This is a genomic window from Primorskyibacter flagellatus, from assembly GCF_900176485.1.
Taxonomy (GTDB): domain Bacteria; phylum Pseudomonadota; class Alphaproteobacteria; order Rhodobacterales; family Rhodobacteraceae; genus Primorskyibacter; species Primorskyibacter flagellatus.
Genome location: NZ_FWYD01000027.1, coordinates 1 through 47,410 on the forward strand (window position 1 = coordinate 1; position 47,410 = coordinate 47,410).

The window sequence follows — 47,410 nt, forward strand, 5'->3', positions numbered from 1 at the left end:
CCGAAGCGCCTTCAAGATGCCAAAGACGCATGCATAAAGTCGATCATCGAGCGTGACCCGGTCCGCGGCACGGGAATTGCGAAGTTTGTCCCGAATACGCGATCTATCAAAAACCCGTCACTGATCACAAGGCACCAAGTGGCGACCGGTGAATTTTGACATCGGTGCCGGTCTGTCCTTTGAGAACGCAATGTGTATGAAGCATTCCGGGGCACCCCTTTTCAGATCATAAGAAAGGGATGAAACGCCCATGGTCGTCAGATCCAGACCGTCGATCTGGCTGATAATGCGCACCACCTCGCCTTGGCCGGTGGGGCTGCGCGAACGCAGCCCCAGCGCGGATGACCATGTGGTTGAGGATGCCCCGCCATACCGGATGTTGTGTATGGTTTCAGATGTTCGACAGAGACATGGCCTTCGCTATGGGCCTGATTGATATCAGACAGTTTCACATCGCGCTGAAAATCGACAAATGCTTTGCCAAGCGTCTTTCCGTGCTTGTCGCAAAGAACGTGAAGCGGCGATAGCCCCCGTGTCCATGCGTTCTCGTTTGGAAATTCCGGCGCTTCTGTCGAGTCGTCGACGTCTGACAGCGCTTGCTGGATGATGTCGACGCCCAGCTTGTCGGTGCCGCGTGCATATCCCCATGCAACTGCGTCATGGCGCGCGGTGCCGGATCGAGTCTGATAGATTGTGCCGTGGATCGGATAACGCACATTGTCAGACCAATCGAGAAATGGACGGCGACGCCTTACGTCTTCACGGTCGAAAAGCCCGGCCTCAATACGGTTGGCCAACAACACTTTGCTACGTCGGTGTGCAGCCTCCATCTGCGCGGGTGACTGACGCAAGTTGAATTGCCCGTGCTGAGAAATCATCACGTTGAAGTTCAGATCCTGGCTGAGGTTTTCCTACAGCTCCATCAAGCGTTCGTAAGACAACGTGTTGCCGGGCATCCTGTAATTGGAGCGAACGATTGTGGTATTGCGGCCAGCGTTGCCGTCGCCAAGCCCTCCCTTGTCGAGCACGATGTCATCGGCTGGTTTCGGCACGACATCGCGCCAGACCCTTGCCCAAATTCTATTGCCGGTCAGGCCTTTCTTGACGATGGACAGGGCAGAGTAGTGGTTCATACGGCTTCCATGCGTCGGGTGCTGTCGTTTAGGATTTTTATGACTTCATCTTCGCTCAGCCAGCCGCGTTCGATGGCGAGGCGTACAAACGGACGCTCTTCGACGAGTGCAAGTTTGACGATTTCAGCGACGCTGGCGTATCCAAGACGATCCACAAAGATGGTCGCCATAGCAGATGAATCCATCAGGTTTTTCAGCGATTGAGCGCGGTTGGCCTTCAATCCAGCAATGCAACCATCCGCGAACAACCGGGCCGAACGGGTCAGAAGGTCAATGGAATCGAACATGCGCGACGCGATGATCGGTTCAAAATGGTTGATTTCAAGCTGCCCGTTGAGGGCCGCCAAGGACACCGCAGCATCGTTGCCCACGACCGCAAAAGCCACCTGCTGCACCATCATCGGCATGACCGGATTGATCTTCCCCGGCATGATCGAAGATCCGGGCTGCACGGTCGGTAACAGCACTTCGCCGACACCGCTGTTTGCGCCGGCAGACAGCATAATTAGGTCAGAGGCAATTTTTCCGATCACTTCGGCGGAGATGCGGATTTCCGATGAAACGCGCGCAAACGTGTCGGCATTCTGCATGGCATCGAACGCGTCGTCCGGCGGACGGACAGGTTTTTCGATTGCTTGCCCAAGATGGTTGAATACCTGTTCGCGAAAGCCGGGCGCAGCACCAAGGCCGGTGCCGATCGCAGTGCCGCCCAAAGGCAGCGTCAGCAAATCGTCGCAAGCCAATGTCAGTTTTTCCGTAAGCCTGCCGAGTGACGCCGCATAGCCGCCAAAAGCCTGACCCAAACGCATGGGTTGTGCCGCCTGCATGCATGTCCGACCAATGCGCAAGACATCGTCAAATTCTACAGCCTTTTCCGCCAACGCCGATTGTAGGTGCGATAACGAGGCGAGAAGGTCTTGTGCTTTCGCATGAACAGCGATCTTGACCGCCGCCGGAACAACGTCATTGGTGGATTGTCCACGATTGACGTGATCATTCGGGCTGACAACATCATATTGTCCGCGATCATGCCCAAGTTTGTCCAGTGCAAGATTTGCCAGAACCTCATTGATGTTCATGTTGATCGAGGTGCCGCCGGAACCCTCAAGCATATTGACGGGAAACGCATCCGCATGCTCCCCGGAAATGATCGCATCGGCGGCAGAGATCAGGGCGTGGGCGATATCGGCGTCCAACACGCCAAGATCCCGGTTTGCACAGGCTGCGGCCCGTTTGATATGCGCCAGAGCACGAATGAATTCGGGTTCATCGCCGATGGTCCGCCCTGAAATGCGGAAATTTTCGGTGGCGCGAAGAGTCGAGACCCCGAAGACGCATGACTGTGGCAGGCTGCGGGGGCCGAGACTATCGATTTCAGTTCTGGTAGGGGTCATAACTACTTTATCCATTGAAGCGGCCAGCGAAGACCTGCTCAATTGTTGCCCCAGAAGCTTCGCCAAGATCACGGCTTAATTGAGAGTATTATAAATACTAACGGGATACATAAATATTATTTATATTCGAAGCTTTGATCTGGATGTTTGCGATATACAGGTCAACAGAGTTACTGGCGGCACCAGCAGAGGGGCGCGGACGTGCAAAGAATAGCATTCATCGGAACCGGTGGCACATTAGCGGCAATGGGTGCCGATCCATTTGATGTTCTTGATTACACGGCAACCGGCGTCCATCTTTCGGCGCAGGACTTGATTGCGCGGTCCGGGTTGAATGGCGAAATCGCAACAATTGATCCGATCGAGTTTCGATCATTCGATAGTACGGCTGTCACGCTCGACGACTGGATGGCTCTGGCTGCTCTTTGCGACGATCTTGGTTCATCGGGCGCGTATGATGGCATCGTCGTAGGGCACGGAACGGCCAGCATGGAGGAAACCGCGTGGTGTCTTTCGTTGGTTCTTTCTGACATCGCAATTCCCGTAGTGCTGACCGGGGCGATGCGCCCGTTCAGCGCGCATTCGTCGGATGGGATCGCAAATCTTGCGGCGGCTTGCCGCGTGGCCGGATCACCGGAGGCGCGCAAGACCAATGTGCTTCTGGTGATGAATGGCGAAATCCACGCTCCGCGCGATGTTGCCAAAACCGATACATTGGCGGTCGAGGCATTCCGGGCCGCCGAATTTGGTCCGCTGGGCAACGTCGCCGGCAATATGGTCCGGTTTCGCCGAGAGGTGCTGCGCCCGGGTCCGTCCTTGCAGTTTAGCGCCCAGGATTTCCGGCGATTTCCGCGTGTCGATATTTGCTATTCCCACATTGGTGCCGATTCCACTGCGATCAACGCATTCGTCGCTGCCGGGGCAAGTGGTCTGATCAGTGCAGGTTTTGGTCCGGGCATGACAACACCGGCAGAGCTGGCCGCGCTGACGGTGGCTGCACAGGCGGGTGTCACGGTCGTGCAATCGTCCCGCGTCGGGGCGGGCTACGTCGTCGACAGCCAGTGCCATCGCAGCAGGGGTATACTTTCGGCGGGATCCTTGTCGCCGCAAAAGGCGCGCATCTTATTGGGATTGTGTCTGGCGCGCGGTGACAGCCTTGATGTGGTGAAGCAGGTATTTGCATTAGTTTAAGCAGCTACTCCAACACCATCGACTCCGCTTCGGATTCAAGCCAGTCAAATTGCGTGATGATCTGGGGGATGATCGCGCGTCGGATGATATCGCGTGTAATTTCAGCGATACGAGGACCTAGCGTCGTGAGCTCGCCCCTTCGGACATAAAGCGCGATTTCGCGAGAAAACCCGGGATTTGGCAACGGCAGAACATTGATGCTGTCGTGGTGCAATCCGCCTTGCAGCACGCCCAGTGGCGTGCTGATCGCAACACCGACCCCACGGCCGACCATCGCCAAAAGCGAATCTGACGTATCGAACGCCAAAACGCGAGGTTGTTCCAGACCGACCCTACGCAAATGTCTGTCGATCTGTTTGCCCATATGGGACCGGGCGCTGTAGTGGATGAGTCTGTGTTTCTCCAGAATCTCCGTGAGCGACAGCCCAGTCAGGCCCTCTGCACGCCCTTTCGGGCATACCAATAGAAATGGCTCCCGATAAAGCGGGAAACTGTCCAGGTTGGTCACGTCGCGTATTGTCTCGGATGTTATAGCAGCATCTATCGAGTGATTTTTCATCGCGTCAGCCTGAGCCGACGCCAGCCCCGACAGGGCAGACAGTTGCAATGCAAGCGCACCATCAATCAGATCGCGAAGCAGAAGCGGCCCGACCGTCGCTGCAAACGTGTCGATCATGCCAAGCCGCAAGTCGAAACGCTCAGGTGTGGCTGCGGCGCTGCGGACCTTCTCGATCGCCTGTTCGATACGTTGTTGCAGAATTGGCATCTCTTGCGCGAGCATCTGTCCAGCCTTGGTCGGCGCATAAGGACGACAGTCGCGGTGTATCAAAGTCGCACCGAACAGCGTTTCGGCGCGTTTCATACCCTGCGAGACGGCTGATTGTGTCAATTCAAGCCTTTCGGCCGCTGCGCTCATACTGCCTTCGGAAATCACGCTTGCTGCGATTTCCAGAGTTCTGAGATCAACTTTCGCCGCCATGTTCATCAATCCAAATTATATAGATCAGTAATAATGTTAATTTATGCAATTCATGTTGGGAGGTCACGAATTTTCCGCATAGCTTGGCGCTGACAAGCGCTCAAAGCTTTTTCCAACGATTCTGAGCAAGACAACGAAATGACTGGACCTTCAATGCCAATTCCCGACCAACTCTCTTCCATCAATCCAGAGACCTACGCGCCTTACCGTGATCCGCGTGACTATATCCTGTCGTGGACCGATGAAATCTGGATCGACATGGGCCTGGGCCGGCTGGGCGAGCACTATGGCAAGGACATCAAGGTTCACACGGCCTATGGCGAGACTTACGATTTCGACCATGTGTTGATGAACAGCGTCCAGAAGATGAGCGCCTTTCCCAATGGCGGCGGTGGAAGCGGCGAGGATGTCCTGTGGGAAGAACGTGGTCCGAATGGCTTCATTTCTTCCCATCGTGTGTTCAAGACGGGGACGCATACCGGTTACTGGACGTACGGACCGCCCACTGGCAAAGACTGGGTCTCTCGCACCATCGCCCACTGCACTGTGCAGGATGGCAAGGTCGTTGAGGAATGGCTGGTCCGCGACGAATATGCTGTTCTTCAGTCGCTCGGTCTTGACCCGAACAAAGTCGCCTGGGATCTGGCGCTTGCCTCCCCTGTCACAGGCGAGGTCGTCGATGTGGCGACATCCGCTGCGTTCGCGGGAACTTATGAGAACCCAACTCTGGAAGGGATCTCGGGCAAGCGACCGGACCGTTTTGCCGCAGAGTGCGAAATGATCAAAGCGATGTACGAGGATGTTTGGAACTCCCGCTTGTTCAATATGGTCGGCGACTATTGCAGCGACAAAGTCGTTTCGCATTCGGTGCGGATGCGCAGGGCGCAGGGCATTCAAGGCTATCAGCAACAAGTGATAGATCTGCTTGCTGCCTTCCCTGATGGCCGGATCGAACTGCGGGATCTTGTGGTCAATGAATCATCCGACCTCGGATTGCGCGTTGCTGCCGTCTGGACGCTTCACGCAACTTATTCGGGCGTGCCGATTTATGGCCACCCAACCCGCAGCCCGGTGAGCATCATGGGCATCACCCATTTCGAGATCCGCGACGGCAAGATCCTTCGTGAGTGGCGTCTATACGATGAAATCGCGGTGCTGACTCAAATCATGCGCGCACGGCAGTTGAGCGGCGAAGAGTTTTGAAGCCCGACCTGCCTCTGATCGCCATCGGCGGAACCCTGTGCGACGCGCGCATATGGTCACCGGTACTGGAGGACCGTGCCACTATAGCGATTGTGGCGGGCAAGACTGTGGACGGACACATGTCTGGCAGCGGAGATATGTCGGCCTATGTCGCCGACCTTCTCCAGCAACTGCCGCCGCGGTTTCTTCTGGTCGGGTTCTCGCTTGGGGGGTTGGTCGCGCTCGAGATGATTGCTCAGGCACCTGATCGTATTGCGGGACTGGCGTTGATCTGTGCCGGTTTCGGCGCTGAAACCGAAAAGGGCGTAATCGCGCGCCGGAATGATGAAATGCGCGCCGAGACCGCTGGGATAGCCTTGCATGCAGAACAGGATGTGTGGCCGCGGTTTTGTGCAAAAAACGTGACGCAAAAGACGGATTACACGGAAATGGCGCAGGCGGTGGGGCTTGATCTGTATCGTCGGCAAAACGACCTTGCGATTTCGCGGAAAGACAGCGTGGACAGGCTGAGCAGGATCGACGTGCCCGTACTGCTTGTGACAGGAGCTGAGGATCGCCTTTGCCCTCCTGACCGCCATGAGATTGCGCAACAAAAAATTGCAGATGTCAGCGTAGTCGTCATTGAGGATGCAGGACATATGATTCCCTTTGACAAACCGGGTGAGCTGTCGCGACACATCTACGAATGGGTGACGAAGATAGAAGACGTAACAGCGCCGCGTGTCAAAAACGTGAAACATTCAATCACCGCGCAGACTACAACCTGAGATCGCATCCTACGCGTGCGCAGGTTCGCATTCGAATGCCTTGACGAGCCGAGGTTAAAGCAAGCCTGCAAATGGGCGGCAAAAAACGACATTGAATTACCACAGGAGAGAGAAAATGAAACTCAACAGACGCACATTTTTGGGCAGCAGCGCCGTCGCCGCACTGATGGCGACAACTCAGCAGTCTTGGGCGCTTTCCGCCGAGGAGCTTTCGCTGAAGTCGGGCAAGCCATATGCAGGCACGACCATCAACGTCATGCTTCCGAATGCTGGCCAATACCGGGCGCAGAAGAAACGCTTGGGCGAACTTGAAGAACTGACCGGCATCAAGGTTGTTCATACCTATGTGCCTTACGGCCAGTTGCTTGATAAAATCACCGCCGAGGCGATTGCAGGCAATGACGACTACGATCTTGTGACCTATCAGGACACTTGGGGACCGGCGCTGACGCCCTATCTTGATCCTCTGGATGATCTTGTCGCAGCGGACGGGTTCGATATGTCGAACTATCCACAGGTATTTGTCGAATGTTCGCAGTATAAGGACACGCTGTATGGCTTGCCGGTTCGTGGTCAGGCGCAGCTGCTGTTCTATCGCAAGGATCTGTTCGAAGCGGCCGGAGTTGCACCTCCCACGACGATCGATGAAATGGTCGAAGCGGCCAAAACCGTGCAGGAGTCCAGCGGCATATCCGGCATCGCCATGGATTACGGCAAAGGCAACGGCTTCCAAAACCTGTTCTCCTGGATGAACTACATGCGCGGCCACAAGGCGGAATTGCTGGATGCCGATGGCAATGTCGCCTTCAACAGCGAGGCTGGCGTCGAAGCCACAAAGGACTATCTGCGCCCGCTGACCGAAGGCATTGCAAATCCGGGCTCTGTTCAGTTCGTCGAAGGCGACAAGGTGACATCCTTTGCCGAAGGCAATTCGGCGATGTTGATGGTCTGGTGGTGGGGCTATGCGCGTCTCACAGGTGAATCGTCCAGTTTGACGCCCGAGCAGGTCGGCTTTGTTCCGGTTCCCGGGTTTGGCAATGACACCAAAGCGGGTATCGGCCAGTGCATGCCATTCGGTATCTTCAAACTGTCCAAGAACAAGGAAGCCGCTTGGGAAGTTCTCAAATGGATGGCCGCGCCGTATCTTGAAGTGGATATCGCCACCGACAAGAGCGACCCGGACACCAACGAGATCATTGTGGTCCATACGTCCAGTCTGAAAGACTCCGCAGTCAACGAAGCCAACTTCGGCGTTCAGGAAGTCGGATACGAAAGCCTGGAAAATGCGCGTGCGATGCCGATGCTCAAGACTTGGCCGCAGGTAGCGTCAGTGTTGGAAGCGACAATCTCCGATATCGCCGCCAACGGAACCGATGTGAAAACTGCGCTCGACGCCGCTGCGACACAGGTCCAGCGCATAGTCGACCGTAATCCGGAGTAAAAAAATGCGCGACTCCGCACTCAAGTGGGGGCTGTTAGCCCCCGCGATCCTCATCAGTATTGCCATGCTGTTTTACCCGATTGGGAGATCGTTCTGGTATTCCTTGCATGACTGGAACCTTACGATCAGTCCGCAGCTTGGGCCGTTCATCGGTTTGGATAACTATGTCAGGTTGCTGACCGACGATCCGCAATTTTGGCATAGCGTGTGGGTGTCGTGCGTCTTCTCGTTTTTTTCCGTGTTCACGACAATCGTTGTATCAATGCTCATGGCGCTGCTCTTGCAGGGCAGCCGTCAACTCGAAATCAATGTGCGCTCCATCTTGGTATTGGCATTCGCCATGTCGCCCGCGCTCGTCGGTATTTCTTGGCGGTTCCTGTTGGCGCCGGAGTTTGGTGCCGCCGACGCAGTGATCGGCTGGATTTTTCCAAGGTGGGCCGATGTGCCCATCCTTGCAGACACAAGCACCGCAATGGTCGCGCTCGTTCTAGTCGATGTTTGGCACTGGGCCCCGTATTTCATGCTGACCTTCATCGGTGCGTTGGCGTCCTTGCCGCAAGAAACGATCGAAGCAGGTCAGATCGACGGCGCGGGCCGCTTCCGGATCTTCTTCGGGATTGTTCTGCCACAGCTTAAGGGCGTGCTGGCAATCGCTATCCTGCTCAAGACGATCTTTTCCATCAAGATGCTTGAACAGGTCATCACCATGACCTCGGGTGGACCGGGATCTGAAACCTCAACCGTGCCCCACAAGGTCTATGAGACCGCGTTTAAATTCTATGACTTCGGGTATGCTGCGGCGATGGCCTACTTCCTGGCGGCAGCGATGCTGGTGCTCGCAATGATCTATTCCCGCATGTTGTTCGGAGGCCAAAAATGACTTCTCTTTCATCGGGTGTCGCCCCAATGCCAACGAAAGCGCAGATCAGACGCCAGCGTAACCGGAAGACAATGAGCGTCCTGCGCATCGTCGGCATCTTGTTGATAACGGCGCTTTGGTTGTTGCCGGTCCTGTGGATCTGCGCGACCGCCTTCAAATCGCCGGGCGATGTCATCTCGCTTGACATTTTCTTCACGCCCACCCTGGACAACTTTGCAAAAGCTGTCGGCCCCAACTATCAGTTGGGTGGCCGTATCTGGAACAGTATTATCGTGACTGTGGGCACGCTGTTGGTGGCGATCCCATCATCTACGGCGGCGGCATATGCCTTCTCAAGGTTTCGCTACCCCGGCGGGATAGTCTGGCCCATCGGACTTTTGGCCACACAATTCGTGCCTGCGGTCATGATCATTATTCCACTTTTCATCCTCTTTCGCTCGATCGGGCTGCTTGATACGCCTATTGCCCTCATCGCGGTAAACCTGTCGGTGGTCGTCCCTTACGCAATCTGGATGATCAAAGGGTTCATGGATGCATTGCCGATGGACATGGAAGAGGCCGCAATGATGGATGGTGCCTCGCGGTTCCGGGCGCTTATCGATGTGGTCATTCCAGTGGCCATGCCGGGTATCATCACCGCGACGATCTTCTGCTTCGTGGTTACCTGGAACGAGTTTTTCTACGCCCTGATCCTGACAAGCAACGATTCTGTCACACTGCCCGTGTCGCTGATGAGTGCGCGGACAGACAAGGGTGACGAATGGGAAATCATGGCCGTCATCGGTCTAACAATCATGGTGCCGATGATGCTGATCTCACGGGTGGTTCAGCGGCACTTCCTCAAGGGGCTTACAGCGGGAGCAGTGAAGTAATGGCATCGGTAGAATTGGACGGAATTGGGAAGAAATTTGGCGATGTCGTCGGCGTCGCAACGCAGTCAATGACCATCCATGATGGCGAGTTCATGGTTTTCCTCGGCCCGTCGGGCTGCGGCAAGACCACGACCATGCGGATGATCGCAGGTCTCCTGGAACCATCCGAAGGCCGCGTTCTGGTCGACGGTGAGGACGTGACCTACGACGCGCCCAAAGACCGTGACATCGCCATGGTTTTTCAGAATTACGGTTTGTATCCGCATATGTCTGTGGGCGAGAATATTGGTTATCCCCTGAAGGTGCGCGGTCTGTCGAAGGCGGATCGTAAGGCTCAGATCCAGGATGTGGCCGAACGGGTGGAACTGACGCAGCTTCTTGATCGTCGCCCCAGCGCGCTGTCTGGTGGCCAACGGCAACGCGTGGCACTGGCGCGTGCCATTGTCCGGCGGCCCAAAGTGTTCCTGATGGATGAACCCCTGTCCAACCTCGACGCGCAGCTGCGCGTGTCGATGCGGGCAGAGATCAAGCATCTGCAACAGGAGATGGGCATCACGACCGTCTATGTGACCCACGACCAAATCGAAGCGCTGACTTTGGCCGACCGTATCGTGATTATGCAAAAAGGCGTCATCCAGCAGCTTGGCACTCCGGAAGAGATCTACAACACGCCGGCCAACCTGTTTGTCGCCAATTTCATCGGCTCTCCTTCGATGAATCTGATAAACGGGTCGCTGGAAAACGGTATATTCACAGCGCCGGGCGGTGTTCATGTCCCGTTGAAAGATAGCAGCCAGAAAAACCGCGCGAATGTTGTTCTTGGCATACGCCCGGAAGACATGAGCGTCTGCGATGCGGTCGGTGCAATGATATCGGGTGTCCTCTACAACTCCGAGATGACAGGCGACGCTGTTTTTGCAACGATTGACGTAGGCGAGGCGCGCGTATGCGCACGCGGAGACCGGCATTTGCGTTTTCAAAAGGCGCAGAAGGTCGGCTTTGATCTCGACCTCGATTACGTTCACTTGTTCGACGGAAAATCCGGTGCGCGCCTATAAAGAAGGGCATTCCTTGTCTTGAATACGTGCAGACGTGCGCACGATCAAACGACCGGCCATTCGGATGTTGCGTTCTTCAACATCCGTATTGGTTGCCCGCGAAAGCAACAGCTCGACAGCTTTCAGCGCCATCTCAAGAATGGGTTGCCGGATCGTGGTTAGCTGATAGCTTAAACGCCCGGCTTCCGCGATGTCGTCGAATCCAACGACAGAAATATCCTCGGGTATGCGCCAGCCAAGCTTGTAGCGACACGCATCCATGACCCCCAATGCAAGCTGATCATTGGCGCAAAAAACAGCGTCAGGTCGCGGCAGATTTTCGACCAGATCGGTAAATGCCGTAAGACCCTGATCGTAGGAAAAGTCTGTCGACACGGTCGGCACATGCGCAACGCCCAATTCCGCAAGGCGGGCAACGAATGCACTGGCTCTGACAAGGCTGACCTGTGCCTTTTCAGGGCCTTTGATGCATACAATCCTGCGGTGCCCGGCCTCGAACAAAAGATCCGCAGCCCTTTGGCCCGCTTCGGCGTGATCCGTGGCGATGCTGTCTGTAAGGGCGGATTTGACATCGCGGTTGAAAAACACAATCGGAACGCGGCGCGTCCGAAACCGACTGATATCGGTCTCTTTCATATTGGAGCAACAGATCAAACCATCGAGCGGATATTCCAGCGCTTCGTCGATGATGGACCCGACCGTCGCGTCACTCTCAATCACCATCAGTAACATGCGTCGCTTCTCGCTGCGCAAAGCGTCGCCCAATGTATAAACAAGTTCGGGATTGTTTCGGATGGTGAACCGCGTTGCGACCACGCCCACCATGTTGGACTTTCGTGTTATCAGGGATCGCGCCAAAGCGTTGCGGGAATAGCCCAACTCGGCGGCGATGCGCCGCACACGCTCTCGCGTTTCTGGCGAAATGTTACTGTCATCTTGAAAGCATCGCGAGACCGTCGACTGAGCAACGCCAGCAGCTTTCGCTACGTCGTAGGATGTGGCAGGGTACGGTATCTCATTGTCAGAGGCGCTCAAGTGTACAATCCTAATTCCAGGCAACGAAGCGCAACCAAGGCGCACGTTCTTGCCTCGCATCATTTACAAGTTTTGGCCAAGTAACCAGAATAAATAGTCCCTTGCTGTATCTAGACGATGAATTTGGCATGGGACAGAAACCGGCATACACAGGTTATTGAACGTGACAGCACTAACAATTTAACATAATATTTTCTGCGCGAGCGTGTTTGCTTTCGCGACCAGCCGAGGTTCCGACCGGTTCTCCAAAGCGCTCTTTGCTGACTTCACCACCAAGATGTCGGGCGAGAATGCCGAGCCCGTAGCAACAGCCCATAAACGGGCGATCCGTATCGATGACTTGTGGCATCAGCCCCAAAATCCGCCTTTCGATCCGAGCATCTGTGCTACTTTTTCTTCTGGTGTGTCACTCACACAGCCCGGACCACCGCCGACAATCACGGCCGAAAAGTCAGTCACGTCCAGATCGGAAGGGATGACCTCCTGGTCGAGACGAATTCGGCGGGTCTGCTCCGGAGACATCGCGCACCTGACTGGAATAGACGCGTACTCATCGTCAGACGCATCGGTTTCTGGCCGGAATTGTAGGATATGGAGCGTCTTCATGCGCGTTCGATCTCGGTTTTTTGGGTGTGCACGGGCGGGAAGGGTAACCCCCCCAATCGAGGAGGTTGACCGCCCGGCGATCAGCGCGCCCACCGCGACGATGGTCATGAACAGGCGGCCCGCCAGCCCCGTCAGCGCGTTGAGTACGGACACGAAGAAATTGTTCAGCCCCGATGTATCAATCGGTTGCCCATCGGCAGGGGCCGCCAATACACAGGCCACAAGGCAAATGCTGGCGAATTTGATCTTGTTTTGTTCCATATGGTTTTCCTCTCGGTTTTAGCTGCGAAGTCTGGACCAGACGCCGAGAACCTTTCGGACGTGGCCTTGGGTTTCGCGATAGGGCGGTATTCAGCCATGCCGCGATGCCGCATCCGGGCCTGCGTTATAGGCCGCGAGCGCCAGTGCTGGTGTTCCGATTTTACTGAGCATCGACAGAAGATACCGCGCGGACCCATCAAGGTTCTGTACGGGCGCACGCGGGTTCACGCCGAGATCCTGTGCCGTTGCAGGCATCAGCTGGCCTAGGCCGACAGCACCCACATAGGAGCGCGCGGATTCGAGCCACCCGTATTGAAGTTGATGACGAAGGAGTCAGCCGCCGCAGAAGAGGCTGCAAACAGACCTCTGATAATAAACATTATGGTAATACGATCTGTCATTTGCCACCGCCGATTTCGCTTCTTCTTGCCTGAGATTGTTAGCCAGGTTTCATCAAGCTTGGCTTCGAACGCGATCAAAAGGTTTGCGCCTTGACCTGAAAGCCAGAGATTTCACCCCAGGGCTGACCCTGCCTGCCTGATTGACGTCCATAACGCGCATAGGCACGCATGATCGGGCCGCCTTTCCGACTGTTTCTATCAACTTTTAGCTTGACCCATCTAACTCGGCTGATAAACGATCAGACTGTCCAGCCAGCGCGCAGCCGTAACAAGCGCCAGCCAGCATCGCATGAAAATTCTGACTGGAGGGTGCCATGGCTTTGCGCGCATCAACTCTCGCCCTTGCCTGCCTTTGCGCGTCGCCGCTTGCGGCGCAGGAAGACGCGGCGGGCAAGCTGACCATCGAGCTGAACTCGGTCGAGCCCGAGCAAGATAATTGCCGCATGAGTTTTGTCATTCTGAATGGCCATGATGTCGACATCAAATCCGCCGTGTTCGAGGCGGTGCTTTTTGACATTGACGGCCGCGTTGATCGCCTGACGCTATTCGATTTCGGTTCCCTGCCTGCCAGCCGCCCGCGGGTGCGCCAATTCGTCGTGCCTCAGCTTGCTTGTGACCAGCTGGCGCGGGTTCTGATAAACGGTGCGCAGACCTGCGAGACGGACGTAGCGCGCAAGGACATTTGCACCGAATCCATTGATCTGAAATCCAGGTTAGAGATTGAGGTGGTCGGATGATGCAATCGCTGGTCGAGGCCATTCAGCGGATCGCCGATCTGGGCGGGCCTGTTGTGCTCCTGCTTTGTGCATTGTCCATCGTCGTAATGACAGTGGTTCTGTACAAGCTCTGGCAATTTACCACCGCAGGCGTCGGGCGTCACAAGGCGCTTCGCGACGCTGTGGCCGCGTGGGACGCAGGCGACCGTGCAGGTGCGCGCAGTTACCTGAACCGGTCGCGCAGCTATCTGTGCCCGGTCGTGGACATGGCCATGTCCGGGCAACGCGATGGCGAACGTCTGGAAGCCGAAGCCGAGCTTCGCTTTGCCAAGCTGGAGCGCGGCTTCCGCCTGCTGGATTCTGTGGCGCAGCTTGCGCCGCTTTTAGGACTGTTTGGCACGGTCATTGGCATGATTTCGGCGTTTCAGGCGCTTCAGGACGCGGGCGCGCAGGTTGATCCCTCCATTCTGGCCGGGGGCATCTGGGTGGCGTTGCTGACCACCGCAGTCGGGTTGGCCGTCGCCATGCCGACGGCCCTGATCCTGAGCTGGTTCGAGGCCCGGATGGATGCCGAAAGGGTGCTGGCGGGTAAAGCCCTGCGCACCATCCTTGCCCCCACGGGCCGCACCGCTGAATTGCAAGATGTGGCCACAGGTGCCGCGGTTCATGCGTAGACGCACCCGCCGCAGACGCTTGTCGATGACATCGCTGATCGATGTTATCTTCTTGCTGCTGTTGTTTTTCATGCTCAGTTCGACATTCACCCGGTTTTCCGAAGTCGAATTGGCCGCCGGGGGCGCAGCGGGTGCCGCAACTGCGTCCGACATCCGTCCCTTCTTCCTGCGCTTGGGCACCGACAGCCTTGACCTCAACGGGCGTGATATTGCCTTCGCCAGCTTGGCCGACGGGTTCGGCGAAGATGCGGCCCCTGTGGTGTTGGTCTCGATGGTGCCATCGGTGACAGCGCAACGTCTGACTGACTTACTGGTTGCCCTTCGGGCCGTTCCGGGCGCGAAAGTCACCGTTCTGGAGAGATCCTGATGCGGCGCCTGAAATCCAGTTCCGAACGCGAACCGACCACTGCGCTTATCAACATCGTCTTCCTGATGTTGATTTTCTTTCTTGTTGCCGGAACGCTCGCGCCGTCGCTGGACAAGGACCTGAAGCTGGTCCGCACGAAAGACCTTGACCGGCATGCTCCGGCAGATGCGCTTGTGGTGCATCCGGATGGCCGTTTGTCCGTGCGCGGCATGGATGTCAATGACGCAGCGACATATTTCGCAGGGCTGGACAACGACGCGCGCAAGCGGGTTCGGGTCGTCCCCGATCAAGACCTGCCCGCCAGCGCGTTGGTGGCCTTGGGTCGAGACCTGCGCAGTGCCGGCGCAGAATCTGTCGTCATCGTGACCGAGAGGGGGCTGGAATGATTTCGACCTCCCGCTCCGTGAAACTGGCATGTGTGCTGTTGGCAGCAAGTGCCCATGCCGCTTTGGCACTGGCTTTGATGACCAATGATCCGGTCAGAACGGAGGGCGCGCCCGGCAGCGCGGATGTACAACTGGGGTCGTCCTTTGCGGATATGGCTGCGGGGACGATGACAAACGAAAGCGTTGAGAAGGCGATTCAGCCTGACAGCGCCGCGCGCCCGCTACAGCCTGACCAAGCAACGCCATCCCCTGGCGAACGCCTGAAGGTGACCAAGGCCGCGCCTCCGGAAACGACGCTGCCCAATCCGGATGCGATCACCAAAGCCGTGCAACCAGCGCCCCCGTCTCCCTTGACGGTTCCCGTTGCGCCTCTCACGCCCAGTAGCACCATTCAAGCCACGCGCCAAACGGCAGCACCGCCGCGGTCGTCTGCGCCGACATCACGAGAAATGATCAAAGCCGAAGCGACAAATGCAACGGCTGTAGCGCGCTCCCTGCGCCCCATGGCCCGTAGCCGCGAAGTCGAAGAAAAGGCGCAACAACAGGCCGAAGCCGAAAAGGCCACCAAGCCCAAACAAACCGAACAGCCACGCGGTAATTCCCAGAGAAACGCCCGTGCAGGTGCCACAACCGGGACACGCACTGCGAAGTCCAAGTCCAGCGGGTCCGGCGGGAAAAAGTCCAGCGCCAGTGGCAATGCGGCAGTGAGCAACTATCCTGGCGTGGTCATGTCCTGTGTGTCTCGGTCTGGTCGCCCAAACGTCCGTGGACGCGGAACCACGCGTGTGTCGTTCAGCGTTGCGAACAACGGGCGTATTACAAATGTCGCTCTGGCGGGCGCATCGGGGAATTCACGACTTGACCGGGCGGCCCTTGATCTTGTGCGACGGGTTCGATCCTGCCCGCCCCCACCTGCGGGGGCAAGACGGAGCTTTTCCATTGGGATCTCGGCGCGTTGAGCCGGGTGATCGCCACATCGCACTCTGGGTGAACGGACCCTGTTTAGCAGTATGCGCAGAACGAAGTGGCCGCTGCGCCGGACGTTGGGACATTCACCAGAAGCGTATTGACGAATAGCCAACAGATATACGTCGCCTTGCTGGAGAAGGCCCAAGATGTCCAGCCGAGACAATCGGCCGGACACAATGTCAGAGTGATCAGTTCTGCAAGTAGACTTCGAGCGAATCGTCCAGTGCATCTTTCCAAGGCGTGTGGTGAACCGGGGCCATCGTATTTGTGATGACCGACCGATAGGAGTTGTCGCGAAACGCCATGATGTCATCCATCTTGTGCTGTTTCCACGCAAAGAACGCGGCGCAAGCGCCATCCACATCAAAACTGGGATAGTCCGTTTCGGCAATCAGTTCCTTGATGTAGTCGCCTTGATACTGGATTGCATATTTCACATCATCGCTGGCTTCTTCGCGCTCCATGCGTTCCTTCACGTCGTCCGTGAGGGTTTTCATGTCAGTCGGCACTTGCAGTTTGCCCATGATCGCATCGCGGACCCACCATGCCTGTGCGTCGAACATGTTGAAGGTGAACCATTGGTCCTGCATGCCGATGTAGAACATCTTCGTGTTCTTTACGAAAACCACGCCCTTGTAGAGATCGGACGACGCCAGCCGGTTGGCCGTTTTAAGGCGCAGATCGTCTGGGAGATAGTTGAAGAAGTGCTTGTAGCCGGTGCAGAGGATGATCGCATCGACATCGCGCGACGTGCCGTCCTTGAAATATGCGGTCTTCTCGTCAACGCGCTCAAGGGCCGGAACTTCGTCCCAATTGTCAGGCCATTCAAAGCCCATCGGCGCGGTGCGATACGACGAAGTAACTGATTTGGCACCGTATTTCCAGCATTGCGACCCGATATCCTCTGCCGAATACGATGCTCCGACAACAAGGATGTCCTTGCCTTCGAATTCGCGCGCGTCGCGGAAATCGTGCGCATGAAGGATTCGCCCGTTGAATGATTCGAATCCGTCATATTCCGGGACGTTCGGTGTTGAAAAGTGACCCGAGGCGCAGATGACGTAGTCAAAATCCTCTTCGTAGGTTGTGTCCTTGATCTGGTCATGCACCGTGATGGTGAAATTCTCTTCGGCTTCGTTGTAGCGCACCCAACGGATCGGTGAGTTGAAGCGGATCCAGTCGCGGATGCCCGCCTTTTCAACCCGACCCACAATATAGTCGAAAAGAACCGCGCGAGGAGGATAGGAGGCGATTTGCTTGCCGAAGTGCTCTTCAAAGGAATAGTCTGCAAACTCAAGACCTTCCTTCGGACCGTTTGACCAAAGGTAACGGTACATGGAGCAGTGCACAGGCTCACCGTGCGCATCCAGCCCGGTACGCCATGTGTAGTTCCAAAGGCCACCCCAGTTGCTCTGCTTTTCGAAGCAAACGATTTCAGGGATCTCTTCGCCGTTCTGATGTGCAGACTGGAAGGCTCGCATCTGGGCCATGCCCGAAGGACCGGCTCCGATGATGGCAACACGCTTGGCAGTCATATGTGATTCTCCTGTGGTATGGACCAAATAGTCGTTTGTGGTTCTTTTGGTTCCGCAAATGGTGCAATTCATTATACCAAAATGTCAACATTATTCCAATTTGGACCGAAAGATGATGAATTCGTCTGTCTTTACTGCTAACCCGGAAACATGATGCCTTCCAGTTTTGCACATCAACTTGCGGTTTCTTCGGCCTTTCCCCGTTTGTCGGTGGGCATGAACGAGCCCGTGAAGATCGGATTTCTTGCACCGTTGAGCGGGCCGGTTGAATCGTGGGGCCTGCCTGGCCTGAACGGTTGCCAGATATGGGTCGACTCGTTGAACCGGTCCGGAGGCGTGATGATCAGCGGGCGGCGCTATCCGGTCGAACTCCGGGCGTATGACTGCGGTTACAATGCCGACCGCGCACAAAATGGCGCGCGCCATCTGGTCGAAGAAGAAAATGTAAAGCTGCTGTTGATGCTCGGCGGCGATACGATCACCCCGCTTCTCGATTATCTGAACGGACGGAAGATCCTGACATCGACATTGCTGCCCAGCGACCTGTCACCGGACACACCGTTCTTGATTGCCCCCAGCGAGTTGCATCCGATCTACAACGTCACCGGGGTTGAATGGCTCTCCGCCAACCGGCCAGAACTGAAGACTGTCGCACTTTGCAGCCAACAAGATGCGCTTGGCCTGCCCTCTCTGGCGACCTATCGCGCGGCTTTCGGGTGTGCCGGCATGTCTCTGATCAAGGAAGTGCAGTATTCGGCGGAATCGACGGATGTCAGATCAATCGTGCAGCCGATGCTGGATGTCGACCCGGACATCCTGTGCTGGTGCACAAGCTATACGCCGATGGTTCACGCGATGACCGAATACGCCCATGCGCATGGGTTCAAAGGCCAGATCATGTCCTGCACGCTGGATCATTATGAACGCCTCGTGGCGCGCACCTCCGTCGAGTTCATGGAAGGTACGGTCTTTCAGTTTCCCGATTTCGATGATCCCTTGCTGCGCGAAAAGACGTTTTTCTTCAACCAGCCGCATGTGTTCTTCGAGGAATATAACCGCCGTTTCCCCGACAGCTGGAGCGCGGTGAGCTGGGAATATGCCGCCATTCTGGACATCTGGCATTCGGCTGTCGAAAAATGCAACAGCGTCAACTCGGTCTCGGTCCTTGCGGCGATGAAACAGCTTGGCCACGTCTCGCACGCATTCGGTCCGGCGCATTGGTGGGGGCACGATATGTTCGGAATCGACAACGCCCTTGTCGGGGATTGGCCGGTTGTCTCGATCAGCAAGGGCAAGGCCCGCGTCGTTGCCTTCGGCTCCATTCCCGACTGGCTGGCGCGTCACGGCGAAACCCTGAAGCAGGAAATGTCAGATTTGGGGCAGCTTTGGGATCAACGTCTGGTCACCGATGCCCCGCGTCCCGGCTTTATCTGCGAACCTCCGTCGGTCTGATCAGAGATTCTGCAACAGCAGCTTCTGCTCTTCGATCAAATGTAATTTGATAAACTCGACAGCACGCTCCACATCGCGCGAAGCGATGGCGTTGAACAGGACATTGTAGCGCTGCTGATAATCCAGAATCCGTTTTGGTGTCAGGTGCCGCCGCAACAGCGTTGTCCGAAACGAGGTCCGGCAAGATTCGATCGCCAGATTGTAGCAGGACGCCAAAAGCGGGTTCCGCGTTCCGGTCGCGATTTTGCGGTAGAAGTTCTCTTCGCATTTGATGAATTCCAGCACATCCGTGCGCACGCCTTCGATTTCGGACATCAACCGTTCAAGGTCGCTTATGTCGCGCGGGGTCATGTTGATGACGGCAAGCCGCACCATTTCCGGCTCCAGGATGCCGCGAACGACCAGATGATCCAGCGGGCTTGTTTCAAAGGCCACCGCAATCTCCGGGCTCTCGGTCTCTGCCTCGGATTGGTAGGTCACGAAACTGCCGCTGCCGGGACGGCGATTGATGACGTCGCGGGCCTCAAGAACATCCAGCGCTTCGCGCACCGTATTGCGCGCAACGCCAAGCTCTGCGGCCAGCGCCCTTTCCGAGGGTAGCCGCGTGCCCAACGGATATTCCTCGTTTTTGATCTGGGCGAACAATCGGTCGAGCACGACCTGCACCGTCGCACCGACCGAATGGCTGGCGATGATTTGCGAGGTTATTGTCGGGGGGTTGTCGTTCATTGGTTCTGTTTCCGGTGCGGCTCCAGCGTCTGGCGCGGGACAAAATTTCGATTCCTGTTACTGGACGGGGCACCGCCAGAAGACTTCACATAGCAGGCCGGTCGGGCGGCTTGGGTGCAGAAGGTATCGGCGCGTGACGGCGCATACCAGCAAGTAATCGGTTCAAAACAGTCTATTTTGGTTCACTCCAATGTCAGATTCCTTCAATAATATTATACCACTTTAGAGCCACCCACAACTTTCAGAAAGCCAATCTGTAAATTGTTAAAATAATATTCTTGTGTGGAAAATGCTATCCTGTTAGCTTTTTTAAGAGAACCATGAAGAAAATTGGGCATGCCACCGTCAAGAGTGGGCCGGGGATCATCCGGAAATTGGCCTGAAATTGGTTTCTTCGCAAACCGCACTGATTGCGGCAACCAACAGGAGAGATTGATGTTTCCCAAGGGATTGAAAAACGGCTTTTCGCGCCGCACCTTTCTTAAGTCTACGGCGGCAACAGCGCTCAGCGCGGGCCTACCGTCCATTGCGCTCGCTGCCGGCGAAACGGTCAAGATCGGCTTTCTTGCACCTTTGACTGGGGCGACCGCCGCATGGGGCGCGCCAGGTCTAAGCGGGTGCGAAATCTGGGCCGAGAAGGTCAACGCTGCTGGTGGCATCAAAATTGGTGACGACAGTCACCACATCGAATTTGTCGCCTATGACAACGAATATGACCCGGCAAAAGCCCGCACAGGTGCCACCAAACTCATCCGCGAAGACGGCGTGAAATTCGTGATGATGCTGGGCGGTGACACATGGCCGGGCGTTCAGCCCGTCGCGGACCGGACCGGCATGCTTTTCTCGACGCTGCTTCCGTCTGATCTCTCGCCCGATACCGAAACGCTTCTTGCCCCGACCGAGGTTCATCCGATCTATCTGGTGACGGGCGTGCAATGGCTGGCAGAAAACAAGCCGGAACTGAAAACGGCCGTGATGTGCGCGCAGGACGATGCGCTTGGCCTGCCTTCGGTAGCAACCTATCTTGCCGCATTCGAGGCCGCAGGCATCGAGATGCAGGATGAGCCACTTCTCTTTGATCCGGCGACCACTGATTTTGCGCCGATCGTCACGCGGCTGCTGTCAACCAGCCCAGACATTGTCTGCCTTGACACCTGCTATTCCGACTATGTGCATCCGATCTGCGAACAACTGTTCCAGCAGGGCTATCAAGGCCAGATCATTTCGGCAACGGCAGATTTCTACGACCAGATGATTGCCAAGACGTCCAAGGAGTTCATGGAAGGGTTCATCTTCCAGTTCCCGGATTTCGACGATCCGGCCCTGAATGCCGACAACATCAACTTCAAGGATGCCAACGGGTTCTATGCTGAATACAACAAGCGGTTCCCCGGTCAGTGGGGCGCTGTAAGCTGGGAATATGCGGCAATCATGGAGCTGTGGAAAGACGCGGCGGAAAAGGCCGGGTCGGTAGAACCCGACGCCGTGCTGGCCGCGATGACAGAAGGCGGCAAGGGCAAGCACGCTTTCGGCGACGCCGACTGGTGGGGCGAAGAGATGTTCGGCATCAACAACGCGCTGGTTGGTGACTGGCCGGTTGTCGTGATCGAAGATGGCAAAGCGGTCATCAAAGGGTTCAAGTCGATCCCCGACTGGTACGACCAGCACGGCGATCTGCTGATCAAGCATATGTCTGCCTATGATCAGATGTGGAATCAGCGCAGCTGAGCCTCTTTCCCGGATACCCGCAGCGACGGTGCTGACCGCGCTGCGGGAACCCTGCAAAAAATGAGTATTCGTGATGTTTGAACTTCTGGCCCAGACCGGCCTGAACGCCGCCTATGCTGCGTCCTATATTTCGCTTGTGGCCGTCGGGCTGGTCCTGATCTTTGGCGTCATGGGCGTGATCAACTTTGCACATGGCGAGCTGTTCATGGCCGGCTCTTACGTTGTTGTCGCCCTTTATGCCGATAGAATGGTTCCTTTTTTTGTGGCCGTGGTGGCAGGTCTGATATTTGTCGGCATTCTCGGGCTCATCATGGAGCGCGCGCTGTTTCGGCCCTTGCGCGACAATCCGTTGGGCGGACTTGTGGCCTCGATCGGCTTTCTGCTGATCCTGCAAGCCCTCGCAGTGCTGGGTTTCGGTGTACGGATGGAATATGTTCCGCCCCTCACCCAGGATGTCATCGTTTTCGCTGACAAGATCAGCATACCCGTCGCGCGCCTGTATGTGATCATTGCCGCGGTCGTGATGCTTTCGGCGCTGTGGTATTTCCTCAAGCGCACCCGCTTTGGCTGGGCGCTACGCGCCTCGGCGCAGGATCCCGAAGCTGCCGCGCTGCAAGGCATATCTGTCACGCAGACAGCGATGATTGCAATGTTCATCGGCGCGGGATTTGCCGGGCTGGCCGGGGCGCTGACCGCGCCGCTGGTTTCGGTAAACCCGCATATGGGGCACACCATCATCGTCACAGCGTTCATCGTCATCATCGTGGGCGGTGTCGGATCTCTGGAAGGGGCGGTGGTGGCTTCGGTCGTCTATGCCTTCGTGCACACTTTCGTGACAACCTTCTATGACGGCGTTTTGGCGGATATCACCGGGCTTTCCCTGATGCTGATCGTGCTGATCGTCAAGCCCACCGGCCTGTTCGGGAGTGCGGATCGTGCGTAATTTCCTTATCTGGGCGGTCGTAGCCGTCGCATTGATCATCCTGCCCAATCTGGTCAGCTTTTCGCAGCAGGAAGTACTGGTATTCCTGACGATCAATATCCTTGTCGTGGCCTCTTACCGGTTGCTGACGCTGACTGGTGAATGGTCGCTTGGCCATGTCGTCATCATGGGTGTTGGTGCCTATGCTTCGGCGCTGGTGACAAAGGAACTGGGCCTTTGGGTGCCGCTGGGTATTCTGGTGGGCGGCGCTTCGGCGGCTTTCATCGCCTTTCTGCTCAGCTATCCGCTGTTCCGCATGAAAGGCTTCTACTTTCTGATCGGCAGTTTCGCTGCGGGCGAAATCATCCGCCTCATGTGGAAGCGCTTTCGCGATCCGTTCGGTGGTGCCAAGGGGATCAAGGGCATCGACCCGATGCCAGACTTTTCCATCGGCATCTACCAATTCGATTTCTTCGAGCCGGTCAGCTACTTCTACTTCTCCGCTGTCGTGGTCGCGCTGTGCCTGTGGATCCTGTGGCGGATCGAGAAATCGCCCGTCGGCCTTACCTTTCACGCTGTTCACTGGCAGGACAAACTTGCACAGGCATCCGGCGTGAACCTGCGCAGCTACCGCACGCTGGCTTTCGTGATCGCCAGCGGATTTGCAGGGATCGCCGGCGCATTGCTTGCGCATTACATCGGCACGATCAACCCCAACAGCTTTGATGTCGAGGTGATGGTGTTCGTTCTGACCTGGGCCATTGTCGGCGGCACCGGTACATTCTACGGACCGATCTTGGGATGCATCGTCCTGACCATCCTGAACGAAATCGTGCTGCGCGAGCTTGGCCTCGAACAGACCCGACCGCTGATTTACGGTCTGATCCTGATCCTTTCGATCCTGTTCATGCCAAATGGGCTTGAAAGCATCGTGCAGAAATTCACCCGCCGAAAGGAAGCCAAATGACCTCCCTTCTCGAAGTGCAGAACCTCACCATGCGGTTTGGCGGTCTGACGGCCGTCGACGGCCTGAACTTCAAGGTTGAAAAGGGCCACATTCATGGTCTGATCGGACCGAACGGTGCAGGCAAAACCACAACTTTCAACATGATTTCGGGCTTTTATACGCCAAGCGACGGCAAGGTTTTGCTGAACGGCGAGGAAATCTCGGGCCTGCCCATGCACCACGTCGCCAACCGTGGCATCGTGCGCACCTTCCAGCATTCGACGCTTTTTGGCGAACTTTCGGTGCTGGACAATGCGCTGGTCGGCACGCATATGACCTTCCGGCCAAACATCTTTGCAGCCATCCTGGGCCTTGACGGCGCAGCCCGGCGGAATGCGCTTGACCGGGCCAGGTCGTCGCTGGAGTTTTTCGGTCTGGGCGGTCTTGAAAACGAGCTTGCGGGCGATCTGTCGCACGGGCATCAGCGCGCGCTTGGCATGGCGGTGGCCTATGCCTCGCGCCCCGACCTGATCCTGCTGGATGAGCCTTTTACCGGGATGAACCCCGAAGAGACCCGACAGATGATGGAACTGATGCGCCGTCTGTGCGCCGAAGGTACAACGATCCTGCTGGTGGAACATGACATGCAGGCGATCATGGGCCTGTGCGACAACATCACCTGTATGAGTTTCGGAAAATTCCTGGCCGAAGGCGGACCGTCCGAGATCCGCAATCATCCCGACGTTATCGAAGCCTACCTGGGAGGCGCGCGTCATGTTGCTTGAACTGCGCGACATAAGTGTGAATTACGGCAAGATTTCCGCGATCCGCAATATCTCGATCGGCGTTCCCGAAGGTCAGATCGTGACGATCATCGGTGGCAACGGGGCGGGCAAGACGACCACGCTGCGGGCCATGTCCGGAATGCTGCCGCTTCACTCGGGTGAAATCCACTTTGATGGAAAACGCATCGACGGGATGGCCTCGCACAAGATCGTGGCGAACGGCATCGCGCATGTGCCCGAAGGCCGCCGCATCTTTCCCGACATGACGGTCGAGGAAAACCTGCGCACGGGTGCGTTTCTGCGCAAGGATCGTGACAAGATCGAAGCCGACCTTGAGGATGTCTTCAAGCGGTTTGAACGGCTGCGCGAACGGCGGCGGCAGCGGGCGCAAACCATGTCCGGTGGCGAGCAACAGATGCTTGCGATTGGGCGGGCGCTGATGTCCGACCCGCGCATTTTGCTGATGGACGAACCGTCCATGGGTCTTGCCCCCGTGATCGTCGAGGAAATCGCACAGATCATCGAAGAGATAAACGCGCGCGGGCTTTCGGTGGTATTGGTCGAACAGAATGCTGTGTTGGCGCTGGAATTGGCAAACCATGCGTATGTTCTGGAATCCGGCAATATGGCGCTAGAGGGACCGGCGGGGGATTTGCATGACAACGAACACGTTCGGGCGGCGTATCTGGGGCTTTGATCGCAGCGATGCCGAGATGAAGATGGCGCGCGCGGCTGGCTGGTCGCGCGCCGATCTGGTCTGGGAACGTCTGCTTGAGGCGGGGAATCTCGCCTGGGCCGAGGGGGTGCAGGCCAAGGCCGCAAGCCGGTTCCGTCAGGCCGATCTGCTGACGCGCCTGTGTTTTGACAGGAATGATCTGCGTCGTGCGACATGCCACGCGAATCTCTCATTGATTGCCATGGCCGGGAACAAGCCGCACCGTGCTGCCCTCCATCAGGCCCGCGCTTTGCAGATCTGGAAAACCGCCGCCAGTCAGATCGCAACGATGAATGTCGCGCCGCGGTCGCGCAGCTCGCTGTTCCATCTGCGGCTGGAAGCGAAACACCGCGACACCTTTCACGACAACATGCGCAAACGGTTTTCCAATTTCGCGGCCGAGACTGAAGAGACGCTGCGGATGCTGACCGCCCCTGCCCCATCAAGACACCGGCATTTCAGTCGTTGGCGCGGTGAAAGGCCAAACGTCTATGACGACACCCGCAAGATCATGGGTGCTTGCCTGCTGATTATCGACCGGGCCTGACAAACACCAAAGCCCCGAAGCCTGGCCGGCCTCGGGGCTTTTTTATGTCGAACCCGACGTGATTAGTCGTAGTTGCCCTTCACGCGCTCTTTCTTCGGATCGAAATGCGGGAACGGAACGATGGTGGCTTTCAGGCGCTTCTGTTCGCCATCCAACTGACCAACCTCGATCTGGGTCCCGATTTCCGCGTGCGCAACGTCGATCCGCGCCAACGCAATGACTTTGCCGAGAACCGGCGATTTCATGGCCGACGTGATTTCGCCGATCTGGGGCTTTCCGACGCGAACGCAGTCACCGGGAACGGGTACGATACCGCCTTCCAGATCCAGTCCGACCAGTTTCCGCGACGGTGTCGCCTTGCGACGCTCCAATGCGGCGCGTCCAATGAAATCATCCGTCTTGCTTTTCAGCGGAACGGTAAAGCCAATGCCAGCTTCCATCGGGTCGGTCTGTTCGTCGAATTCCGATCCGGCAAAAATCAGCCCCGCCTCGATCCGCAGCATGTCCAGCGCGGCAAGACCGAGCGGGATCATGCCCATCGGCTCGCCGACCTTCCAGATCGCATCGAACACTTCTGTTGCGTCCTTGGGATGGCAGAACACCTCGTATCCCAGTTCGCCGGAATAGCCGGTACGGCTGACCACAACGGACGGACCGTTGAATTCATGCAGGCGCCCGATCGTCAATCGGAACCATGCCAGTTCCTCGACCGTTGCCTGCTGCGGAGGTGTCCAGATCACCTGTTTCAGAATATCACGCGACAGCGGGCCCTGAACCGCGATGTTGCAAAGATGGTCAGTGGACGCGCGCACCCAGGCGTTCAATCCGCGCTCGACCGCTTGCTTGCGCAGCCACAGACCGGATTGGTCGTTGCCGCCGATCCAGCGAAAGTTCGTTTCGCCCAGACGGTAAACGGTGCCGTCGTCGATCATGCCGCCATGTTCATAACACATCGCGGTATAGACAATCCCGCCGACCGACAGTTTCTTGATGTCGCGGGTGACGCAAAGCTGCATCAGCTCTTCGGCATCCGGGCCGGTGACTTCGTATTTGCGCAGCGGCGACAAATCCATCACCACGGCCTTTTCGCGCGCGGCCCAATATTCGGCAATGGCACCGTGATTGGTCATCTGGTTTGGCAACCAGTACCCCTGATATTCAGTGAAATCGCGCGTATGGCGCGCAAAACACTCGTGAAATCCTGTCTTCTTGGTCTCTTCCATATCCGCCTCCGGAGTCTTTCGCCAACCGATAGAGCGGCTGAATTCGTTGCTTTTTTCGTAAGTACGGACCTGAATATCCGTGGGGTTCCAACCATTTGCCGGGTCCACATCACATGGACAGGCCGTCGAAATGCAGACCAGATCGGTCAGCGCGCGCAACAACACGTAATCCCCCGGACGTGAATACGGGTCATTCATGCTGATCGCATTCGTATCGTCCAGCATCGTGTTGAAGAAGAAGTTGATCGCGGGCCAGCCGCCGCGCGGCCGCACGTCATATTGCGCCAGTTCGATGTTCATATTGTCTGAACAGTTGACGTGACCCGGATAGCCGAGGTCTTCGTAGTAACGCGCGGTACAGGACAGGCCGAACGTGTCGTGCCGTCCGACAGTATCGCGGACAATTTCTACAATCCGCTCTTGATCGGAGTTGAAATACTTGGCGAACAGCCCAGGCTCGGGATAGAGCGACCCCACCATCGAGCGTGTTGTGGTCGGGTCGATTTCACGTTCCAGCCCGCGGTCCAGCGCGCGATGCGAAAACGCCTGAAAATCCGAACATTCCCGGCCCTGCACATCCAGAACCTGAATGTACTGGCCCGCGCGGACCTCGTAGGCCTTCGCCTCGCCCGGCAGAATGTTGAAATCCAGCAGCGGATCGGCCAGCGGTTCGGGCGGCAACAAGCCGCCTTTCACCTCGCCCGGATCGGCGCGTTTCACATAAAGCGCGACTTCGGTCGGTGCCCATTGTTCATGCGGCTCCATCGGTGCGCCGGGTGCGCAGACGATCAGCAGGCCATCGGACGTGGCTGTAAATGTCTGGTAATCGCCCGCATGGGACCCGTCTGCGAAAACCACTGTGCCGTCGGCCTTGGCAATGTCGAATCCGGCCGCCTCAAGCGCCTTTACAACCTTGGCACCAGAAGGGTCGCCCAGCAACGCCGCCTTCAGACCGGCAGGATCCCGCCCGCCTTTTGCACCGATCATTCCGGCATCCGAACTGCCGTCCGGAGAAAAGAAGACCAACTCAACCGGTTGCAGGCCTTCACGGTCCTGTACGGTGATCTCGTCCCCTTTCAATATTCTGACCGCGCGGCTACCTCCGCCGGGCACCGGATGTCGCTCCACTCCATGCGGCAGGATGGGCAGTCCGGGTGTCACCACGCCGGCACGTTCATAAGGGGTTTGGAAAATCGGCTTGATAGTCATGTTCATGGAAGTCATCCCACTCGGCATTGGCGGAAGTGAACGTTTCAGGCCCTCTAGGCGTGAAATGGCGTAGATTTTCGATCCGTCCGAGTCTGCCTCGAACTGGATCTCATACTGCCTCTGAATCTGCTTTTCTTCGAATGTTATTTTGATATTCTCTGCCCGCATTAATTAGCGCCAGATATACGTTGGCGGCAGCCCTCTGGATGTTAGTCAAGAACGTCGCAACCCCCAACGAAACGGTGGTCGGAAGATGAAAAAAGGCAACCCCGCACTGCCGCCGCTGGACTATCTGCTGGCGTTCGAAGCAGCGGCGGAACACATGAGTTTCGTCGGCGCATCCAGCAAACTGAACATCAGCGAAACCGCGATCAGCCGGAAAGTGCGGCTGCTTGAATATCACTATAATGTGCCATTGTTCATGCGCGGCCACCGATCCATCCATCTGACGCCACAGGGCGAACGGTTCTTGAACCTGATAAAGCCCGCCTTGCAAAGCCTGCGTGACACGTCGCGGCGCATCGTGTCGGAAGACCAGATCAAATCCGTCACACTGGCGGCGACGAATTCGGTCGCGGCGCTTTGGCTTATGCCGCGCCTACAGGTATTCCGTCGCGACAACCGAAGCATCAAGATCAAGCTTGTTGCCTCGGACGACGATTCGGAATGTCTGAGCGATACCGTGGATCTGGCAATCCTGCGCGGAAATGCAGAATGGCCAAGCCATGAGGCGCAACATTTATTTGGAGAAACCGTTTTCCCGGTCTGCTCGCCTGACTATCTTGCCGCCAATCCGTCAGCATCAAGTCTTGCAGCGTTAGGCGAGCAGGACCTGATAGAAGTGAGTTCGGAACACAAGGAATGGATGAACTGGAAATCCTGGGTGTCCGAAGTCGACGCCAGCGGGAGCGAACCGGAACAGGCTGCGCTTTTCAACACATATCCGCTGGCAATACAGGCCGCAGTAGATGGGCTGGGATTGGCACTTGGCTGGGGCCATCTTGTCGACGGACATCTTGAAAAAGGCACGCTGGTGCGCCCGATGGGTGATTTGCGGGTGCGGACCAACGAAGGATATTACCTGCTTCGTCCCAAGAAAAGGGAACGGTTCGACGAATGCCAGATCGTCGAAAAATGGCTGACCGATGTCGCAGCGGCCTTGCCCAGCTATGCGGACTGACAGCACAGAAATCTGACAAATGTCGGATTTGAACAGGTGTACGTCCGATCAGAACCTTAACATTTCAGCTGAACGGCTCAATATCGTGTCTCAAATGAATGAGGTCGTTCCATGCGGTATTCGGGTCTACGAGTCATCAAGGAAGCTTTGACAGGGCACAAGGGCTGGAAGCCCGCGTGGCGAGATCCTGAGCCTCAGTCTTCCTATGACTACATCATCATCGGTGGCGGAGGCCACGGGCTGGCCACTGCCTACTACCTGGCCAAGGAATATGGCAAAAGCCGGATTGCTGTTCTTGAGAAAGGCTGGATCGGTGGCGGCAATGTGGGCCGCAACACCACGATTATCCGGTCGAATTACCTGCTGGATGGCAACGAGCCATTTTATGAGTACTCGCTGAAACTCTGGGAAGGGCTGGAGCAGGAACTGAACTACAACGCGATGGTCAGCCAGCGCGGGATTCTCAACCTGATCCACACCGATGCACAGCGCGACGCCTTCACCCGGCGCGGCAATGCGATGATCCTGAACGGTGCCGACGCCGAGATGCTCAGCGTCGATCAGATCAAGGCGCGGTATCCATTCCTGAACTTCGACGACGCGCGCTTCCCGATCAAGGGCGGTCTGGCCCAGCATCGTGGCGGCACCGTTCGCCATGACGCCGTGGCCTGGGGCTATGCGCGCGCCGCCGACAGTCTTGGCGTCGATATCATCCAGAATTGTGAAGTGACCGGCTTTCGCATCGAGAATGGCAGTTGCCTGGGCGTCGAAACCTCGCGCGGGTTCATCGGCGGCACCAAGGTTGCCAGTTGCGTCGCGGGATCGTCGTCCCGGCTGATGTCGAAAGCGAACATGCGGCTGCCGATCGAAAGCACCGTGTTGCAGGCCTTTGTCACAGAAGGTCTGAAACCGGTCCTGCCCGGCGTCATCACCTACGGCGCGGGTCATTTCTATTGCAGTCAGTCCGACAAGGGCGGGCTGGTATTCGGCGGCGATCCAGACGGCTACAACAGCTACGCGCAGCGCGGCAACCTGCCCGTGGTTGAGGATGTCTGCGAAAGCGGCATGGCCTTGATCCCGGCCCTTGGCCGTGCGCGTTTGCTGCGGATGTGGGGCGGCATCATGGACATGTCGATGGACGGCTCTCCGATCATCGACCGCACCGACATCAACGGGCTCTATTTCAACGGCGGCTGGTGTTATGGCGGCTTCAAGGCAACGCCGGCATCGGGCATGTGCTACGCCCACCTTCTGGCCACCGACGCCCCGCACGAATTCGCCACCGCATATCGTTTCGATCGCTTCCGCCGCGGATACATGATCGACGAAAAAGGTATGGGCGCTCAGCCCAACCTGCATTGAGGAGCCGTCAGACATGATTATCAATCACCCTCTTCTTGGCCCCCGCGACGCGCAGGAATTCACGTTTCTTGGCGATGCTTCTCTGATCGACCGACCCGATTGGGAGGCAGAGAATGCCGCGGAACAGTTCTATGAATACGCGTATCTGCGCGATAATCCGGCCGGGCTCCACCGCGAGTTGTGGTTTCACGAAACAGGCGACCGATCTTGGCTTGTCGTCACGCGGAACACGCTGACGCATGAGATCACGGACGTCGAAATGGCCTCCGATGTGGCTCGCAGCAAGGGGCGCAGCAAATGACCGACAACAAACAGACGAATCGCCTGACCGGCGGCCAGATTGATACTTCGCGGTCACTGAAATTCAGCTTTGACGGCAAAAACTATGCGGGTCATCCCGGTGATACGCTTGCCTCTGCGCTGCTGGCCAACAATGTCCGGCTGATGGGCCGGTCGTTCAAGTATCACCGTCCGCGCGGCGTGCTGACTGCGGGCAGCGAAGAACCCAACGCGCTGGTCGAACTGCGCAGCGGCGCACGGCAAGAGCCGAACACCCGCGCGACCACGGCGGAACTTTTTGACGGGCTGGAGGCGAAAAGCCAGAATCGTTTTCCATCGCTGAAATTCGACGCCATGGCGATCAATGACCGGTTTTCGCATTTTCTGACCGCCGGTTTCTACTACAAAACGTTCATGTGGCCGGCCGCTTTCTGGGAAAAGCTGTATGAGCCGATCATCCGCAAGGCCGCAGGGCTTGGTTCACTGTCGTTGCAGGAAGATCCAGATGAATATGACAAGGGTTTTCTGCACTGTGATCTGCTGATCATCGGCGGCGGACCTTCGGGGCTTGCTGCGGCTCTCCGCTCGGGACGTGCCGGGGCGCAGGTGATCCTTGCCGACGAAGATTTCGTCTTTGGCGGCCGCCTGAATGCCGAAACCTATGAGATAGGTGACCAGTCCGGACAGGCATGGATCGCAGCCGCCATCGCGGAACTGGAGGCGATGCCGAATGTGCGCTGCATGGCGCGCACTAGCGTGCTGGGCGCGTTTGACCACGGCATTTACAGCGCGGTGGAGCGTGTCAGCGATCACCTCGCCGTGCCGCCCAAGGGCAAGCCGCGACAGATCCTGTGGCGCATCTATTCCAAGCGGGCATTGGTCTGCGCGGGGGCGATCGAACGTCCGATCGCGTTCGAAAACAATGACCGCCCCGGCATCATGCTGGCAAGCGCCATGCGCGCCTATGCCAATCGCTGGGCCGTGACCGCAGCGCCGCGTGTGGCCGTCTTCACCAATAACGATGACGGGCACCGCACCGCGGTCGATCTGTTGGCCAAGGGCGTCAAGGTCACAGCCGTGATCGACACCCGCGCGGATGCCCCGCGCATCGCTGATTGCGAGTTGCTGGCGGGTGCGCAGGTCATTGATACCGCGGGACGTCTGGGCCTGAACTATGTCAAGATCCAGCAGGCCGACGGCAGCGAACGCACCATCGAATGTGGCGCGCTTGGCGTCTCGGGCGGATGGAACCCCAATGTTCACATGACTTGCCATCAGCGCGGCCGTCCTGTGTGGAATGACGCAATCGCCGCATTCGTGCCGGGCGACACCGGCACGCCGGGAATGTCCGTCGCCGGGGCGGCGCAGGGTGACTTTTCAACCGCTGCTGCCTTGCAGACCGGCAGCGATCAGGCCGCAGCGGCCTTGCACGACCTGGGTATTGATGCACCGGCCATCGACCTGCCCCAGGCCGAGGATACGCCAGTAAACCTGCAACCGTTCTGGTACGTCAAACACGGAAAGGGCCGCGCTTGGCTGGACCAGCAGAACGATGTGACCGTCAAGGACGTCAAGCTGGCGCATCAGGAAAACTTCCGCTCGGTCGAACATCTCAAGCGCTATACGACGCTGGGCATGGCCACCGATCAGGGCAAGACCTCCAATATGGGTGGCCTTGCGATCATGGCCGAGCTTGCGGGCAAATCCATCCCCGAGGTCGGCACGACAATGTTCCGCCCACCCTATACGCCCGTCCCTATGGGCACGATGGGTGGCCGCGCACGGGGCAAGCATTTCCACCCCGTCCGTGAGACACCAAGCCACAAGTATTCCACCGAGAACAACGCAACCTTTGTCGAAGTCGGCAACTGGCTGCGCGCGCAATGGTTTACCAAACCCGGTGAAACCCATTGGCGGGAAACTGTAGATCGCGAAGTCAATGCGGTGCGCGGGTCGGTTGGTGTCTGCGACGTGACCACCTTGGGTAAAATCGACATCCAGGGCACCGATGCGGCGCAGTTTCTGAACAAGGTCTATGCCAACGCATTCGCCAAACTGGCGGTCGGCAAGACGCGCTACGGGCTGATGCTGCGCGAAGACGGCATCGCGATGGATGACGGCACCACCGCCCGCCTGGCCGAAGACCAGTTCGTGATGACAACGACCACGGCCAATGCGGTCAATGTCTACCGGCATCTTGAATTTGTCCGCCAATGCCTGTTCCCGGACATGGACGTTCAACTGATCTCGACGACCGAGGCCTGGGCACAATATGCTGTGGCAGGGCCGAATTCCCGCAAGCTGCTACAAAAGATCGTGGACCCTGAATTCGACATCTCCAACGAAGGGTTCGAGTTCATGGCCTGTCGCGAGATCACCGTCTGCGGTGGCCTGCGTGCGCGCCTGTTCCGCATCTCCTTCTCCGGCGAGTTGGCGTATGAAATCGCCGTGCCGACACGTTATGGCGATGCGCTGTTCCGCAAGATCATGGAAGCGGGCCAAGAATTCGATGTCGTTCCTTACGGCACCGAAGCTCTTGGCGTGATGCGTATCGAAAAAGGCCACGCCGCAGGCAATGAGCTGAACGGCACGACCACGGCACTGAACCTTGGTATGGGCCGCATGGTGTCCAAGAAGAAAGATAGCATCGGATCCACCCTGTCAGAGCGCGAAGGCCTGAACCAGCCGGATGCGCTGATGCTGGTCGGCTTCAAGCCGGTCAACAACGCAGACAAGGTCACGGCCGGCGGTCACCTGATGACAAAGGGCACGCCAAAGGACGCCGAGCATGATCAGGGTTATATCACCTCCGCCGCCTTCTCTCCGAGCCTCAATTCGTCCATCGGGCTTGGCTTTCTCAAGGATGGTGGCAACCGTCTTGGCGAAGTCATGATCCTTACGACACCGCTGACAGGGGCTGATGTCGAGGTTGAAGTCGTCAGCGCCCATTTCGTCGATCCCGAAGGAGAACGGCTCCGTGCATGATTTGAAACCGCTCACACCGCTTGGCAGCACCACTGCGCAAATCGACAGATTCGCCGGGTTGACCATCTCCGAATGTCCCGATTGGGCGCTGGCATCCCTTGCCGCCCGACGCGGACGCGAGCAAGACACCGCGACCGCTGCGCAAAACCTGCTTGGCGCGTCATTGCCCGATGTCGCCGCCTCTGCGACGAGCGGTGATTTCACCGCGTTCTGGACCGGACCGCAGCAATGGATGATCGAGGCACCGCATGACAGCCACGAAGAACTGGCAGCAGAGGTCAAATCTGCTGTCGGCGACGCGGCGTCGGTCACCGAACAGACCGATGGCTGGTGCCGATTCGACCTTGAAGGAACGCGCTGCCACGACGTTCTGGAACGTTTGTGCAACGCGGATACCCGTGCAATGATACAAGGTCAGGTCACGCGAACACGGCTGGAACATCTGGGATGTTTTCTGATCTGCCGCACGAAAGACGCGCATTTCAGCGTGATCGGTCCGCGTTCATCGGCAGGTTCGATTCATCATGCCCTGACCGTCGCTGCGGCCAGTGCTATTTGAACGGGGTCACAGTCAACGGCACCCGCGTTAGGTCGAAGGAATCGAGACGTTGTTCTCGACCCGGAACATATTGATGGTCTTTCGATCTTCGCGGGGACTGATGCCGAACGCATCCCGGTAATGGCGCGTCATTGGTGCGGCGCTGACATAGCCGACCGCGTTTGCAATTTCCGACATCGTGTCGCGGGAATACAGCACAAGTTGCCGGGCAGCCTTCATTCGCAGCGCGCGATAATAATGCGACGGGCTTTGGCCAGTGGCCTGCTTGAACACGCGTTCAAGCTGACGGGTCGAAACACCAACTGTCTGCGCAACATCGTCCAGCCCGACCGGGTCCTGAATATGATCGGCAAATATCTCGACAGCTTGCGCCACGGCGGGCGGCAACATATCGGATGTGCTTTGCTTTCCGACAGTCGGAATTTTCTGCCGAACCCCTGCCCCACGCACAAGCGGATGCTGGAACCAGCAGGCCACTTCGGTTGTAACCTCTTCGCCAAGCCGTTCTTCGATCAGATGCAACATCAGATCGAACGCTGCGGCCGATCCTGAAACGGTCAGACGCCCCCGATCTATATTGATCACGTCGTCGGTCATGACATGGTCAGGAAACTCGGCAGCGAATGCCGCTTCGTAGCACCAGTGAACGCTACATTTGTAGCCCGATAAAAGCCCCGAACGTGCCAGAGGGAAAACGCCTCCGCTGATACTGCCCATATGCACGCCATGCCGCGCCAGACGCCGCAAGTGGCCATCTGATGCCTTTTTATCCACGAACCGTGATTGCGGGCTGCTGAGCAGGAAGAGGAAATCCAGCTCCGCCGCCTGGTCCAATGAGGAGTCCGGGTCAAACCCGACATCCGCACTTGACGACACCCGAGACCCTGTCTCGGAAAATAGTAGCCAGGAAAAGGCCTTTTCTCCCGCGATTTCATTCGCGGCCCGCAACGGTTCTATTGCAGATGTCAGACAGGCCATCGGAAAACCGGGATAGATCAAGAACCCCAATGACGTTGATTTGTTGGTACCATTCATGGCTGCTACCTGTGTGCATAATGCCAGCGCAATCTATTGTGCGCCGGTCTGCGGTTGAAGCAGATTCCCTTCAACTATATGTTACGTTGAAGGGATTGAAGGTAAAGGCGATACATAATGAAGAAGGCGAAGAGCGAGGCCGACAGGTCCTCAAAAGTATTGTCTCAAAACCCCCATAAGGTCGGCGGCGAACGAGAAAAAGTTCTTGAAGTCGCCATCGGCAAAGAAGTCAGAGCCTTTCGTCGACAGCAAAATATGACGGTATTCGAACTTGCCGAAGCAACAGGCCTTTCGATCGGCATGTTGTCCAAGATCGAAAACGGCAATACGTCGCCGTCGCTGACCACGTTACAGGCCTTGTCCCATGCGCTTAGCGCGCCGTTGACTTCGTTCTTCCGCGGATTTGAAGAAAGCCGAAGCGCGGTTTTGACCAAAGCCGGTGAAGGCGCAGAAATATCGCGCCGTGGCACACGCGCAGGGCATCAGTACAATCTACTGGGTCATATCGGCTCGAATGCCAGCGGTGTGGTGGTCGAACCCTACCTGATCACATTGTCAGAAGAATCCGATATTTTTCCGGTCTTTCAGCATGACGGAATTGAGACGATATACATGCTGGAAGGTGAAATCGACTATCGGCATGGCAACGACCTTTATCCGCTAAGGCCCGGTGATACGCTGTTTTTTGATGCCGATGCCCCACATGGCCCGGAAGTGCTGGCAAAGCTGCCGGCACGCTATCTTTCGATTATCGCCTATCCGCAATCAAGCTGAAGCGCTTGTCGCCTTTGTGATATGGACTCGGGCCTGGTGAGCACCATCGCGAAATAGAGCACCAGTCAAGCTGACGATAACGAAAGCGAAGATGTCCACTGTGCGGGATTGCCACGCGCGTCGCGGACAATCCCCGATAACACCAGCATTTACCGCGGCAGGCAACCCAGCCGCGGAACTGTGCAATCGCCCTAATCCGGCCAGACGCCATCCGATGTGGGTGCGCCATCATCGAACTTCGACAGGTAGTCGACAATGAGCGGGCGATTGTCGATGAAACCTTTATAGGTGGCCAGTTCTTCCGGAACATCGCGGATGACACGATGCAGGCGGCGGCCCCATTTGGGAATGGTGACCAGGTCTTCCAGCGAAATCAGATAACACCGGATCGGAAAAACCATCCCGTTTGAACGCGGGAGCCGAAAAAAGGTCTGCAATTCAACCCGCAGATATTGTTTCTGGCCAACATTTTCTGGTGTCAGCGTCGTCTTCTGCACACCCCATTTATGATAGTTTTCCGGGCTGGTATCGAGCAGCGGATTGACCGTCATCGTCCAGTTCAGGCGCCGCGCCGGCATCCCCTGCTGGATGTTCAGCAGGAACTTCAGCGCCCGCTTGAAAACCCCCATCTCGGCTGCCAGTGGCACGGGCGCGTGCCATTCGAAGAAATTCATCCCGATGTCGAAATCCAGCGACCAATCGGCCTGGGTCGTGACCGTGCCGGCATCCATCCACAGGTTTTCATCCCGCTGGTCCAGCAAGGCGAAATCGCCCTGAGTCTGGCGGGTGATATACTCCATCGGCCCATAAGGCAGCGTCGATTCGTCCATGAAAACGAACTTCTGCTCGATTCCCAAAGGCTTGTTGATCCAGTGCCAGTTGTTGCCATCACGGTGTAGCTCGAACAGGTCCGGATAATCCTCGGATTTCGAGACCATGATCAGTTCAAGCAAGTCCCAGCCTGCCAGCGTCATATGCGGCAGGGACTGGCAGCGCAGCGGATCCTCGTCCAGCACAAGTGCCCGGTCTTTCATCTCCGAGATGTAATGTTCATCCACGTCAAAGCGCTTTTCATAAATGCTGCCCTCTGGGCCGCCTTGATGCTGCTCCATATTGACCGAATACATGTAACTGTCTTCATGGAACGGGAACGGAAAGCGTTTGATCGCCCGCTCGGAGTTCGTGAAAGTGTAATCGTCGCGGAATGTTTCGTCGTTGAATTGAATGGTCATCGCGGTCTCTCCCTATCGGTCCAACACGATAATCCTGCCCTCGAATCTGCTGACGCAGGGCATGATTTTCTTGCCGCTCTCCTTTTCGTCGTCCTCAAGCCAGTGATCCCTGTGCAGGATCTCTCCATCGGCTTCCAGAACGTCCGTTTCACATTGCCCGCATGCACCGCCGCGGCACAGATACGGCGCATCGACACCGGCAGCTTCAATCGCTTCAAGCAAGCTCTGGTGTTCGCCGACTTCGAACTCCAGGTCGGACTTCGCCAGTTTCACCGTGAACGGCTTGCCAGATTGCGGGGCGAGGAATTCTTCGTAATGCACCGCTTCGCGCGGCCAACCCAGGCGCTCTGCCGTGTCGCGCACCCAGTTGATCATGCCTTTGGGGCCGCAAATGTAGATATGCGTACCCAGGGGCTGGCCATCCAACAGGTTTTCCAGATCAAGGGCTTGCCCGTCATCGTCGAAATAGACATGCACATTGTTGGGATGCGCCGTCGTCAGATCGTCGACATATGATCCCAACGCCTGATTGCGACAGGCATAGTGCAGCTCGAAGCGCCCGTTGGTGGCAGAAAGTTGTTTGATCTGTGCCAGAAACGGGGTGATCCCGATGCCGCCCGCGATCATCAGATGCTTGTGCGCGCGCAGGTCCAGCGCGAACAGGTTGACCGGATAGCTGATCACCATCTCATCGCCGATCCGCACATTCTTATGCAGGAAAAGCGACCCGCCCCGCCCGGCATCGTCCCGCCGCACCGAGATGGTATAGGCATGACGGTCTGCCGGGTCCGACATCAGGGAATAGGGGTTCAGGCGGGTTGTTTCGCCATCCTTCATCTCGATCACGGTATGTGCCCCGCCCGAGAATGTCGGTAGCAATCCGCCATCCGCGCGCTCGAACTTGAACCGCGTGACCAGCTCATTAAGCGGTACGATGTCGGTGACAACGACGCCAATCTTGTTGGTTCCGGCGCTCATGAGTACAACTCCCGCTTTGGAGGCACGTTGCCTGGGTCTTCGGCATCAACACAAACGCCCTGGAACGCAGCGATCCGGCGGGAATAATGATCGCGCACAAAAAGGTTCAGCCCGCAATGCGAGCATGTGAACGGATCTGTCACAACATTTTCGGTGATGCCCTTGCAATGCACACATTGCATGCGCCGCGCGACAGAACCACGATGTTCGGTCTGGATTGCGGTATGCGGAATGCCGGCGTTGGTGGCTTCTGACATTGCCTGCCCCATCAGCCCTTCGGTGCCTGCCAGGTAGACCTGCAAACCCATATGGGCGTCCTGCAATATCCTGCGCAGACGCGGGACGGCCGCGCTATAGCTTGGCCCGACATAGAGTTTGGAAGGTGAAAATGCCTTTAGCTTTTCAGCATACCCGGTGTCGTCTGCGGCAGGGAAATACATGATATGGGCATGCGCGATCAGATCTGGATCTTTTTCCACAAGATCAAACAGCGCCTCGGCGCCCTCGGCGTCCGCGATCATCAGATGGTGCTTGCCGGATCGCGGCTCCAGCGTTCCGTAGACGGGTCTGCTTGTGATCGATGGCGGGAATTTGAACGTGCTCATCCTTGATTAACTTCCCCTGCTGGTATGATTATTTACAAAGGCGCGGCGTATTGAACGCCGCGCCGAAGCTGTGATCAACCCTTGGCCGTACGGCGCTTTTTGTCCGGGTCGTGGAATGGCAGCGAATGTGCAACGCATTTGATCTCGCCGCTTTCGTTCTTCACGGTCATCTGGGTGCCATCCACCGCGCAATCAACGGGCATCCGGGCGATGCCGACGTTCCACTCGTTCAGCGGTGAATACATCCCGATCGTCACGACGCCCACCTGCTTGCCGTCCTTCAGCAAAGGCGCGCCTTCTTCGGCAGGCTCTTTGCCTTCCAGTTTGACACCGTAGATCTTGAACCGCTCCTTGCCTTTGAGGCGGTAGTGTTCCTCGGCACCGCGGAACCCGGTCTTGCCCGGCGATACGGTGAAATCCAGGCCCAGCTCCCAAAGCGTATCGCCGGCCTTTTCATTCTCGAACGGATACATTTCCGAGTTGTCATACGGATAGAACAGCAGATAGCTTTCCGCACGCAGCAGATCGAGCGTGGTGAAACGTGTCGGGATGATGCCCTTGGGCTTGCCCTTTTCAACCAGCGTATCCCAGATATGCGGTGCGTCCTGCCCGCGGCAGAAAATCTCGTAGCCGCGCTCACCGGTATAGCCCGTGCGCGAAATCGTCACCGGCTTGTCGAACAGTGTCGTGTGCTGGTGGCTGAAATAGACCTGATCGCGAATGCCCGGCACGCCCTGCTCTTCCAGGAAGTCGACGGCTTTCGGACCTTGCAACGAGATGTCGTGCAGATTGTCGTCGAAACGCACATCCACGTCGCGACCCGTTGCCGCCATGGTCAACTGCTCATGGCCGCCGCCCGTACCGTGAACGACCATCCAGGAGTTCGGCCCCATCCGGTAGATCACGCAGTCGTCGATGAATTTGCCTTCATCATTGAGCATACAAGCATAGGACGAACGGCCTGGCTTGATCTTCTCGACGTTGCGCGTGGTGGCGCGGTCGATCACATGCGCGGCATGCGGGCCGACCAGATGCACCTTGTGCAGCCCGGAAACGTCCATGAACCCGGCATTCGTCCGAATCGCCATGTATTCCTCGGTCTGGTCCTTGTCATAGGTCCAGGCCGTACCCATTCCGCCCCAGTCCTCCAGATTGGACCCCATTGCGCGGTGACGGTCGGCCAGGGCCGAAAACCTCCAGGATGCTGTCATGTCAAACTCCTTGATTCACTACGACCACTGACGCGCAGAGGCCGTTTCATTCAATTCCGGGCCTGGGGCGATAGCCCCAGCCGATGAAACCAAACCAAGCCTAACCATCTTCCAGCCCATATTAGCGAAAAATTACTGAAGGCGTTGGCTGCAAAATTCATCGGCATCCCTCTGAACAGTTGACAGGTGTAACTCAAAAAAAGCAATACTTAACGAAAAATAGTTTCCTGACAGGCAAGTTTTGCCATACTTAATGATCGAACGGGCCGAGCTTTCGAAAGAAACTTACCACCGCAAAAACGATAAAAAATCACCAACAAGGAGCAACATGATGGTTTCAACAACCGAAAACGCCACGCAATCTGCGGGTGATGGCACCCTCCACCGAGCGATCGGGTGGAAAGACGCCTTCTGGATGGCCTCGGGCGTGCCTGCACTCGTCCTGTTTTCCATTGGAGGAATCGCCGCAACAGTAGGAAACCCGTCCTGGGCCATATGGATGCTTTCCGTGTCCTTCGGCTTCCTGCAAGCCTTTGTGTATGCCGAAATCGCCGGGCTTTTTCCCAGCAAATCCGGCGGTGCGTCGGTCTATGGGGCCGCTGCATGGGTGCGTTATTCCAAGGTGATCGCGCCCCTGTCGGTCTGGTGCAACTGGCTGGCCTGGACGCCGGTTCTGGCGATCGGCGGCGGTCTGGCGGCGGGATATGTCCTGACGTCCCTGTTCGGAGCCGATGCGACCGTCAACGCGTGGCAGATCACACTGCTTAATCTGGATTTTCTGAACGAAGGTCTGACCCTTCGGATCAACGCCACCTCCATCGTGGGCACCGTGATTTTGCTGCTGGTTTTCATGGCCCAGCATCACGGCATTTCCCGCGCGGCCAAGATCCAGACAATCATGGGCGTCGCCGTGATGATCCCGCTCCTTATCGTGGGGCTTGTACCGATTCTCTCTGGTGATGTTCTCTCGACGAATCTCCTGCCCCTCGTTCCCAACACGGGATCGTGGAATATCGAGGGCACAACGCTGTTCCTCGGCGGGTTGTTCATCGCCGCATGGTCTGCATATGCCTTCGAAACCGCGATCTGTTATACCAGCGAATTCCGCGACCCACAGCGTGACACCGTTCGTGCGATCATTGCGGCGGGGGTTGTCTGCGTCGTGATCTACACGCTGGTCCCGATCAGCTTTCAGGGCGTTCTGGGCGTTGAAGGCATGCTGGAGCCCGGAATCGTTGACGGCTCTGCCGTGGCAGGTGCCATGGCCGGCATGGTCGGCGGTGGTTCCATCATTGCCAAGATCATGGTTGTGATGCTGTTTCTGGCACTGGTGCTGGCCATCATGACATCGATGGCGGGATCGTCACGGACACTGTATCAGGGATCGGTGGATGGCTGGTTGCCGAAATTCCTGTCGCGCACCAACGAGCACGGCGCGCCGGTCAACGGCATGTGGACTGACCTTGGCTTCAACCTGATCCTGCTGATGATGTCCGATTACCTGTTCGTCCTGGCGGTTTCGAACTGCTGCTATCTGGTGTTCAACTTCCTGAATCTGCATTCGGGCTGGCTGCACCGGATCGACAACGCCAATGCAACACGACCCTGGAAGGCCCCGACGATCATGCTTTGGATCGGTGGCGGACTTGCCTTCGTGAATGCGGTTCTGCTGGGTGCCGGAGCGAACGTATGGGGTGAAGGCACGATGCGCTCTGCGATCATCGCGATCGCGATCATTCTGCCCGTCTTCGCCTATCGTCACTATATCACCGACAAAGGTCAGTTCCCCGCCAAGATGCTTGAGGATCTTACGATCGGAGGCAACACGGATATCAAGATCCGTAAGGCGGGCATGAAGCCTTATCTTACGCTTGCGGCCGGGATTGCGGTGGTCATAGCGGCCAATCAGATCTTCCAACTTGGGTAATCGTTGTTGAATCCACCCCCACGGCGCGCACGAAATCAGCATGTGCGCGCCGTTCCTCTTGTGAAAATAATATTCTTCCTAGTTGAATATTCTTTTGCCGAGTGCTAACCTAGAAAATGAAACTCGCAGAAAGGATCAAAGCGATGTGTGGTATCGTTGGACTCTTCCTAAAGGATAAATCGCTCGAACCTAAATTGGGCGAAATGTTGACCGATATGCTTGTGACCATGACCGACCGGGGTCCCGATAGCGCCGGGATCGCGATCTATGGCAACGGGTCTGATGAAGGCGCCAAGATCACGGTGCAATCCGACAACGCAGACAAGGACTTTGCCTCGATCGGTGACGAACTGGGTCACGCGATCGGTGCCAATGTCAAAGCCGAGCGCAATGACACTCATGCCGTTCTGTCGATGCCCGCCGACAAGATCGCCCATGCCAGAGAGATCCTGAGCGAAATCCGCCCGGACGTCCGGGTGATGAGTGCCGGCTCGTCGCTTGAGATCTACAAGGAGGTCGGCCTGCCAAAGGACGTGGCGGCCCGTTTCCACGTCGAGAAGATGAGCGGAACGCACGGCATCGGTCACACGCGCATGGCAACCGAATCGGCTGTCACCACAATGGGTGCACACCCGTTCAACACCGGTTCCGATCAGTGTCTCGTGCACAATGGTTCCTTGTCGAACCACAATTCCCTGCGCCGCAAGCTGCGCCGGAACGGCATCCTCATTCAAACCGAAAACGACACCGAAGTGGGTGCAGCCTATCTGACATGGAAGATGCAGAACGGTGCCACACTGGGCGAAGCTCTCGAATCCTCTCTGGATGATCTCGACGGCTTCTTTACGTTCGTCGTGGGCACAAAGGACGGCTTTGGTGTCGTGCGTGACCCCATCGCCTGCAAACCCGCCGTCATGGCAGAGACAGATCAATATGTCGCTTTCGGATCGGAATACCGTGCGCTGGTAAACCTGCCCGGCATCGAGACCGCCCGCGTCTGGGAGCCGGAGCCAGCGACCGTGTATTTCTGGTCCCATAGCGACGATCCCACCAAAATCGAGAAGGCCGCCTGAGATGCAGACCATAGACCTTGAGGCAAAAGGGCTTCGCGCCCTTAACGAGCAGCTGCACGCCCAGACTGCTGACACCAACCAGACCGCATGGGAAATTGTGAACGCCAGAGGCAGCCACGCCATTGCGGTCGGTCTGGACGCTCCTATCGAAGTGACGGTCAAGGGATCGACCGGATACTATTGCGGCGGCATGAACAAGCAGGCGACGATCAATGTGCACGGCTCTGCCGGGCCTGGCGTCGGTGAGAACATGATGTCCGGCACCATCGTCGTTGACGGCGACGCCAGCCAGTATGCCGGTGCGACCGGTCACGGCGGATTGCTTGTCATCAAAGGCAATGCGTCTTCGCGTTGCGGTATTTCGATGAAGGGCATCGACATTGTCGTGCATGGCAATATCGGCCACATGTCGGCCTTCATGGCACAATCGGGCAACCTTGTGGTGCTCGGGGATGCCGGGGATGCGCTTGGCGACAGTTGCTATGAGGCGCGGCTTTTCGTGCGCGGCAAGGTCAAGAGCCTCGGCGCGGATTGCGAAGAAAAGGAAATGCGGCCCGAACATATCGAAATCCTCAAGGATTTGCTGGAGCGCGCAGGTGCCGATGCCAAGCCGGAAGAATTCACCCGCTATGGCTCGGCTCGCAATCTTTACAACTTCGACGTCGATAACGCGTCGGCCTACTGAGGAACATGTCCATGAAAGACCAGGAACACAGAGGCATTCCGCAGACGACGCCGCGTCAGTCCGCGACATTCTCACAGGACGTCAACAGCGACATCCGCCGCGCCGCCGCGACGGGTATCTATGACATCCGCGGAGGTGGCGCGAAACGCCGCGTCCCCAACTTCGACGATCTGCTTTTCATGGGTGCGTCTATCTCGCGCTATCCGCTGGAGGGCTACCGGGAGAAATGTGAAACGAAAGTGACGCTTGGCACCCGTTTCGCGAAAAACCCGATCGAACTTGATATCCCGATCACCATCGCGGGCATGAGCTTTGGCGCGTTGTCCGGTCCTGCGAAGGAAGCTCTTGGCCGGGGCGCAAACGCAGCGGGCACTTCGACAACCACCGGCGACGGCGGCATGACCCCCGAAGAGCGCGGGCATTCCTCCAAGCTGGTCTATCAGTACCTCCCCTCGCGTTACGGGATGAACCCCGACGATCTGCGCAAGGCCGACGCCATCGAAATCGTCGTCGGACAAGGTGCAAAGCCCGGCGGCGGCGGCATGCTGCTGGGGCAGAAGATTTCCGACCGTGTGGCGGAAATGCGCAACCTTCCGAAAGGGATCGACCAACGCTCGTCCTGTCGCCACCCCGACTGGACCGGCCCCGACGATCTTGAAATCAAGATCCTCGAACTGCGCGAGATCACCAACTGGCGCGTGCCGATCTACGTCAAGATTGCCGGTGCACGGCCCTATTTTGATACCACGCTTGCGATCAAGGCAGGTGCCGACGTCGTCGTGCTGGACGGCATGCAGGGTGGGACGGCTGCCACACAGGATGTCTTTATCGAACATGTGGGACAACCGACTTTGGCTTGCATCCGCCCCGCCGTTCAGGCCCTTCAGGATATGGGAATGCACCGCGAAGTGCAGCTTGTGGTCTCCGGCGGTATCCGGTCGGGTGCCGACGTGGCCAAGGCGCTGGCACTGGGTGCAGACGCCGTGGCAATCGGGACCGCCGCGCTGATCGCGCTTGGCGATAACGATCCCAGATGGGAAGCGGAATACAACAAGCTCGGCACGACAGCAGGTGCCTATGACGACTGGCACGAAGGGCGCGACCCTGCCGGGATCACCACGCAGGATCCCGAGTTGATGGCGCGTTTCGATCCGGTCGAAGGTGGGCGTCGCCTGAAGAACTATCTCAAGGTGATGACGCTTGAGGCTCAGACGATTGCACGGGCCTGTGGCAAAAACCACATGCACAACCTGGAGCCGGAAGATATGGTTGCCCTCACAATGGAGGCCGCCGCAATGGCGCAGGTTCCGCTGGCGGGGACCAACTGGTATCCCGGCAAAGGCGGCTTCTGAAGCACAGATCATGCGACACCTGTCCGGGTGTCGCATTTTTCACATTGGGGACGGACCGCAAAAAGGCCGCCCAAACAAGCCAAGAAACTGGGAGAGAGTTCTGATTATGGCAAAAGATCAACTTGTTCAGACATCTGAAATAGACCTTGAGGCGTGGGGAAAAGAGCGCGGCATCAAGTATTTCATGGTCAATTTCACCGATCTTTTGGGAGCGCAGCGCACCAAGCTGGTGCCGATCCGCGGGATTGCGGGAATGCAGGAAGGCGGCGCAGGTTTCGCGGGTTTTGCCGGCGGTATGGATTACACGCCTGCCCATCCGGACATGTTGGTGATGCCCGATGCCGATGCCGCGATTCAGGTGCCTTGGCAGCCCGACATGGCGTGGGTTCCTGGCAACCCCGTGATGAAGAATGAATATTCCGCACAGGCACCCCGCAACGTGTTGCGCAACCAGATTGCCGAAGCGGCAGAGCTGGGCCTGCACGTCAAAATTGGTGTCGAGCCGGAATTTTCCCTGCTGACACCTGATGGCAAGGCGCTGGCCGATGAGCTCGATACGCGGGTCAAGCCCTGCTACGATCAGCAGTCGATGATGCGGAACTATCACATCATCCGTGAGATCAGCGAATACATGCTGCAACTCGGCTGGGGCAACTACCAGAACGACCACGAAGACGCCAACGGCCAGTGGGAAATGAACTGGGATTTCGACGATGTGCTTGCGATGGCCGACCAGCTCAGCTTCTTCAAGTTCATGGCGAAATATGTCGCTGAAAAGCACGGTATGCGGGCAAGCTTCATGCCCAAACCATTGCCGACCCTGACGGGCAATGGCCTGCATGCGCATATCTCGGCTTGGGACGGAACGGGCGAGGATGCCAAAACCAACCTCTTTGCCGGGTCCGATGACACTCCGACAGGACGGTACGGTTTGTCCGAAACCGGCAAACACTTCCTTGGCGGTATTCTCAAACACGGAAGCGGCATGGCCGTAATCTGTTGCCCAACCGTCAACAGCTACAAGCGTATCGGCGCGCCAAGCACTGCGTCCGGATCCACATGGGCACCCAACAGCGTGACCTGGGCCGGCGATAACCGCACGCATCTGGTGCGCGTACCCGGCGGCGGACGCATGGAACTTCGTCTGCCCGACGGCTCCACAAACCCGTATCTGATGCCGGCCGTGATCATGGCGGCAGGGATTGACGGTATCCGCACCAAGGCCGATCCCGGCGAGGCCAAGGAAATCGACATGTATGTCGATGGCCATCAGGTAAAGGACGCACCGAAACTGCCGCAGAACATGCTGGATGGTCTGCGCATGTTCGAGGCGGATAACGTCCTGACTTCAGCGATGGGTGACGAATTTTCCAGCGCCTTTCTCAAGCTGAAGAATAAAGAGTGGGGCGAGTATTCAAGCCACTTCACCGAGTGGGAAAGACAGCACACGCTGGATATCTGACCTTCAAGAAACGAAGCTATAGAAAAAACCGCACCGACCGTCAGCGTCAGGTGCGGTTTTTGTTTGGATCTACCTGTCGAGCTGCCCCAATGCACGCTCAGCAGTATGGCAACGTCATAATGTTTGGCTGAAGCGTTCAGAAACCGACCTTTTCTTGTCGCCGCCGACTCTTTCAGAGGGAGGTGCATTCAAGCACGACGACAAGAACCAGAACGAGTGAGGGGCCAGCCCCTCACACGCCCCGGAGTATTTCCGCCAATGAGAATTTGAACGAAGGCCTGGCGAGCGAAGGCGGGGGTCGGGGTTACGGAGGCTGGAATATGGTTTCCCACGCCTCGACCGACTGGTTCTGGCCGACCCGTCTCTGCATTTTTTTGCTACAGAAAGTCCGCCGGAACGTCTTTTTACCTGCCCCCGACGCCTGTCTTGGGGCAGGTCTTTTGCGTTTTGTTTCAGATGCCTGGGTAGATCGGGAAGCGTTTGCAAAGGGTTTCGACTTCGGCCCGGACCTTGGCTTCGACCTCTGTGTTGCCGTCTTCGCCATTGGCTGCGAGGCCGTCGACCACCTCGATGATCCAGTCGGCGAT

45 protein-coding genes and 3 pseudogenes are annotated in these 47,410 nt (G+C 57.3%); 30 read left to right on the forward strand and 18 right to left on the reverse strand.

Translation table 11 applies throughout. The features are described 5' to 3' along the window. Positions 1-257: 257 nt before the first annotated feature. The 4 genes and pseudogenes from B8991_RS18825 to B8991_RS18835 form a co-directional block, all read right to left on the reverse strand. Positions 258-620 carry a hypothetical protein gene (locus B8991_RS18825; protein ID WP_328588530.1) on the reverse strand — a complete coding sequence of 121 codons (363 nt, stop codon included), beginning with the start codon at positions 618-620 and terminating at the stop codon, positions 258-260. Next, positions 594-896 (reverse strand): annotated as a pseudogene (locus B8991_RS22260) (FAD-dependent oxidoreductase); the annotation flags it as partial. The gene B8991_RS18825 and the pseudogene B8991_RS22260, both read right to left, overlap by 27 nt. 15 nt (positions 897-911) lie before the next feature. After that, the gene (locus B8991_RS18830) at positions 912-1,133 is read right to left on the reverse strand and encodes an FAD-binding oxidoreductase (RefSeq protein ID WP_084354823.1); all 222 of its coding nucleotides are present in this window, start codon (positions 1,131-1,133) and stop codon (positions 912-914) included. Beyond that, positions 1,130-2,527, reverse strand: coding sequence for an aspartate ammonia-lyase (locus tag B8991_RS18835; protein ID WP_084354825.1), 1,398 nt, complete (start codon positions 2,525-2,527; stop codon positions 1,130-1,132). Before B8991_RS18835 ends, B8991_RS18830 begins: the two co-directional genes overlap by 4 nt. Positions 2,528-2,728: 201 nt before the next feature. Between B8991_RS18835 and B8991_RS18840 the strand changes: the two genes are divergently transcribed. After that, positions 2,729-3,718: an asparaginase gene (locus B8991_RS18840; RefSeq protein ID WP_143514668.1), complete on the forward strand. Its 990-nt coding sequence runs from the start codon at positions 2,729-2,731 to the stop codon at positions 3,716-3,718. A gap of 4 nt (positions 3,719-3,722) precedes the next feature. Here B8991_RS18840 and B8991_RS18845 read toward each other — a convergent pair whose 3' ends face one another. Then, positions 3,723-4,697: a LysR family transcriptional regulator gene (locus B8991_RS18845; RefSeq protein ID WP_179141546.1), complete on the reverse strand. Its 975-nt coding sequence runs from the start codon at positions 4,695-4,697 to the stop codon at positions 3,723-3,725. A gap of 153 nt (positions 4,698-4,850) precedes the next feature. Here B8991_RS18845 and B8991_RS18850 point away from each other — a divergent pair, with 153 nt between their 5' ends. The 6 genes from B8991_RS18850 (at position 4,851) to B8991_RS18875 (ending at position 10,918) form a co-directional block, all read left to right on the forward strand. Then, entirely contained in the window at positions 4,851-5,900 is a 1,050-nt protein-coding gene (locus B8991_RS18850) for a nuclear transport factor 2 family protein (protein ID WP_179141547.1), read from the forward strand. A 119-nt stretch (positions 5,901-6,019) separates the two neighbouring features. After that, positions 6,020-6,667, forward strand: coding sequence for an alpha/beta fold hydrolase (locus tag B8991_RS18855; RefSeq protein WP_179141548.1), 648 nt, complete (start codon positions 6,020-6,022; stop codon positions 6,665-6,667). Positions 6,668-6,782: 115 nt separating this feature from the next. Further along, positions 6,783-8,108 carry an ABC transporter substrate-binding protein gene (locus tag B8991_RS18860; RefSeq protein ID WP_218673263.1) on the forward strand — a complete coding sequence of 442 codons (1,326 nt, stop codon included), beginning with the start codon at positions 6,783-6,785 and terminating at the stop codon, positions 8,106-8,108. Positions 8,109-8,112: 4 nt separating this feature from the next. Beyond that, positions 8,113-8,988, forward strand: a complete 876-nt coding sequence (locus tag B8991_RS18865; RefSeq protein WP_084354835.1) for a carbohydrate ABC transporter permease — start codon at positions 8,113-8,115, stop codon at positions 8,986-8,988. A gap of 71 nt (positions 8,989-9,059) precedes the next feature. Then, entirely contained in the window at positions 9,060-9,860 is an 801-nt protein-coding gene (locus B8991_RS18870; protein WP_218673264.1) for a carbohydrate ABC transporter permease, read from the forward strand. A 68-nt stretch (positions 9,861-9,928) separates the two neighbouring features. Then, entirely contained in the window at positions 9,929-10,918 is a 990-nt protein-coding gene (locus B8991_RS18875; protein WP_328588529.1) for an ABC transporter ATP-binding protein, read from the forward strand. Here the strand turns inward: B8991_RS18875 and B8991_RS18880 are convergent. From B8991_RS18880 to B8991_RS21765, 4 genes and pseudogenes are all read right to left on the reverse strand, one after another. After that, complete coding sequence (locus B8991_RS18880; RefSeq protein ID WP_084354840.1) at positions 10,913-12,016, reverse strand: LacI family DNA-binding transcriptional regulator; 1,104 nt, start codon at positions 12,014-12,016, stop codon at positions 10,913-10,915. The two genes, B8991_RS18875 and B8991_RS18880, sit on opposite strands and share 6 nt — an antisense overlap. 285 nt (positions 12,017-12,301) lie before the next feature. Continuing rightward, on the reverse strand, positions 12,302-12,820 hold the full coding sequence (locus B8991_RS22265) for a type 1 glutamine amidotransferase family protein (protein ID WP_084354842.1): 519 nt from the start codon (positions 12,818-12,820) through the stop codon (positions 12,302-12,304). Positions 12,821-12,838: 18 nt separating this feature from the next. Beyond that, positions 12,839-13,141: pseudogene (locus tag B8991_RS18890) on the reverse strand (lytic transglycosylase domain-containing protein); the annotation flags it as partial. Beyond that, a complete protein-coding gene (locus B8991_RS21765) occupies positions 13,084-13,299 on the reverse strand; it encodes a hypothetical protein (RefSeq protein ID WP_084354843.1) in 216 nt (71 codons plus the stop codon). The pseudogene B8991_RS18890 and the gene B8991_RS21765, both read right to left, overlap by 58 nt. Positions 13,300-13,535: 236 nt before the next feature. On the opposite strand from B8991_RS21765, the gene B8991_RS18900 reads away from it, so the two are divergent. The 5 genes from B8991_RS18900 to tolA are packed head-to-tail and all read left to right on the forward strand — an operon-like array spanning position 13,536 to position 16,323. Then, complete coding sequence (locus B8991_RS18900) at positions 13,536-13,958, forward strand: hypothetical protein (protein ID WP_084354845.1); 423 nt, start codon at positions 13,536-13,538, stop codon at positions 13,956-13,958. Further along, the gene (locus tag B8991_RS18905; protein ID WP_084354847.1) at positions 13,955-14,611 is read left to right on the forward strand and encodes a MotA/TolQ/ExbB proton channel family protein; all 657 of its coding nucleotides are present in this window, start codon (positions 13,955-13,957) and stop codon (positions 14,609-14,611) included. The genes B8991_RS18900 and B8991_RS18905 overlap by 4 nt, the downstream gene beginning before the upstream one ends. Then, a complete protein-coding gene (locus B8991_RS18910; RefSeq protein WP_235866701.1) occupies positions 14,604-14,978 on the forward strand; it encodes a biopolymer transporter ExbD in 375 nt (124 codons plus the stop codon). The genes B8991_RS18905 and B8991_RS18910 overlap by 8 nt, the downstream gene beginning before the upstream one ends. Further along, complete coding sequence (locus tag B8991_RS18915) at positions 14,978-15,364, forward strand: ExbD/TolR family protein (RefSeq protein WP_084354851.1); 387 nt, start codon at positions 14,978-14,980, stop codon at positions 15,362-15,364. Before B8991_RS18910 ends, B8991_RS18915 begins: the two co-directional genes overlap by 1 nt. Next, on the forward strand, positions 15,361-16,323 hold the full coding sequence (gene tolA, locus B8991_RS18920; RefSeq protein ID WP_084354852.1) for an energy transducer TonB: 963 nt from the start codon (positions 15,361-15,363) through the stop codon (positions 16,321-16,323). The genes B8991_RS18915 and tolA overlap by 4 nt, the downstream gene beginning before the upstream one ends. A 198-nt stretch (positions 16,324-16,521) precedes the next feature. Here the strand turns inward: tolA and B8991_RS18925 are convergent, their stop codons facing one another. Further along, positions 16,522-17,868 carry an NAD(P)-binding domain-containing protein gene (locus tag B8991_RS18925; RefSeq protein ID WP_084354854.1) on the reverse strand — a complete coding sequence of 449 codons (1,347 nt, stop codon included), beginning with the start codon at positions 17,866-17,868 and terminating at the stop codon, positions 16,522-16,524. A gap of 150 nt (positions 17,869-18,018) precedes the next feature. On the opposite strand from B8991_RS18925, the gene B8991_RS18930 reads away from it, so the two are divergent. After that, a complete protein-coding gene (locus B8991_RS18930) occupies positions 18,019-19,320 on the forward strand; it encodes an ABC transporter substrate-binding protein (RefSeq protein WP_084354856.1) in 1,302 nt (433 codons plus the stop codon). On the opposite strand, the gene B8991_RS18935 is transcribed toward B8991_RS18930, so the two are convergent. Continuing rightward, the gene (locus B8991_RS18935) at positions 19,321-20,049 is read right to left on the reverse strand and encodes a FadR/GntR family transcriptional regulator (protein ID WP_084354857.1); all 729 of its coding nucleotides are present in this window, start codon (positions 20,047-20,049) and stop codon (positions 19,321-19,323) included. 435 nt (positions 20,050-20,484) lie between these two features. Between B8991_RS18935 and B8991_RS18940 the strand changes: the two genes are divergently transcribed. The 6 genes from B8991_RS18940 to B8991_RS18965 all read left to right on the forward strand — a co-directional run bounded on the left by B8991_RS18940 (position 20,485) and on the right by B8991_RS18965 (position 25,692). Continuing rightward, positions 20,485-21,777, forward strand: coding sequence for an ABC transporter substrate-binding protein (locus B8991_RS18940; RefSeq protein WP_084354859.1), 1,293 nt, complete (start codon positions 20,485-20,487; stop codon positions 21,775-21,777). A 73-nt stretch (positions 21,778-21,850) separates the two neighbouring features. Beyond that, the gene (locus tag B8991_RS18945) at positions 21,851-22,720 is read left to right on the forward strand and encodes a branched-chain amino acid ABC transporter permease (protein ID WP_084354860.1); all 870 of its coding nucleotides are present in this window, start codon (positions 21,851-21,853) and stop codon (positions 22,718-22,720) included. Beyond that, positions 22,713-23,666, forward strand: coding sequence for a branched-chain amino acid ABC transporter permease (locus B8991_RS18950; protein WP_235866702.1), 954 nt, complete (start codon positions 22,713-22,715; stop codon positions 23,664-23,666). The genes B8991_RS18945 and B8991_RS18950 overlap by 8 nt, the downstream gene beginning before the upstream one ends. Then, the gene (locus tag B8991_RS18955; RefSeq protein ID WP_084354862.1) at positions 23,663-24,430 is read left to right on the forward strand and encodes an ABC transporter ATP-binding protein; all 768 of its coding nucleotides are present in this window, start codon (positions 23,663-23,665) and stop codon (positions 24,428-24,430) included. The genes B8991_RS18950 and B8991_RS18955 overlap by 4 nt, the downstream gene beginning before the upstream one ends. Continuing rightward, positions 24,420-25,127 (forward strand): ABC transporter ATP-binding protein, encoded by a 708-nt coding sequence (locus tag B8991_RS18960; RefSeq protein ID WP_084354863.1) that lies wholly within the window; start codon positions 24,420-24,422, stop codon positions 25,125-25,127. Before B8991_RS18955 ends, B8991_RS18960 begins: the two co-directional genes overlap by 11 nt. Beyond that, positions 25,087-25,692, forward strand: coding sequence for a hypothetical protein (locus B8991_RS18965; RefSeq protein ID WP_084354864.1), 606 nt, complete (start codon positions 25,087-25,089; stop codon positions 25,690-25,692). The genes B8991_RS18960 and B8991_RS18965 overlap by 41 nt, the downstream gene beginning before the upstream one ends. Before the next feature lie 62 nt (positions 25,693-25,754). Here the strand turns inward: B8991_RS18965 and B8991_RS18970 are convergent, their stop codons facing one another. After that, positions 25,755-28,124, reverse strand: coding sequence for a trimethylamine N-oxide demethylase (locus tag B8991_RS18970; RefSeq protein ID WP_084354881.1), 2,370 nt, complete (start codon positions 28,122-28,124; stop codon positions 25,755-25,757). A gap of 253 nt (positions 28,125-28,377) precedes the next feature. Here B8991_RS18970 and B8991_RS18975 point away from each other — a divergent pair, with 253 nt between their 5' ends. From B8991_RS18975 to B8991_RS18995, 5 genes are all read left to right on the forward strand, one after another. Next, positions 28,378-29,304 carry a LysR substrate-binding domain-containing protein gene (locus tag B8991_RS18975; RefSeq protein ID WP_084354865.1) on the forward strand — a complete coding sequence of 309 codons (927 nt, stop codon included), beginning with the start codon at positions 28,378-28,380 and terminating at the stop codon, positions 29,302-29,304. Between the two features lie 111 nt (positions 29,305-29,415). Next, complete coding sequence (locus B8991_RS18980) at positions 29,416-30,666, forward strand: sarcosine oxidase subunit beta family protein (protein WP_084354866.1); 1,251 nt, start codon at positions 29,416-29,418, stop codon at positions 30,664-30,666. A gap of 13 nt (positions 30,667-30,679) precedes the next feature. Continuing rightward, positions 30,680-30,967, forward strand: coding sequence for a sarcosine oxidase subunit delta (locus B8991_RS18985; RefSeq protein WP_084354867.1), 288 nt, complete (start codon positions 30,680-30,682; stop codon positions 30,965-30,967). Continuing rightward, positions 30,964-33,930, forward strand: coding sequence for a sarcosine oxidase subunit alpha family protein (locus tag B8991_RS18990; protein ID WP_084354868.1), 2,967 nt, complete (start codon positions 30,964-30,966; stop codon positions 33,928-33,930). Before B8991_RS18985 ends, B8991_RS18990 begins: the two co-directional genes overlap by 4 nt. Then, positions 33,923-34,489 carry a sarcosine oxidase subunit gamma gene (locus B8991_RS18995; protein ID WP_084354869.1) on the forward strand — a complete coding sequence of 189 codons (567 nt, stop codon included), beginning with the start codon at positions 33,923-33,925 and terminating at the stop codon, positions 34,487-34,489. Before B8991_RS18990 ends, B8991_RS18995 begins: the two co-directional genes overlap by 8 nt. Positions 34,490-34,516: 27 nt before the next feature. Here B8991_RS18995 and B8991_RS19000 read toward each other — a convergent pair whose 3' ends face one another. Continuing rightward, a complete protein-coding gene (locus B8991_RS19000) occupies positions 34,517-35,524 on the reverse strand; it encodes a GlxA family transcriptional regulator (RefSeq protein WP_084354870.1) in 1,008 nt (335 codons plus the stop codon). Between the two features lie 117 nt (positions 35,525-35,641). Between B8991_RS19000 and B8991_RS19005 the strand changes: the two genes are divergently transcribed. Continuing rightward, the gene (locus B8991_RS19005) at positions 35,642-36,298 is read left to right on the forward strand and encodes a helix-turn-helix domain-containing protein (protein WP_084354871.1); all 657 of its coding nucleotides are present in this window, start codon (positions 35,642-35,644) and stop codon (positions 36,296-36,298) included. A gap of 191 nt (positions 36,299-36,489) precedes the next feature. Here B8991_RS19005 and B8991_RS19010 read toward each other — a convergent pair whose 3' ends face one another. The 4 genes from B8991_RS19010 to B8991_RS19025 form a co-directional block, all read right to left on the reverse strand. Then, positions 36,490-37,530 (reverse strand): heme-dependent oxidative N-demethylase family protein, encoded by a 1,041-nt coding sequence (locus tag B8991_RS19010; RefSeq protein ID WP_084354872.1) that lies wholly within the window; start codon positions 37,528-37,530, stop codon positions 36,490-36,492. A gap of 12 nt (positions 37,531-37,542) precedes the next feature. Then, on the reverse strand, positions 37,543-38,508 hold the full coding sequence (locus B8991_RS19015) for a PDR/VanB family oxidoreductase (RefSeq protein ID WP_084354873.1): 966 nt from the start codon (positions 38,506-38,508) through the stop codon (positions 37,543-37,545). Continuing rightward, a complete protein-coding gene (locus B8991_RS19020; RefSeq protein ID WP_084354874.1) occupies positions 38,505-39,113 on the reverse strand; it encodes a dimethylamine monooxygenase subunit DmmA family protein in 609 nt (202 codons plus the stop codon). The genes B8991_RS19015 and B8991_RS19020 overlap by 4 nt, the downstream gene beginning before the upstream one ends. Before the next feature lie 74 nt (positions 39,114-39,187). After that, the gene (locus B8991_RS19025) at positions 39,188-40,324 is read right to left on the reverse strand and encodes an aminomethyl transferase family protein (RefSeq protein WP_084354875.1); all 1,137 of its coding nucleotides are present in this window, start codon (positions 40,322-40,324) and stop codon (positions 39,188-39,190) included. 331 nt (positions 40,325-40,655) lie between these two features. Between B8991_RS19025 and B8991_RS19030 the strand changes: the two genes are divergently transcribed. The 5 genes from B8991_RS19030 (at position 40,656) to glnT (ending at position 46,823) form a co-directional block, all read left to right on the forward strand. Continuing rightward, positions 40,656-42,251 (forward strand): trimethylamine N-oxide permease, encoded by a 1,596-nt coding sequence (locus tag B8991_RS19030; RefSeq protein WP_084354882.1) that lies wholly within the window; start codon positions 40,656-40,658, stop codon positions 42,249-42,251. Between the two features lie 143 nt (positions 42,252-42,394). Further along, positions 42,395-43,324 (forward strand): class II glutamine amidotransferase, encoded by a 930-nt coding sequence (locus B8991_RS19035; protein ID WP_084354876.1) that lies wholly within the window; start codon positions 42,395-42,397, stop codon positions 43,322-43,324. A gap of 1 nt (position 43,325) precedes the next feature. Then, positions 43,326-44,009: a GltB/FmdC/FwdC-like GXGXG domain-containing protein gene (locus B8991_RS19040; protein WP_084354877.1), complete on the forward strand. Its 684-nt coding sequence runs from the start codon at positions 43,326-43,328 to the stop codon at positions 44,007-44,009. Between the two features lie 11 nt (positions 44,010-44,020). Beyond that, positions 44,021-45,361, forward strand: coding sequence for an FMN-binding glutamate synthase family protein (locus B8991_RS19045; RefSeq protein ID WP_084354878.1), 1,341 nt, complete (start codon positions 44,021-44,023; stop codon positions 45,359-45,361). Between the two features lie 106 nt (positions 45,362-45,467). Next, positions 45,468-46,823, forward strand: coding sequence for a type III glutamate--ammonia ligase (glnT, locus tag B8991_RS19050; protein WP_084354879.1), 1,356 nt, complete (start codon positions 45,468-45,470; stop codon positions 46,821-46,823). Between the two features lie 452 nt (positions 46,824-47,275). Here the strand turns inward: glnT and glyA are convergent. Next, positions 47,276-47,410, reverse strand: a pseudogene (gene glyA, locus B8991_RS22065) (serine hydroxymethyltransferase); the annotation flags it as partial.

Excerpts from the sequence above, each read along its gene's own strand:
- B8991_RS18830 (WP_084354823.1), bottom strand. The coding sequence starts at position 1,133 with ATGAACCACTACTCTGCCCTGTCCATCGTCAAGAAAGGCCTGACCGGC.
- B8991_RS18835 (WP_084354825.1), bottom strand. The coding sequence starts at position 2,527 with ATGACCCCTACCAGAACTGAAATCGATAGTCTCGGCCCCCGCAGCCTG.
- B8991_RS18845 (WP_179141546.1), bottom strand. The coding sequence starts at position 4,697 with ATGGCGGCGAAAGTTGATCTCAGAACTCTGGAAATCGCAGCAAGCGTG.
- B8991_RS18850 (WP_179141547.1), top strand. The coding sequence starts at position 4,851 with ATGCCAATTCCCGACCAACTCTCTTCCATCAATCCAGAGACCTACGCG.
- B8991_RS18855 (WP_179141548.1), top strand. The coding sequence starts at position 6,020 with ATGTCTGGCAGCGGAGATATGTCGGCCTATGTCGCCGACCTTCTCCAG.
- B8991_RS18860 (WP_218673263.1), top strand. The coding sequence starts at position 6,783 with ATGAAACTCAACAGACGCACATTTTTGGGCAGCAGCGCCGTCGCCGCA.
- B8991_RS18865 (WP_084354835.1), top strand. The coding sequence starts at position 8,113 with ATGCGCGACTCCGCACTCAAGTGGGGGCTGTTAGCCCCCGCGATCCTC.
- B8991_RS18870 (WP_218673264.1), top strand. The coding sequence starts at position 9,060 with ATGAGCGTCCTGCGCATCGTCGGCATCTTGTTGATAACGGCGCTTTGG.
- B8991_RS18875 (WP_328588529.1), top strand. The coding sequence starts at position 9,929 with ATGACCATCCATGATGGCGAGTTCATGGTTTTCCTCGGCCCGTCGGGC.
- B8991_RS18880 (WP_084354840.1), bottom strand. The coding sequence starts at position 12,016 with ATGATGCGAGGCAAGAACGTGCGCCTTGGTTGCGCTTCGTTGCCTGGA.
- B8991_RS22265 (WP_084354842.1), bottom strand. The coding sequence starts at position 12,820 with ATGGAACAAAACAAGATCAAATTCGCCAGCATTTGCCTTGTGGCCTGT.
- B8991_RS18900 (WP_084354845.1), top strand. The coding sequence starts at position 13,536 with ATGGCTTTGCGCGCATCAACTCTCGCCCTTGCCTGCCTTTGCGCGTCG.
- B8991_RS18905 (WP_084354847.1), top strand. The coding sequence starts at position 13,955 with ATGATGCAATCGCTGGTCGAGGCCATTCAGCGGATCGCCGATCTGGGC.
- B8991_RS18910 (WP_235866701.1), top strand. The coding sequence starts at position 14,604 with ATGCGTAGACGCACCCGCCGCAGACGCTTGTCGATGACATCGCTGATC.
- B8991_RS18915 (WP_084354851.1), top strand. The coding sequence starts at position 14,978 with ATGCGGCGCCTGAAATCCAGTTCCGAACGCGAACCGACCACTGCGCTT.
- tolA (WP_084354852.1), top strand. The coding sequence starts at position 15,361 with ATGATTTCGACCTCCCGCTCCGTGAAACTGGCATGTGTGCTGTTGGCA.
- B8991_RS18925 (WP_084354854.1), bottom strand. The coding sequence starts at position 17,868 with ATGACTGCCAAGCGTGTTGCCATCATCGGAGCCGGTCCTTCGGGCATG.
- B8991_RS18930 (WP_084354856.1), top strand. The coding sequence starts at position 18,019 with ATGATGCCTTCCAGTTTTGCACATCAACTTGCGGTTTCTTCGGCCTTT.
- B8991_RS18935 (WP_084354857.1), bottom strand. The coding sequence starts at position 20,049 with ATGAACGACAACCCCCCGACAATAACCTCGCAAATCATCGCCAGCCAT.
- B8991_RS18940 (WP_084354859.1), top strand. The coding sequence starts at position 20,485 with ATGTTTCCCAAGGGATTGAAAAACGGCTTTTCGCGCCGCACCTTTCTT.
- B8991_RS18945 (WP_084354860.1), top strand. The coding sequence starts at position 21,851 with ATGTTTGAACTTCTGGCCCAGACCGGCCTGAACGCCGCCTATGCTGCG.
- B8991_RS18955 (WP_084354862.1), top strand. The coding sequence starts at position 23,663 with ATGACCTCCCTTCTCGAAGTGCAGAACCTCACCATGCGGTTTGGCGGT.
- B8991_RS18960 (WP_084354863.1), top strand. The coding sequence starts at position 24,420 with ATGTTGCTTGAACTGCGCGACATAAGTGTGAATTACGGCAAGATTTCC.
- B8991_RS18965 (WP_084354864.1), top strand. The coding sequence starts at position 25,087 with ATGACAACGAACACGTTCGGGCGGCGTATCTGGGGCTTTGATCGCAGC.
- B8991_RS18970 (WP_084354881.1), bottom strand. The coding sequence starts at position 28,124 with ATGACTATCAAGCCGATTTTCCAAACCCCTTATGAACGTGCCGGCGTG.
- B8991_RS18975 (WP_084354865.1), top strand. The coding sequence starts at position 28,378 with ATGAAAAAAGGCAACCCCGCACTGCCGCCGCTGGACTATCTGCTGGCG.
- B8991_RS18980 (WP_084354866.1), top strand. The coding sequence starts at position 29,416 with ATGCGGTATTCGGGTCTACGAGTCATCAAGGAAGCTTTGACAGGGCAC.
- B8991_RS18985 (WP_084354867.1), top strand. The coding sequence starts at position 30,680 with ATGATTATCAATCACCCTCTTCTTGGCCCCCGCGACGCGCAGGAATTC.
- B8991_RS18990 (WP_084354868.1), top strand. The coding sequence starts at position 30,964 with ATGACCGACAACAAACAGACGAATCGCCTGACCGGCGGCCAGATTGAT.
- B8991_RS19000 (WP_084354870.1), bottom strand. The coding sequence starts at position 35,524 with ATGAATGGTACCAACAAATCAACGTCATTGGGGTTCTTGATCTATCCC.
- B8991_RS19005 (WP_084354871.1), top strand. The coding sequence starts at position 35,642 with ATGAAGAAGGCGAAGAGCGAGGCCGACAGGTCCTCAAAAGTATTGTCT.
- B8991_RS19010 (WP_084354872.1), bottom strand. The coding sequence starts at position 37,530 with ATGACCATTCAATTCAACGACGAAACATTCCGCGACGATTACACTTTC.
- B8991_RS19015 (WP_084354873.1), bottom strand. The coding sequence starts at position 38,508 with ATGAGCGCCGGAACCAACAAGATTGGCGTCGTTGTCACCGACATCGTA.
- B8991_RS19020 (WP_084354874.1), bottom strand. The coding sequence starts at position 39,113 with ATGAGCACGTTCAAATTCCCGCCATCGATCACAAGCAGACCCGTCTAC.
- B8991_RS19025 (WP_084354875.1), bottom strand. The coding sequence starts at position 40,324 with ATGACAGCATCCTGGAGGTTTTCGGCCCTGGCCGACCGTCACCGCGCA.
- B8991_RS19030 (WP_084354882.1), top strand. The coding sequence starts at position 40,656 with ATGGTTTCAACAACCGAAAACGCCACGCAATCTGCGGGTGATGGCACC.
- B8991_RS19035 (WP_084354876.1), top strand. The coding sequence starts at position 42,395 with ATGTGTGGTATCGTTGGACTCTTCCTAAAGGATAAATCGCTCGAACCT.
- B8991_RS19040 (WP_084354877.1), top strand. The coding sequence starts at position 43,326 with ATGCAGACCATAGACCTTGAGGCAAAAGGGCTTCGCGCCCTTAACGAG.
- B8991_RS19045 (WP_084354878.1), top strand. The coding sequence starts at position 44,021 with ATGAAAGACCAGGAACACAGAGGCATTCCGCAGACGACGCCGCGTCAG.
- glnT (WP_084354879.1), top strand. The coding sequence starts at position 45,468 with ATGGCAAAAGATCAACTTGTTCAGACATCTGAAATAGACCTTGAGGCG.